This is a genomic window from Streptomyces sp. NPDC020958, assembly GCF_055562175.1.
In genome coordinates this window covers 227,093-282,555 of record NZ_JBVHFU010000007.1, presented here as the reverse complement: position 1 = coordinate 282,555, position 55,463 = coordinate 227,093, and the positions used below count along the sequence as shown (strand labels likewise).

General features: G+C 72.4%; 53 protein-coding genes and 1 pseudogene (2 of these 54 running past the window's edge). 24 read left to right on the top strand and 30 right to left on the bottom strand.

Annotation, left to right across the window (positions count from 1 at the left end; all coding sequences use genetic code 11):
* Positions 1-665 carry the 5' portion of an FAD-dependent oxidoreductase gene (locus tag ACZ3KP_RS22765; RefSeq protein ID WP_467501483.1) on the bottom strand. Its footprint begins 607 nt before the window's first position, so the window shows 665 of its 1,272 coding nt (coding positions 1-665); the start codon lies at positions 663-665; its stop codon lies beyond the left edge, outside the window.
* 749 nt (positions 666-1,414) lie between these two features.
* Between ACZ3KP_RS22765 and ACZ3KP_RS22760 the strand changes: the two genes are divergently transcribed.
* Entirely contained in the window at positions 1,415-2,272 is an 858-nt protein-coding gene (locus ACZ3KP_RS22760; RefSeq protein WP_467501482.1) for an AfsR/SARP family transcriptional regulator, read from the top strand.
* 77 nt (positions 2,273-2,349) lie between these two features.
* Here the strand turns inward: ACZ3KP_RS22760 and ACZ3KP_RS22755 are convergent, their stop codons facing one another.
* From ACZ3KP_RS22755 to ACZ3KP_RS22740, 4 genes are all read right to left on the bottom strand, one after another.
* On the bottom strand, positions 2,350-4,233 hold the full coding sequence (locus tag ACZ3KP_RS22755) for a glycoside hydrolase family 5 protein (RefSeq protein ID WP_467501540.1): 1,884 nt from the start codon (positions 4,231-4,233) through the stop codon (positions 2,350-2,352).
* 64 nt (positions 4,234-4,297) lie between these two features.
* Positions 4,298-5,047: a dienelactone hydrolase family protein gene (locus ACZ3KP_RS22750; protein WP_467501481.1), complete on the bottom strand. Its 750-nt coding sequence runs from the start codon at positions 5,045-5,047 to the stop codon at positions 4,298-4,300.
* A gap of 96 nt (positions 5,048-5,143) precedes the next feature.
* Positions 5,144-6,016, bottom strand: a complete 873-nt coding sequence (locus ACZ3KP_RS22745; RefSeq protein WP_467501480.1) for a PhzF family phenazine biosynthesis protein — start codon at positions 6,014-6,016, stop codon at positions 5,144-5,146.
* Between the two features lie 54 nt (positions 6,017-6,070).
* Positions 6,071-6,382 (bottom strand): EthD family reductase, encoded by a 312-nt coding sequence (locus ACZ3KP_RS22740; protein ID WP_467501479.1) that lies wholly within the window; start codon positions 6,380-6,382, stop codon positions 6,071-6,073.
* A gap of 157 nt (positions 6,383-6,539) precedes the next feature.
* On the opposite strand from ACZ3KP_RS22740, the gene ACZ3KP_RS22735 reads away from it, so the two are divergent.
* Both ACZ3KP_RS22735 and ACZ3KP_RS22730 read left to right on the top strand, forming a co-directional pair.
* Complete coding sequence (locus ACZ3KP_RS22735; RefSeq protein ID WP_467501539.1) at positions 6,540-6,830, top strand: winged helix-turn-helix transcriptional regulator; 291 nt, start codon at positions 6,540-6,542, stop codon at positions 6,828-6,830.
* 31 nt (positions 6,831-6,861) lie between these two features.
* Positions 6,862-7,551 (top strand): DUF6215 domain-containing protein, encoded by a 690-nt coding sequence (locus ACZ3KP_RS22730; protein WP_467501478.1) that lies wholly within the window; start codon positions 6,862-6,864, stop codon positions 7,549-7,551.
* Between the two features lie 79 nt (positions 7,552-7,630).
* Here the strand turns inward: ACZ3KP_RS22730 and ACZ3KP_RS22725 are convergent, their stop codons facing one another.
* The 5 genes from ACZ3KP_RS22725 to ACZ3KP_RS22705 all read right to left on the bottom strand — a co-directional run bounded on the left by ACZ3KP_RS22725 (position 7,631) and on the right by ACZ3KP_RS22705 (position 14,356).
* Positions 7,631-8,230: a hypothetical protein gene (locus ACZ3KP_RS22725; RefSeq protein WP_467501477.1), complete on the bottom strand. Its 600-nt coding sequence runs from the start codon at positions 8,228-8,230 to the stop codon at positions 7,631-7,633.
* 453 nt (positions 8,231-8,683) lie between these two features.
* On the bottom strand, positions 8,684-10,717 hold the full coding sequence (locus ACZ3KP_RS22720; RefSeq protein ID WP_467501476.1) for an NAD(+) synthase: 2,034 nt from the start codon (positions 10,715-10,717) through the stop codon (positions 8,684-8,686).
* Between the two features lie 115 nt (positions 10,718-10,832).
* Entirely contained in the window at positions 10,833-11,669 is an 837-nt protein-coding gene (locus ACZ3KP_RS22715; RefSeq protein ID WP_358981561.1) for a PaaX family transcriptional regulator, read from the bottom strand.
* 10 nt (positions 11,670-11,679) lie between these two features.
* Positions 11,680-13,119, bottom strand: a complete 1,440-nt coding sequence (locus ACZ3KP_RS22710) for an alpha/beta hydrolase family protein (protein WP_467501475.1) — start codon at positions 13,117-13,119, stop codon at positions 11,680-11,682.
* Between the two features lie 244 nt (positions 13,120-13,363).
* A complete protein-coding gene (locus ACZ3KP_RS22705) occupies positions 13,364-14,356 on the bottom strand; it encodes a phospholipase D-like domain-containing protein (protein WP_467501474.1) in 993 nt (330 codons plus the stop codon).
* A 525-nt stretch (positions 14,357-14,881) separates the two neighbouring features.
* Between ACZ3KP_RS22705 and ACZ3KP_RS22700 the strand changes: the two genes are divergently transcribed.
* Positions 14,882-17,284 (top strand): ATP-binding cassette domain-containing protein, encoded by a 2,403-nt coding sequence (locus tag ACZ3KP_RS22700; RefSeq protein WP_467501473.1) that lies wholly within the window; start codon positions 14,882-14,884, stop codon positions 17,282-17,284.
* 108 nt (positions 17,285-17,392) lie between these two features.
* Positions 17,393-17,899, top strand: a complete 507-nt coding sequence (locus tag ACZ3KP_RS22695; protein ID WP_467501472.1) for a MarR family winged helix-turn-helix transcriptional regulator — start codon at positions 17,393-17,395, stop codon at positions 17,897-17,899.
* Positions 17,900-17,961: 62 nt separating this feature from the next.
* On the opposite strand, the gene ACZ3KP_RS22690 is transcribed toward ACZ3KP_RS22695, so the two are convergent.
* The 5 genes from ACZ3KP_RS22690 to ACZ3KP_RS22670 form a co-directional block, all read right to left on the bottom strand.
* Positions 17,962-18,399: a universal stress protein gene (locus ACZ3KP_RS22690; RefSeq protein ID WP_467501471.1), complete on the bottom strand. Its 438-nt coding sequence runs from the start codon at positions 18,397-18,399 to the stop codon at positions 17,962-17,964.
* Positions 18,400-18,623: 224 nt separating this feature from the next.
* A complete protein-coding gene (locus ACZ3KP_RS22685) occupies positions 18,624-19,481 on the bottom strand; it encodes a DMT family transporter (protein WP_467501470.1) in 858 nt (285 codons plus the stop codon).
* Between the two features lie 151 nt (positions 19,482-19,632).
* Complete coding sequence (locus tag ACZ3KP_RS22680; protein WP_467501469.1) at positions 19,633-20,550, bottom strand: NADP-dependent oxidoreductase; 918 nt, start codon at positions 20,548-20,550, stop codon at positions 19,633-19,635.
* A gap of 68 nt (positions 20,551-20,618) precedes the next feature.
* Entirely contained in the window at positions 20,619-22,046 is a 1,428-nt protein-coding gene (locus tag ACZ3KP_RS22675) for an alkaline phosphatase family protein (RefSeq protein WP_467501468.1), read from the bottom strand.
* Positions 22,047-22,132: 86 nt separating this feature from the next.
* Positions 22,133-23,491, bottom strand: coding sequence for an RICIN domain-containing protein (locus ACZ3KP_RS22670; RefSeq protein WP_467501538.1), 1,359 nt, complete (start codon positions 23,489-23,491; stop codon positions 22,133-22,135).
* A 406-nt stretch (positions 23,492-23,897) separates the two neighbouring features.
* Between ACZ3KP_RS22670 and ACZ3KP_RS22665 the strand changes: the two genes are divergently transcribed.
* Positions 23,898-25,154: an MFS transporter gene (locus ACZ3KP_RS22665; protein ID WP_467501467.1), complete on the top strand. Its 1,257-nt coding sequence runs from the start codon at positions 23,898-23,900 to the stop codon at positions 25,152-25,154.
* A gap of 205 nt (positions 25,155-25,359) precedes the next feature.
* On the opposite strand, the gene ACZ3KP_RS22660 is transcribed toward ACZ3KP_RS22665, so the two are convergent.
* A complete protein-coding gene (locus tag ACZ3KP_RS22660) occupies positions 25,360-26,274 on the bottom strand; it encodes an SDR family oxidoreductase (RefSeq protein ID WP_467501466.1) in 915 nt (304 codons plus the stop codon).
* An 85-nt stretch (positions 26,275-26,359) separates the two neighbouring features.
* On the opposite strand from ACZ3KP_RS22660, the gene ACZ3KP_RS22655 reads away from it, so the two are divergent.
* From ACZ3KP_RS22655 to ACZ3KP_RS22640, 4 genes are all read left to right on the top strand, one after another.
* A complete protein-coding gene (locus tag ACZ3KP_RS22655; protein WP_467501465.1) occupies positions 26,360-26,923 on the top strand; it encodes a TetR/AcrR family transcriptional regulator in 564 nt (187 codons plus the stop codon).
* Between the two features lie 103 nt (positions 26,924-27,026).
* Positions 27,027-27,176 (top strand): hypothetical protein, encoded by a 150-nt coding sequence (locus tag ACZ3KP_RS22650; protein ID WP_467501464.1) that lies wholly within the window; start codon positions 27,027-27,029, stop codon positions 27,174-27,176.
* Between the two features lie 111 nt (positions 27,177-27,287).
* Complete coding sequence (locus ACZ3KP_RS22645) at positions 27,288-29,321, top strand: CASTOR/POLLUX-related putative ion channel (RefSeq protein ID WP_467501463.1); 2,034 nt, start codon at positions 27,288-27,290, stop codon at positions 29,319-29,321.
* A 269-nt stretch (positions 29,322-29,590) separates the two neighbouring features.
* Positions 29,591-30,532: an amidohydrolase family protein gene (locus ACZ3KP_RS22640; protein ID WP_467501462.1), complete on the top strand. Its 942-nt coding sequence runs from the start codon at positions 29,591-29,593 to the stop codon at positions 30,530-30,532.
* An 11-nt stretch (positions 30,533-30,543) separates the two neighbouring features.
* On the opposite strand, the pseudogene ACZ3KP_RS22635 reads toward ACZ3KP_RS22640, so the two are convergent.
* A pseudogene (locus ACZ3KP_RS22635) lies at positions 30,544-31,208 on the bottom strand (nitroreductase).
* 48 nt (positions 31,209-31,256) lie between these two features.
* Complete coding sequence (locus ACZ3KP_RS22630; RefSeq protein ID WP_467501461.1) at positions 31,257-31,886, bottom strand: TetR/AcrR family transcriptional regulator; 630 nt, start codon at positions 31,884-31,886, stop codon at positions 31,257-31,259.
* A gap of 82 nt (positions 31,887-31,968) precedes the next feature.
* Here ACZ3KP_RS22630 and ACZ3KP_RS22625 point away from each other — a divergent pair, with 82 nt between their 5' ends.
* From ACZ3KP_RS22625 to ACZ3KP_RS22610, 4 genes are read left to right on the top strand one after another with little or no spacing between them, the layout of a single operon-like run.
* On the top strand, positions 31,969-32,766 hold the full coding sequence (locus ACZ3KP_RS22625; RefSeq protein ID WP_467501460.1) for a sugar phosphate isomerase/epimerase family protein: 798 nt from the start codon (positions 31,969-31,971) through the stop codon (positions 32,764-32,766).
* Positions 32,766-33,884, top strand: a complete 1,119-nt coding sequence (locus ACZ3KP_RS22620) for a Gfo/Idh/MocA family protein (protein WP_467501459.1) — start codon at positions 32,766-32,768, stop codon at positions 33,882-33,884. Before ACZ3KP_RS22625 ends, ACZ3KP_RS22620 begins: the two co-directional genes overlap by 1 nt.
* On the top strand, positions 33,881-35,056 hold the full coding sequence (locus tag ACZ3KP_RS22615) for a Gfo/Idh/MocA family protein (protein ID WP_467501458.1): 1,176 nt from the start codon (positions 33,881-33,883) through the stop codon (positions 35,054-35,056). The genes ACZ3KP_RS22620 and ACZ3KP_RS22615 overlap by 4 nt, the downstream gene beginning before the upstream one ends.
* Entirely contained in the window at positions 35,053-36,066 is a 1,014-nt protein-coding gene (locus ACZ3KP_RS22610) for a sugar phosphate isomerase/epimerase family protein (RefSeq protein ID WP_467501457.1), read from the top strand. The genes ACZ3KP_RS22615 and ACZ3KP_RS22610 overlap by 4 nt, the downstream gene beginning before the upstream one ends.
* Before the next feature lie 61 nt (positions 36,067-36,127).
* Here the strand turns inward: ACZ3KP_RS22610 and ACZ3KP_RS22605 are convergent, their stop codons facing one another.
* On the bottom strand, positions 36,128-37,741 hold the full coding sequence (locus ACZ3KP_RS22605) for a sodium/solute symporter (RefSeq protein WP_467501456.1): 1,614 nt from the start codon (positions 37,739-37,741) through the stop codon (positions 36,128-36,130).
* Entirely contained in the window at positions 37,738-38,157 is a 420-nt protein-coding gene (locus tag ACZ3KP_RS22600; protein ID WP_467501455.1) for a DUF485 domain-containing protein, read from the bottom strand. The genes ACZ3KP_RS22605 and ACZ3KP_RS22600 overlap by 4 nt, the downstream gene beginning before the upstream one ends.
* 489 nt (positions 38,158-38,646) lie before the next feature.
* Here ACZ3KP_RS22600 and ACZ3KP_RS22595 point away from each other — a divergent pair, with 489 nt between their 5' ends.
* The gene (locus ACZ3KP_RS22595) at positions 38,647-39,585 is read left to right on the top strand and encodes a L,D-transpeptidase (RefSeq protein WP_467501537.1); all 939 of its coding nucleotides are present in this window, start codon (positions 38,647-38,649) and stop codon (positions 39,583-39,585) included.
* Between the two features lie 45 nt (positions 39,586-39,630).
* Here the strand turns inward: ACZ3KP_RS22595 and ACZ3KP_RS22590 are convergent, their stop codons facing one another.
* Positions 39,631-39,918: a hypothetical protein gene (locus ACZ3KP_RS22590; protein WP_467501454.1), complete on the bottom strand. Its 288-nt coding sequence runs from the start codon at positions 39,916-39,918 to the stop codon at positions 39,631-39,633.
* Positions 39,919-40,235: 317 nt separating this feature from the next.
* Between ACZ3KP_RS22590 and ACZ3KP_RS22585 the strand changes: the two genes are divergently transcribed.
* Positions 40,236-41,489: a glycoside hydrolase family 3 N-terminal domain-containing protein gene (locus ACZ3KP_RS22585; protein ID WP_467501453.1), complete on the top strand. Its 1,254-nt coding sequence runs from the start codon at positions 40,236-40,238 to the stop codon at positions 41,487-41,489.
* A 21-nt stretch (positions 41,490-41,510) separates the two neighbouring features.
* Here the strand turns inward: ACZ3KP_RS22585 and ACZ3KP_RS22580 are convergent, their stop codons facing one another.
* Complete coding sequence (locus ACZ3KP_RS22580; RefSeq protein WP_165939525.1) at positions 41,511-41,684, bottom strand: hypothetical protein; 174 nt, start codon at positions 41,682-41,684, stop codon at positions 41,511-41,513.
* A gap of 166 nt (positions 41,685-41,850) precedes the next feature.
* On the opposite strand from ACZ3KP_RS22580, the gene ACZ3KP_RS22575 reads away from it, so the two are divergent.
* The 3 genes from ACZ3KP_RS22575 to ACZ3KP_RS22565 all read left to right on the top strand — a co-directional run bounded on the left by ACZ3KP_RS22575 (position 41,851) and on the right by ACZ3KP_RS22565 (position 47,707).
* Positions 41,851-42,672: an oxygenase MpaB family protein gene (locus ACZ3KP_RS22575; RefSeq protein ID WP_467501536.1), complete on the top strand. Its 822-nt coding sequence runs from the start codon at positions 41,851-41,853 to the stop codon at positions 42,670-42,672.
* Positions 42,673-42,835: 163 nt separating this feature from the next.
* Complete coding sequence (locus ACZ3KP_RS22570; RefSeq protein ID WP_467501452.1) at positions 42,836-44,896, top strand: ATP-binding protein; 2,061 nt, start codon at positions 42,836-42,838, stop codon at positions 44,894-44,896.
* Positions 44,897-45,067: 171 nt separating this feature from the next.
* Entirely contained in the window at positions 45,068-47,707 is a 2,640-nt protein-coding gene (locus tag ACZ3KP_RS22565; protein ID WP_467501451.1) for a WD40/YVTN/BNR-like repeat-containing protein, read from the top strand.
* A gap of 45 nt (positions 47,708-47,752) precedes the next feature.
* On the opposite strand, the gene ACZ3KP_RS22560 is transcribed toward ACZ3KP_RS22565, so the two are convergent.
* Positions 47,753-48,073 (bottom strand): acetyl-CoA synthetase, encoded by a 321-nt coding sequence (locus ACZ3KP_RS22560; RefSeq protein ID WP_467501450.1) that lies wholly within the window; start codon positions 48,071-48,073, stop codon positions 47,753-47,755.
* 392 nt (positions 48,074-48,465) lie between these two features.
* Between ACZ3KP_RS22560 and ACZ3KP_RS22555 the strand changes: the two genes are divergently transcribed.
* On the top strand, positions 48,466-48,672 hold the full coding sequence (locus ACZ3KP_RS22555; RefSeq protein ID WP_467501449.1) for a hypothetical protein: 207 nt from the start codon (positions 48,466-48,468) through the stop codon (positions 48,670-48,672).
* A gap of 105 nt (positions 48,673-48,777) precedes the next feature.
* On the top strand, positions 48,778-48,993 hold the full coding sequence (locus tag ACZ3KP_RS22550) for a DUF4177 domain-containing protein (protein WP_467501448.1): 216 nt from the start codon (positions 48,778-48,780) through the stop codon (positions 48,991-48,993).
* A gap of 67 nt (positions 48,994-49,060) precedes the next feature.
* On the opposite strand, the gene ACZ3KP_RS22545 is transcribed toward ACZ3KP_RS22550, so the two are convergent.
* From ACZ3KP_RS22545 to ACZ3KP_RS22530, 4 genes are all read right to left on the bottom strand, one after another.
* Positions 49,061-49,327: a DUF4235 domain-containing protein gene (locus tag ACZ3KP_RS22545; protein WP_467501535.1), complete on the bottom strand. Its 267-nt coding sequence runs from the start codon at positions 49,325-49,327 to the stop codon at positions 49,061-49,063.
* A gap of 5 nt (positions 49,328-49,332) precedes the next feature.
* Complete coding sequence (locus ACZ3KP_RS22540; RefSeq protein WP_467501447.1) at positions 49,333-49,725, bottom strand: DUF3618 domain-containing protein; 393 nt, start codon at positions 49,723-49,725, stop codon at positions 49,333-49,335.
* On the bottom strand, positions 49,722-50,093 hold the full coding sequence (locus ACZ3KP_RS22535) for a phage holin family protein (RefSeq protein ID WP_467501534.1): 372 nt from the start codon (positions 50,091-50,093) through the stop codon (positions 49,722-49,724). Before ACZ3KP_RS22535 ends, ACZ3KP_RS22540 begins: the two co-directional genes overlap by 4 nt.
* Positions 50,094-50,261: 168 nt before the next feature.
* Entirely contained in the window at positions 50,262-51,326 is a 1,065-nt protein-coding gene (locus tag ACZ3KP_RS22530) for a YihY/virulence factor BrkB family protein (protein ID WP_467501446.1), read from the bottom strand.
* Positions 51,327-51,427: 101 nt separating this feature from the next.
* Between ACZ3KP_RS22530 and ACZ3KP_RS22525 the strand changes: the two genes are divergently transcribed.
* Positions 51,428-52,417: a magnesium and cobalt transport protein CorA gene (locus tag ACZ3KP_RS22525; RefSeq protein ID WP_467501445.1), complete on the top strand. Its 990-nt coding sequence runs from the start codon at positions 51,428-51,430 to the stop codon at positions 52,415-52,417.
* Positions 52,418-52,542: 125 nt separating this feature from the next.
* On the opposite strand, the gene ACZ3KP_RS22520 is transcribed toward ACZ3KP_RS22525, so the two are convergent.
* Complete coding sequence (locus tag ACZ3KP_RS22520) at positions 52,543-53,028, bottom strand: DUF5709 domain-containing protein (protein ID WP_467501444.1); 486 nt, start codon at positions 53,026-53,028, stop codon at positions 52,543-52,545.
* A gap of 183 nt (positions 53,029-53,211) precedes the next feature.
* Between ACZ3KP_RS22520 and ACZ3KP_RS22515 the strand changes: the two genes are divergently transcribed.
* Both ACZ3KP_RS22515 and ACZ3KP_RS22510 read left to right on the top strand, forming a co-directional pair.
* Positions 53,212-54,303 carry a carboxylate-amine ligase gene (locus ACZ3KP_RS22515; protein WP_467501443.1) on the top strand — a complete coding sequence of 364 codons (1,092 nt, stop codon included), beginning with the start codon at positions 53,212-53,214 and terminating at the stop codon, positions 54,301-54,303.
* 137 nt (positions 54,304-54,440) lie between these two features.
* On the top strand, positions 54,441-54,575 hold the full coding sequence (locus tag ACZ3KP_RS22510) for a hypothetical protein (protein WP_467501442.1): 135 nt from the start codon (positions 54,441-54,443) through the stop codon (positions 54,573-54,575).
* A 67-nt stretch (positions 54,576-54,642) separates the two neighbouring features.
* On the opposite strand, the gene ACZ3KP_RS22505 is transcribed toward ACZ3KP_RS22510, so the two are convergent.
* Both ACZ3KP_RS22505 and ACZ3KP_RS22500 read right to left on the bottom strand, forming a co-directional pair.
* Positions 54,643-54,948, bottom strand: coding sequence for a DUF5133 domain-containing protein (locus ACZ3KP_RS22505; RefSeq protein WP_467501441.1), 306 nt, complete (start codon positions 54,946-54,948; stop codon positions 54,643-54,645).
* Between the two features lie 62 nt (positions 54,949-55,010).
* A protein-coding gene (locus ACZ3KP_RS22500) for a SigB/SigF/SigG family RNA polymerase sigma factor (RefSeq protein ID WP_467501440.1) crosses the window boundary here: on the bottom strand, positions 55,011-55,463 show its 3' portion. The gene runs 372 nt beyond the window's last position; only the last 453 of its 825 coding nucleotides appear in the window; the start codon falls outside the window, past its right edge — the gene reads right to left on this strand; it ends in the stop codon at positions 55,011-55,013.

Sequence of the window (55,463 nt, the reverse complement as noted above, 5' to 3'; positions counted from 1 at the left end):
CCGGCCTCGTGCAGCAGCGCGGCACTCTCCAGCGCCGACTGCCCGCCGCCGACGACGGCCACCCGCCGCCCCGCGTACAACGACAGGTCGGTGTGGTGACTGGTGTGCGACACGGGCGCGTGCGGGCCGGGTCCCTCGGGTGCGAGCCGCCGCAACTCCAGCGGGACGTACGCGAGTCCGTTCAGCCCGGTCGCCACCACCACGGCCGAGGCCGCCAACTCCTGCCCGTCGTCCGCCCGCACCACGAAACCGGGTCCCGGCGCGGCCCGCTCGACCGACGTCACCCGGGCCGGCTCGACCTCACCGACGTACCGCTTCTGGAACCACTGCCCGTACCGTACGAAGACATCGCACGGGATCGGGGTCAGCTCGGTCAGCTCCGGCTCGCCGTGCTCGCGCCGGAAGTCCGCCAGCCTGCCCCCCGGCTCCGGCGCCGACAGGTCGGTGGCGTCCGGCGTCGATTTCAGGAACATCCCGGTGGCCATGGCATGCCGCCAACTGCCCATCACCTCACCGAAGACCCGGACCGGCGTTCCCGCCGCCCGCAGATGCGCGGCCACCGACAGTCCGTACGGCCCGGCGCCGACCACGACGACCGGTGGCCGCCCGCGCCCGGTGAACGCCTGCTCCTGGGCAGGGCGCTGCCCGGGAAGCGACTGCGTCATGCATTCCTCCGCTGGTCTGCGCGCCGCCTTCCCCAAGGCGGCGCGACACCGCGGGATGGCACGGCCGGCGTGAAACGGCCGTGCGCGTCCCCCCTCCGCGGGTGAGTCTCTCCCACCGGCATGCGGGTGGAAACGATAACGACGCACGTTGGCCAAAACTTGGTCGAACCATACGACAAGCGACGTCGGGCGTGTCATCGACGTGCGTAGGGCCGATCCAAGCGGTCACGGATCGGTCAGGACCGGTCGGGGACGACGACCGTGCGGAACCCCGTCGCATTCCGTGCCGAACACTCCTCCGATGGGCGCGCGCCACCACCTACCGCCGCCACCAGCTCATCGGACCCGGCGGTGCTCGGTGACGGCTGCCCGCCGTGGCCTGGTACGGACCGGAGGTGCCCGCGCTGCGGACTTCGTCCTCGTCGCCCCGTCGGGCGCCGTGGAAGCGGGTCAGTTGACCGTGTGCACGGTCGAGTAACCGACCAGATGGTGTCATTCAGTCGGTCTTCGAGCGGGTTCGTCCGGCCGCTCGACGGCCGGCCCGAGTGAGCCGACCGGTGGCGGCATGTGCGGTCGGCGGTCGAACCGGCCCTGCTGTACTGCGGGTTCGCCGTTCGGCGGGGCTGGTGTGCCGTTACGGTGGTTCCCTGGGGTGGAGGTGAAATCCGCTCGGCAGTCGGTCGGTTGACAGACCGGTTGTGCTGTTTTCTACTGGCGGAGTGCCGGTTGACAGGACCAGGGAGACGCAGGTGGACATCGGGCTGCTGGGTGCACTCGACGTGACGGAGAACGGGAACTCCATCGCCCCGACCGCACCGAAGCCACGTCAGGTGCTGGCCCTGCTCGCCCTGCGCGCCGACCAGGTGGTGCCCGTCGCGACCCTCATCGAGGAACTCTGGGCCGGTACCCCGCCGCGCAGCGCCCGCACCACGCTCCAGACCTATGTGCTCCAGCTGCGGGAACACATCGCGACGGCTCTGCGCCGGAACGCCGGAGCGGAGGGCGCCGACGCGCGCTCGGCGAAGGACGTCCTGGTGACCCTGCCGGGCGGCTACCTCCTCGCCACCGGCGGCGGCCGCAGCGACATCCGTGAGTTCGAGCGGCTGTGCGAACTCGGCTGCCGCGCCATGGACGACGAGGACTTCCCGGGCGCCTCCCGCGTTCTGCGCCAGGCGCTGGACCTGTGGAGCGGGCCGCCCTTCGCCGACGTGTCCACCGGGGCCCAGCTGGCCGTGGAGGCACGGCGGCTGGAGGAGAGCCGGCTCTGCGCGCTGGACCAGCGCATCGAGGCGGACCTGCGGCTCGGCCGGCATCGTGAGCTGCTCGCCGAACTCACCGTCCTGACCAGCCGCTACCGCACTCACGAGAACCTGCACGCCCAGTTCATGCTCGCCCTCTACCGCTCCGGCCGACGCGGCGAGGCGCTCGGCGTCTACCAGCAGTTGCGCACCCTGCTGGTCAGGGATCTCGGTTTGGAGCCGTCGGCCCGCCTGCGCCGCCTCCAGCAGTCCATCCTCGCGGCCGCCGCCGACCACCCCGGCGCAGCTCTGTCCCCCGACGACCTGTCCGCGCCGACGCCAGCCGAGCGACTGGCCCGCGCGACCTGACACCGCGAGCGCTCCCGGTGACAGAACACCGGGCGGGCCGACTTCCGTGCCCGCCCGGTGTTCGTGACCGGGCCTGCTCAGGACGGCAAGGGGGTGCACAGGACGGCGGCGGGGCCCTGTGCGCTGCCGACTCGGGTGGTGAACGCGACGCCCGCGACGTACTCGCCGGCCTCGCACTGGCCCTTGTAGGCGCCGTAGGCGAAGTCGTCGCCCGCGCCATCGGCGGGCCGGTTGTCGGACCGGTCGAACCACAGCGTCCGGCCGCTCGCGCTCGACGCCGCGCGGGCCGACACGCACAGCACCGCCGACACCCGCTCGCCCCGACGGCTGTAGCCGATCACGAACTGGCCCGCCGGGCACTGGAACTTGGTGTAACCGGACGCCCAGTCGCCGCCCGCCGGCACGTACCGCTCGTCCGTGACCACCGTCCGGGCGCTGCCCGCCGCCCGCTGGTCACCCGCGCCCACGTCGGTGCACAGACCGCGCCCGCCGGAGTGCGCGAGCCCGACCAGCCGCAGACCGTCCGGGCAGGCCGCCTTGTAGGCCCCCGGGTCCCAGTCGCCGTCGGCCCGCACCAGCAGGGACTCCACCTGGTCGCCGTGGTCCGTGGACAGCATGCGCCAGGTCGCCCCCGGTGCGATGTACCCGGTGCGGCCGGCGGAGTTCATCAGGTGGGCCCAGGCCGTGGCTCGCCAGTCCCCGCCGTCCAGGATGCCGGAACGGTGCCCGGCGGTGTCGTAACGCAGCAGCGCCCAGTCGTCGTGGCCCTCCCAGCCGACCAGGGGCCAGTAGGCGAAGTCGGTGTCGTGGTCGGCGAAGTAGTCGGTGATGGCGCCGAACCAGGTACGGGCCGCCGTACCGGTCTCGTTCGCCCCGATGCCGAACTCGCTGACCCACACGGGCGCGGTGTAGTGCCTGCCCTCGGCGGTGACGAAGAACGCCTCGTCGGCGAGCGCCTGGTACAGCTCGTCGCGGGTCAGGTCCTGGTAACGGGGGTCACTGGTCTCGCCGATGCCGGTGGCGCCGCTGTGCCGGGGACCGGTGTAGCCGTAGAAGTGGGCCGAGTAGACGAGCTTGTGGGCGTTCACGAGGGTGTGGGAGAGGGTCCGGACGGGAGTGAGCACGGGGCGGCCGTGCGGGAGCCCGTCGACCGGAAGGCCGGTCCAGTTGATGCCTTCGACGACGATGAGGAGGTTCGGATCGCCCTCGGTGAGGATGCGGTCGGCGGCGAGCTGGGCCGCCGCGTACCAGTCGTGGTCGTCGCCCAGACCCCAGTTGGGGTCGTCCAGCACGTCCCGGCGCACCTCGTTGTAGAGATCGGCGCCCACGACACGGGAGTTGGCGGCGTACCGCCGGGCCATGAAGACCCAGTCGTCGGCCCACTGCCGTGTGGACTGGCTGCTGTTCCAGCGCTCGTTGCCGTCGACGCCGCAGCACCAACGGGAGGTGTTGGTGTGGTTGTTGAGGATGACGGCGAATCCGGCGCCGGTGAGGGCGGTGACGACCGCGTCGTAGATCTCCAGCGGGGTCTTCCCGCGCAGCTGCGGATTGGCGGTGACGGCGGCGTCCGGCACCGGGGCGGTCGTGCGGATCATCTCGTTCGAGAACGGCAGCCGGACGCTGTTGATGCCGAGCGCCGTGAAGTCCGACAGGAGCTGCGGGAGGGGCGCGCGGTCCAGGCCGAGGGGGATGCCGTACGAGTCCTGGCCGGCGTGGTGGTTCGCGGGGTCGGTGACGCTGCCGCTGCCGGTCCAGGAGCCCTGGGCGCCGTCCCAGTTGGCGGCCTTGAGGCGGAAGCGGTTCCCGTCGGCGTCGACGATGTAGCGGCCGCGCGTGGACAGCGGTCCCCGCCAGGCGTCGGCGGCCGAGGCCTGGCGGGCCAGGGCGGTCGGAAGAAGGGCGATGACGAGGAACGCTACTGTCAGGTACGTGACAAACTTGGGGGAGTGCCTGAGCGGCATCATCAGTCCTCTGAGCGGAGCCGGTGGGGTGTCGCGCGGGTGCGGCACCCTACCAGGGCCGGTCTCAACGCAGAAGCGGTCCGTCCGCCGTGCAGGCCTCCGCCGCCCAGCCGTCGAGGTCACGTTCGGGGCGCAGCAACTTCCTGATGGCCGCCGCCGAGGCACGGTGCCAGTCGCGGCCGCGGCGCAGCATCGCGTGATCGCAGCCCCGCAGCAGCACCATCCCGGCCTCGGCGCCGGCCTCGCGGGCGTGCCGTACGTACGCCGCCGACTCGCCGGGCTCGGTGGTGTGGTCGCGGTCCCCGTGCAGGACGAGGATCCGGGTGCCGTCGAGACCGTCCACCGGGTCGTTGGGCGGGCACCAGGGCGCCAGTGCCAGCACCCCGCGCACCGCGGGATCGGCCGCGGCCCGCAGCGCCGCCCGGCCGCCCATGGAGTGCCCGACCAGCACCACGGGCACGTCGCCGGCCAGGCCGCGCAGTTCGTCGAGGGCGCGCAGGGTGTCGTGCAGCGGGTCGGCGGCGTCGTTCCAGCCCCGGTAGCGGTAGCGCACCTGTCCGACCAGCACGTCACGCGGTGAGGAGACGGAGGCGGCGACCCCGGAGAAGGGGCGCATGCGCAGGGCCGCGGGATGCCAGGGGCGCGCCGGACGCCGCCCGTTCTCCTGCCCGCAGTGCAGGACGAGTACCGCCGCGCGAGCCCGCTCCCGTGGCGCGCGGCGCACCACCAGGGCACTCCCGCCCACCTCGACGACCCGTCCGTCGGTCACCGCGTCCCCCTCTGCTTCCTCCGGGATGAAGCCTGCTGCCGCCATCAAACACTCCCGGGGGAAGCCCTGGCCACCGCGATTCCTCAGCGGCACGCGCCCACCACGCGGACATCGGCGGCGAGGAGGTGCGGCGAGAACTGCTCACGTGTGAGAGCCGCGGACCACCGCCAACCCGCCGACCCGGGTCGTGATGCCCGCCGGCCCGCGTCGGGCCGAAGCGAGCACGCCGGCCGGTCGGCCGAGTGTGTCGCCCTGCTCCACCTCGATCGCGACCGTCCGTGCCCCTGTCGTGTCGAGCAGGTGGGCGGCCAGGCAGCCGGTGCTGTTGGCGTTGGCGACGTCCTCGTCGACACCGATCGCCGGCGCGAACATCCGCGCCGCACCCGGCCGGTCGCCCACCGGCGGTACGTGCACGAAACAGCCGAGGAGCCCGTACCGTCGGCACGCCTCTGCCAGCCTGCCGAAGTGTGGGCGGACTCGGAGCAGCGCCGACCGGTCGTGGACCGGTACCAGCATGCGTGGTGCGCCGGGCGCGGCGATCCGTGGCCCGTCCGTCGGATGCAGGTCGTCCGCGGTGAGCCCGAGCGCGGCGACGATCGCGGCACGCTCGTCCGGTGCCGGGTGGCGCAGCGCGACGAGGCCCTGGTCGAACCACACCTCGATGCCGACGGGGCGGCGGATCGCGACGGTGTCGAACGTGCGCCCGCCGGTGTGCTGGCGGTCGTTGAGCTCGCCCAGCGCGGTGCGGGTCAACCGGACGGCCTGTGCGGCAACGGTGCCGTGGCCGCAGCCGGACAGTTCGGCGGTGGCGGTGAAGAACCGGACCGGCCGGCCACCGTCCGGCGTCCGCCCCGGCCCGAGGAACGCCGTGTGCGAGGTGCCGGCCGCGGCAGCGACCGCACGCCGGTCCGCGTCCGTCGCCGCAGGGTCGTCGTCGGTGACCGCCGTGGGGCTGCCGCCCCGGCCGTCGCGCCGCACGCACGCGTCAACCACCGTGACCGCCGGCCAGGACATCGGCTGCCTCCGACGCTCAACCACCGAACGCGTCCCGGAGCGTACCGTCCTGCCTCAACCGGTGCCGTCCCGCACCGGATAGTGGATGACGACCGCACCGCCGGTGGCGTAGTTGGGGACGTCGGAGGCCACCCGCCGGCCGTGCGCCGACGCCCGCGCCGCGGCCATGGCCGCGGCGTCGGCGAAGTCGGCTTCGAAGACCGCGAAATACGGCGCTTCTCCCTGGGCCGCCGCCACGTCGAAGCTGTAGCGCCACGCAAGCGGGCCGGGCCAATTCATGACCAGCGGGAGGTGGTTGGTCACGTAGTAGTCGCGGAAGTGGTCAGGGTCGGCGGGCTTGGAATACAGGACGAGCAACCTATGCATGACGACCTCTCGTGCCTCGGCCCGGTTTCGAAATCAGAAACGCCGAACGCCGAGTGGATGCTAGTTTTTCGAATAACGAAACGCAAGGACCAGGAGTGGTATGCCGACACCGCGCCCAGGAACACCGGTTCGTGGATCGACGACCGGCCGCCCCCTCATGGCCGCGATGGACCTGTTCGGCCGTCGCTGGGCGCTGCGCATCATCTGGGAACTGCGTGCGGGTCCGCTCGGCGCCCGCGCACTGCTGGCACGGTGCGAAGGGCTGTCGTCCAGCGTCCTCTACCAACGGCTCCGCGAACTCACATCGAGCGGCATCATCTCCCCCTCGGCCGACGGCTACGAGCTCACTCGGCTGGGGACAGCACTCAGGCACGCCCTCCGTCCGCTCGACGAATGGGCGATCACCTGGGCGCAGGAGCAAGAACACAACCACGACCGGCGACACTGAGCCGGAACGGAGCACAGCGGGGGTGGGGGACATGAGCGAGGGTTTCGGCGAGCCCGAAAAGGCCGGCAGACCGGTGGTCCAAGTGGTGGCCGCGGTGGCCTTGTTCGCCGTCGTGATCGGCGCGCTGTGGGTCCAGAAGCGGTTCGTCCACCAGACGGAGACCAGCAGCGCACCGGCCACCTGCACGACCTCGCACGACCGGCTCCCGGCCCGGTACGTCTCCGGTGCCCGCCTGTGCGCGCTGCTGAACCGCCCGGACCTCCCGGCGCTGCTGGGCACGCCCCGGGAGCGGATCGAGATCGCCGACGGCAGCGGGGACTGGATCACGCTCGCCGGCGGCACCAGGATCCCCGCGCCCGAGGCGACGGTGACCCTGAAGACGTACTACGTGAAACTGTCGGCGGCCTACGACGACCTGCCCGTCTCCGAGACGGGCGACGTGCTCGGCGGCACCAGGAGGACCAGCGTGCTGGGGCACCCCGCCGTCCTCTACTCCAGCCCTACCTTCTCCATCGGCTTCGACCTCGCCGGCGGCAGGGCGCGCTCGGGCCCCGGTGGGACGGCGCGATGCGTCCTGGTCTCGAAGCACGGGAAGGACGACGGGAAGGGTTCGTTCGAGGTCGCGATCTGGCGGCAGGACGACGTGCCGCCGGACGACGCGGCGCTCCTGCGGGTCGCCGAGAGGGTCCTGAGGACAGCCCCGGGCTGGAACGAGCCCTGACGACCGCCGCGGACGGGTGCACGACACCGGCCCCGGCCGGGAGTCGAGTCCCTTCCGGGGCCGGGCCCGGGTCATGAGCTCATGGGGCGACGGTCGTCGCCGTGGAGGTGACCGTGTCCGCTGCGGGGAGTGCGGGCAGTGCGGGTACGACGCTGCCGAGGAGCCCGGTGACCGCGTCGAGGACGGGGGCGAGCAGTCCGGTGACGGCGCTGATCACTCCGCCCAGGTCGAGCGAGGTCAGCGAGGTGAGCAGTTTGCCGACGGCGGCCTGGATCGCGTTCACCAGGTCCGTCACGGGGTCGGCGGCGCGCGTCTGGTTCCGGTGCCCGGCGGCCCGGCCGGCGGCGGCCTTGATGCTCTCCTGGACCGTGTCGCTCCACTTCCGTACCGCCTGCGCGTAGGCGGTGGCCGTCGCCGGGTCGAGCCGGCCCCCCTGTGCCTCGGCGAGGCCGGGCACCGTGGCGAGGAACGGGGAGACGAGACGGGAGCCGTGCGTCGCGTCGAGCCGGTCCAGGAGCGTGGCGAGGTCGGTGCCGGCCGGCGGGACCTGCTGGGCGACGCCCGGCCCCGACGCTGCTCGGCCGGTGTCGGCGGCGGCGTCGGCGGCGGCCGGGCCGCATACCAGGGCGGCGCAGACCAGAGGGGAGACGAGAAGGCCGCGGGAGACTAGGGCGCGCATGGGGTTCCTTTCGAGACTGCTGTCCTTGTGCCCACGGTGGGAAGCGGGGCAGGCCACCGCAACCGCTTCGGCCCGTGGCGCGCGGTCCCCGTCGCACACGGGAAAGGCCTTGACCAGCCGGTTTGTTCGGCTGGACGACTCCAGCCGGACGTTCACCCGTCGGAGTGCGTCCCGCAGCCACTGAAACACAGCCACGTCAAGCACAGCCACGTCAAGCACAGCAGAAGAGCCCCGCCCCTGACGGATCAGGGGCGGGGCTCTTCGGTCGGAGCGCCGGGCAGGCCTTGCACCTGCATTTCCCCGCAGGAAGCGGGGCGTCTTTCCTTGGACCACCAACGCATAGCGCTTCACTCGGACTTGAGTGCCTCGCTCAAGATCGAGCCTACCCCGGTCCGGGGACGCACGCCAAATCGCGCGCGTTCCCCCTTCGGGCTCCGGGCCTCGGGCTCCGGGTCACCGTTCCGGAACGCGGTCCAGGTCGTGCAGCCAGGCCCGCGCCGAACTGTCGGAAGGGGCGCGCCAGTCGCCGCGCGGCGACAGCGAGCCGCCCGCCGACACCTTCGGGCCGTTGGGCATCGCCGAGCGTTTGAACTGGGCGAAGGCGAAGAAGCGACGGCAGAAGTAGTCGAGCCAGTGCCGGATCTCCGCCAGGTCGTACGCCTTGCGCTCGGACTCTCGGAAGCCGGGCGGCCAGGCACCGGACTCCCGGTCGTGCCAGGCGTGCCAGGCCAGGAACGCGATCTTCGACGGCCGGAAACCGTGCCGCAGCACCTGGTACAGGGTGAAGTCGTGCAGCGCGTACGGGCCGATCTTCGACTCGGTGGACTGCAGTTCCTCACCCGGCACCAGCTCCGGGCTGATCTCCGTGTCGAGGATCGCGGCCAGCGTCCGGCCGGTCTCCGGGTCGAACTGCTCGCTGCTGATGACCCACCGGATCAGATGCTGGATCAGCGTCTTCGGCACACCGGAGTTGACGTTGTAGTGGCTCATCTGGTCGCCGACGCCGTACGTCGACCAGCCGAGCGCCAGCTCCGAGAGGTCGCCGGTGCCGAGGACGATGCCGCCGCGCTGGTTGGCCAGCCGGAACAGGTAGTCGGTACGCAGCCCGGCCTGCACGTTCTCGAAGGTGACGTCGTACACCGGCTCACCGGCCGCGAACGGGTGGCCCATCTCCTGGAGCATCAGCCGCGCGGTCGGCGTGATGTCCAGCTCGGCCGCGGTCACGCCGAGCGACTCCATCAGCCGGTGCGCGTTGCCCTTGGTGTGCTCGCCGGTGGCGAAGCCGGGCAGGGTGAAGGCCAGGATGTCGCTGCGCGGGCGGCCGGCGCGGTCCATGGCCCGGGCGGCCACGATCAGCGCGTGCGTGGAGTCGAGACCGCCGGAGACACCGATGACGATCTTCGGGCCGCCGATCGCCGCAAGCCGCTGCTGGAGCGCCGCGACCTGGATGTTGTACGCCTCGTAGCAGTCCAGGGCGAGCCGTTCGGGATCGGCAGGCACGAACGGGAAGCGTTCCACCCGGCGGCGCAGGCCCAGATCGGCCGTCGGCGGGTCGAGCCGGAAGGAGACGGTCCGGAAGTCGCCGGTGCGGGCCGCGTGGGTGCGCCGGTTGTCGTCGAAGGAGCCCATCCGGGCCCGCTCCTGGCGCAGCAGGTCCAGGTCGACGTCGGCCACCGCGTACTGGTCGTCGCGGGGGAACCGGTCCGTCTCCGCCAGCAGCTGACCGTTCTCGTAGATCATGGTCTGGCCGTCCCAGGACAGGTCCGTGGACGACTCGCCGAGACCGGCCGCCGCGTAGACGTACGCGGCGAGGCAGCGCTGCGACGCCGAGCGGCACAGCAGCTTCCGGTCCTCCGCCCGGCCGACGGTGATCGGGCTGCCAGACAGGTTGACCAGGACGTTCGCGCCGGCCAGCGCCGCCTCCGCGCTCGGCGGCACCGGCACCCACATGTCCTCGCAGACCTCGGCGTGCACCACGAGACCGGGTACGTCGGACGCCTCGAAGAGCAGGTCCACCCCGAACGGCACGCTCTCGCCGCCGATCCGGATCGTGCCGCCCCGCTCGTCGTCACCCGCCGCGATCTGCCGCCGCTCGTAGAACTCCCGGTAGTTCGGCGGGTACGACTTGGGCGCGACCCCGAGGATCCGGCCGCGGTGCATCACCACCGCGCAGTTGTAGATCCGGTTGCGGTGGCGCAGCGGGGCGCCGACGACGAGGACCGGCAGCAGTTCGGCGCAGCCGGCGGCCACCGTCGCGAGTGCCTCCTCGGCCTGGTCGAGTACCGCGTCCTGGAGCAGCAGGTCCTCGATCGAGTAACCGGTCAGGCCGAGCTCCGGGAAGACCGCCACCGCGACCCCGTCCTCGGCGCAGCGCCGAGCCTGACGCAGGACCGCCTCGGCGTTGGCGCGCGGGTCGGCGATGACGGTGTGGCCCGTGCACGCTGCCACGCGCGCGAAACCGTGCTCATAGATCGACCAGAAGTTCAACGGGCTTCCTCGGGAGAGACGGACGGGGAACGATGCCGGACACGGGTACCCGCTCCGGCGGCTTTCCCGCTCCCAGCAGCATAGATCGCTCCATGATCCGTGCTGGTCCGGAGGGTCACAGGGGCGTGGTGTCCAGCAGGTCGGCGGCCATCCGGCGGGCCGGGGCCTCGGTGTCGGCCGCCACCCGGTGGAACGTCGCCTCCGCCGCGTGCGCCGGCCAGTCGGCGGGCAGGTGCCGGGCGGGCAGCCGCGGATCGGTGCGGATGACGTCCAGCCACTCGCTGACCAGCCGCAGCCGGGTGACGACCGCGTCGTCGTCGGGGCCGGGCCGCCAGGCCTCCCAGCGGGCGCGGAAGTCCTCGTAGCGGGCCGCGATCGACTCCAGGTCCCAGGTGTCGCGGATCATCACGTCGATGTCCGTCGCCTCGTCGGCCAGCGCGTGGAAGATCTTCACGTGCGCGGAGAGCCCGAGTTCCGCGACCACGGCGGAGACGTCGACCCGGCCCGGCGCGATCCACAGCCCGCTGTAGAGCGGTCCGAAGCCGGACCAGCCGAGTTGTGAGCGCAGGTCGTGGCGCTGGCGCTGCCAGGACTCGGGCAGCGAGAAGCCGAGCAGGGTCCAGGAGCCGTCCCAGTCGTCGTTGACGGCTCCCGTCTCCCAGATGCGCCGTCGGCCGTCGTGCAGGATCTGCGCGGCGAGAGGCGTCAGGCCGAAGTACATTTTGCGGCCCTGTCGTTGCCGTCGCAGCAGGTCGCGGTTGACCATGCGGGTGAGCGTGGAGCGTACGGCCTGCTCGCCGACGCCCGCCCGGCCGAGGACCGTGATGATGCTGCCCGAGTAGACGCCCAGCGGACCCTGCTCCAGTACGTGGTTGCCGAAGAAGGCGAGCAGGAGCGACTGCGGGCGGGGCTGCGGTGAGTCCAGGGGTTCTGGCGCGGTCTCGGCGTTCACGTGCGCAAGATTACGGCCATCGGCCGGACGTACGACGGGCCGTACGGCCTTGCTTCCGGTACGGGGCGCGGGGGCCGGCCAGGTCGTAGGGACGGGGGAAGGCGCTCGGCTCGTACGCTGTGTAGCGTGCCGCCGAGGAGGGGTCGGCGGCACGGGTGCGGGCGTTGAGCGACGCGGGCTCGCTGCCCTTCCAGTGGCCGGAGGTGATGCGGTCCTCCAGGGCGTGCAGCGCGGCCACCTGTTCGCCGGGGCTGAACGTGCAGTGCCCGGCGTTGTCCACGTAGCGCTGCCTGAGCAGGGCGGTCCGGCCCGCGACCGCGACGGCACGCCGGTAGGCGCTCTCCGCCTGGACCGGGATCAGCGGGTCGCCGGTGGTGTGGACGTTCAGCTGCGGCCTGCTGAGCCGGCCGGTGAACACGCTGGTGCCGCTCATCCAGTGGACGGCCTTGGGATCGGCGGAGATGCGCGGCGCTGCGGCCAGGGCGGCGAGGTCGGACCGCAGGGACCGGCCGGCCGCGCGGTAGAGCGCCGAAACCTCCTTCTCGTAGGGCGAGTTGTGCAGCAGGGCCGCGTAGTCGACGCCGGTGTTCCAGGACATGTTGCCGCCCGCCCGGCTCTCCGCCTCCTGGCGCCAGCGGAAGGCCGGGAGTTCGACAAGACCGAGAGCGGCCCAGTACTGGCCTGCCTGCTGGGCGCCCCAGTCGTCCGGCGCCGGCCGGGGCGTCTCGGGGTCGTTCCAGCCGGGGACGTCGTACAGGGCCGCGGCCAGCGCGATCCGGGCCCGGCCGGTCGCGGTGCCCTGTGCCTGTGCGACCAGCGCGGTCATGTCCCCGGCCTGGGCGGCCGCCTCGCCGGCGTCCCGCAGCCCGGTCAGCCGGATGCCCGAGCCGGTGGTGCCGCCGAGCAGGGTGCGCAGGGCGAAGACGGCGTCCAGCATGCTGTTCCAGGTGGCGATCCCGCCCTGCACCAGACCGCACATCGACAGCGAGCCGGCGATGCGTTTCGGGTGCCGCTCGGCGATGGTGGTGGTGACGAGGCCGCCGTACGACGTGCCCCAGGCGATGGTGCGCCGCGCCGTGCCGAAGCGGCCGGTGAAGACGTCGAGCGTGGCGAGCTGGTCGGGCACCGCGTCCGTGACCGCCCAGCCGGTGCTGGCGTACGACGAGCCGACGAGCGCGTACCCCTCCTTCAACAGCAGCGACCGGGTCGCGTCGTCCGGTGCGTCGCGCGCCGGGTTGGCCTCCCCGGCCGGGGTGTAGCCGTGGCTGTACAGCAGCACGGTGCCGTTCCAACGGCCCGGCACGTCGAGGACGTAGAGTGCGCCGGACGGCAACGCGCCTTCGACGTGGGCCGCTTCGGCGGCCCGGGCGGCCGGTGCCGGTGCCGGTGCGGCGGCGAGCAGCAGGGCCGCGAGGGCGAGGAGCGGACGACTGCGGAAGCGGTACGGCACGGGGCTCGGGCTCCTTGCGCCAGGGTGGAGGGCCGACACCGCGAAGTTAGGTTTGCATGTGACCGTCGTCAAGAATGTGCACAACGTCGGGCGTGTCGGGTGGGCGGCCGTTGCCGGACACCTGCGCGGCGGGTCATGCGGCGTCCACTAGTCCGTTCACGTCACCGGGCCGACCGGTGACGCGCGGGAGCCCCGCTCCGGTGGCGCCTCGGCGCGCACCGGGGCGGGGAGGTGAACCGCTCCGCTATGCGGCGGTGCCGCCCGCGTAGTCGCCGTTGAACGCGGTCTCGATGGTCGAGGCCACCGACTGCGCCACCCCCGTGCCCGTGAGAATGATGCCCAACTCACGGTTGCTGGAGAGGGAGTTGCTGCTGACGTTCATGGAACCGGCCTCCACCTCCTGGGTGGACAGGCCGTAGTCGGCGACCATGGCCTTCGCGTGGATGTAGAACCCGTTCGGGTCGGAGTAGCCGACGACGGTGCCCCCGGCCGCCTTGATTTCGGAGACCTCGCCGGCGTAGTCGGACGGGGTCTCCAGGACCACCCGCACCTTCACCCCCGCCTGCGCCCTGGCGACGATGGCGTTGACCACCGTGCTGTCGCTGAACTCCAGCTCCTCGACGTCGAGCGTCTTGGTGGCGGCGTTGATCACGGTCAGCAGGCGGCTGCGCGAGTCGGTGGGGGACCAGAGCAGGTGGTCGCCGTCGGTGGGGGTGATCGAGGTGCCGGCGTAGTCGGCGTTGAAGACCTTCTCGATCGCGGCGACGTCCCGGGTGTCGTCGGTGAAGACACCGTAGTCGCGGCCGGTCGAGTAGTACTGCGAGGTCAGGTTGCCGGTGAGGACCAGCGACTTGGTGCCGTCCACGGTGATGGTCTTCTGGTGCGTGTAGACGAAGGCGGACGGCGACCACGCCACACCCACGCCCGCGTTGGTGAGGGCGGTGTAGGCGGAACCGTTGGCGCTGCGGTGGGCGTTGTCGAGGATCACCCGCACGGTGACGCCCTTCTTCTTCAGGGCGATGAGATCGTTGACGGCCGTGGTGTCCTCCAGCTCGTACATGGTCATGTCGAGGGAGGTGGTGGCCGAGGTGATGAAGTCGTAGATCGTGGGCTCGCTGGTGCCGAGCGAGAAGGCGAAGGCGGTGTAGCTCGCGGCGTCGGCGGGGACCGCGGTGGCGACCACGGCGGCGCCGGTCGCCAGGGCGACCCCGGCGCGACCGAGAAGCTTCGACAGCATGCGTGACTCCTAGTCGAGTTGACGCTCACGTGGGGGGTGGGCGAGCGTGGGCATGACACCACGCGCGTAGACCGCCGAGGAAGAGGAGCCGGGTGAACTCACCGTTACCGACGGGCGAGACGAGCCGACAAAGCGGACTTCGAGTAGGTGGCGGCTGGTTCATGGGCGCCCCGCGAGAACGCAAAGTCTTCGTAGCCGGGTGCCGCGGGGGCCTTGCCGGGCGGGGGTCGGGCGAGGGGCGCGGCCGGTCGCACACGCCCGGCGGTGACGGAAAGATCGGGAAGCGGGCGGCGCCGCCCGCGCGGCCCGTCAGCCGGTGGCACCGTCTCGCCGGCCCCGCCCGGCGGCCGGGGCGACCGGGCGGGTGCGCCGGGCGTCCGGCCCGGACGCGCCGAGGGGACCAGGCAGGCGCGGCGCGACCGCGCCCGGGATCCGGTCAGGAATGGAGAAGCACCACGGTTCCACCCCGGCTAGCGTGGCCGCATCGACGGAGGCACCGCGCAGTGGATGGAGACGGGTTTGAGCATGGCCAGAACGACCGGGACGCAGACGTCCACGCCGCACGTGGCCGACACGCACGGCCTGATCCGGGTGCACGGTGCCCGTGAGAACAACCTCAAGGACGTCAGCATCGAGATCCCGAAGCGCCGGCTGACGGTCTTCACCGGCGTCTCCGGCTCGGGCAAGAGCTCGCTGGTCTTCGACACCATCGCCGCCGAGTCCCAGCGGCTGATCAACGAGACCTATCCGGCCTTCGTCCAGGGCTTCATGCCGAACCTGGCCCGCCCCGAGGTCGACGTCCTCGACGGTCTGACCACCGCGATCATCGTCGACCAGCAGCGGATGGGCGGCGACCCGCGCTCCACCGTCGGCACCGCCACCGACGCCAACGCGTTGCTGCGCATCCTCTTCAGCAGGCTCGGCACACCGCACATCGGCTCGCCCAAGGCATTCTCCTTCAACATCGCCTCGATCAGCGGCGCGGGCGCCGTCACTGTCGAACGCGGCGGGCAGAAGGTGAAGGAGCGCCGCAGCTTCAGCATCACCGGCGGCATGTGCCCGCGCTGCGAGGGCCGCGGCGCCGTCACCGACCTCGACCTCACCGAGCTCTTCGACGAGACCCTGTCTCTCAACGAGGGCGCGATCACCGTCCCCGGCTACAAGGGCGGGGGCTGGAACTCCCGCCTCTACATCGAGTCCGGCTTCTTCGACCCGGACAAGCCGATCAGCAAGTTCACCAAGAAGGAACTCCAGGACTTCCTGCACCGCGAGCCGACCCGCATGAAGATCGCGGGCATCAACATGACCTACGAGGGGCTGATCCCGCGCATCCAGAAGTCGATGCTCTCCAAGGACAAGGAGTCGATGCAGCCGCACATCCGCGAGTTCGTGGAACGTGCGGTCACCTTCGCCACCTGTCCCGAGTGCGACGGCACCCGGCTGAGCGAGGGCGCCCGCTCCTCGAAGATCGCCGGGATCAGCATCGCCGACGCCTGCGCGATGCAGATCAGCGACCTGGCCGCCTGGGTCAGGGGCCTCGACGAGCCGTCGGTGGCCCCCCTCCTGGAGACGCTCGGGCACACCCTGGACTCGTTCGTGGAGATCGGGCTCGGCTACCTCTCCCTGGACCGGCCGGCCGGCACCCTGTCGGGCGGTGAGGCCCAGCGCACCAGGATGATCCGCCACCTCGGCTCCTCGCTCACCGACGTCACCTACGTCTTCGACGAGCCCACCACCGGCCTGCACCCGCACGACATCCAGCGCATGAACGGCCTGCTGCTGCGGCTGCGCGACAAGGGCAACACCGTGCTCGTCGTGGAGCACAAGCCGGAGGTCATCGCGATCGCCGACCACGTCGTCGACCTCGGCCCCGGCGCCGGAGCGGGCGGCGGTACCGTCTGTTTCGAGGGCACCGTCGAGGGCCTGCGCAAGGGCGGCACCCTCACCGGCCGCCACTTCGGCGACCGCGCCTCGCTGAAGGAGACGGTCCGCAAACCCACCGGTGCCCTGGAGATCCGCGGCGCCGCCACCCACAACCTCCAGGGCGTCGACGTCGACATCCCGCTCGGGGTGCTGGCCGTCGTCACCGGTGTGGCGGGCTCGGGCAAGAGCTCTCTGGTGCACGGGTCGATCCCGGCCGGCGCCGGTGTCATCTCGGTCGACCAGGGTGCCATCCGCGGCTCCCGGCGCAGCAACCCGGCGACGTACACCGGACTGCTCGAACCGATCCGCAAGGCCTTCGCCAAGGAGAACGGCGTCAAGCCCGCCTTGTTCAGCTCCAACTCCGAGGGTGCCTGTCCCACCTGCAACGGCGCCGGCGTCGTCTACACCGACCTGGCGATGATGGCCGGTGTCGCCACCACCTGCGAGGAGTGCGACGGAAAGCGGTTCGAGGCGTCCGTCCTCGAGTACCGGCTCGGCGGGCGCGACATCAGCGAGGTGCTGGCGATGCCGGTGACCGAGGCCGAGGAGTTCTTCGGCGCGGGCGAGGCACACCTCCCGGCCGCCCACCGCATCCTCCAGCGGCTGCGCGACGTCGGCCTCGGCTACCTCACCATCGGCCAGCCCCTGACCACCCTCTCCGGCGGTGAACGCCAGCGCCTCAAGCTGGCCACGCACATGGCCGACAAGGGCGGCGTCTACGTCCTCGACGAGCCCACCGCGGGCCTGCACCTCGCCGACGTCGAGCAACTCCTGGGCCTGCTCGACAGGTTGGTCGACTCCGGCAAGTCGGTCATCGTGGTCGAGCACCACCAGGCGGTCATGGCGCACGCCGACTGGATCATCGACCTCGGCCCCGGAGCCGGCCACGACGGCGGCCGCATCGTCTTCGAGGGCACTCCCGCCGACCTCGTCTCCGCCCGCGCCACCCTCACCGGCCGGCACCTCGCCGAGTACGTGGGCGCCCGGGGCTCGGCAGCGGACTGACGGGTGCCGGAGCGGGCGGTGTCCCTCGCCGCCCGCTGTGCGGTGCGCCGGGCACGGCGGCACGGGGCGAGGTGTGAACGTTCAAACGCCCCTCGTTAGGGTACGTCCATGAATGCGACGCCCCGCTGGCTGAACCCCGAGGAACGACGGGCGTGGCTGGCCTACGTCCAGTTCTCCACGCACCTGTCCGACCACCTGAACCGCCAGCTGCGGCGCGACGCGGGGATGACCCACGCCGACTACTCCCTGCTGGTCCACCTGTCCTCGGTCGAGGAGCACAGCCTGACCATGTCCGAGCTGGCCGAGCGGCTGAAGATCACCCGAAGCCGCCTCACCCACGCCGTGACCCGCCTCCAGGAGGCCGGCTATGTCGACCGCCGCGAGGACCCGGCCAGCCGCCGCAACCAGCTGGCCGTCCTGACTCCGGCCGGGCTGGCCCTCCTGGAGCGTGCGGCTCCCGGTCATGTCGAGGCGGTCCGCCGCGTCGTCTTCGACGCCCTCACTCCCGAGCAGGTGAGCCAGTTCGCCGTGATCGGCGAGGCGATCAGCGCCGCCCTCCGGCGGATGGACGCGGACAGCGGCGAGCAGGAGGCGCTGCCCTGGCGGCGGCGGTAGCCGCCGACGGGCCTGCCGCGGACGCGGTGTCCACGGCAGGCCCGGGGGTGCGGTCGTGCCGGTCAGGCCTTGGCGTCGCCCGACGGGGCGAGCAGGACCGCCGTCGCGGTGCGGTGCGCGACGGCGTCGCTCACCCGCGGGTCGAACAGCGCCTCGACGGCGTTGCGGTGGTGCGGGCTCAGCACGATGAGATCGGCACCGAACTCCTCGGCCGTCTCCGAGATGACCTCCGCGACCTGCGTGGTCAGCCCCCGCAGGAGGGTTCCCTCGGCCTTGATCCCCCGCTCGCGCAGATCCGCCAGCGCCTCCTCCAGCACGGCCTTCGCCTCGGTGTCGTCCTCCAGGGCGACGACCGCGGACACGGAGACGGCGGAGGTGATGACGTGCACGACGCGGACCTCGGCGTTGGTCAGCAGCGCCAGCTCACCGGCCAGTCGCACGGCGGAGCCGCGGGCGGGGCTGGGATCGACGGCGACCAGGATGCGCTGAAACACGGACACTTCTGTTCCCCTTCCGGGAGGGTGGAAAGGCAACTCGGTGATCAGGGACGCCGGATCACGGCGTGTCGGGTCGGCGCGTCCGGCGCCGAACGAGTTCCTCCACCTCACCCGGTGATCATGCCACCGCCCCCGGGACCGGCACACGGCGGGTGTGTGTAACAGCCACTGAACGGCCGGGGACCGGACGGTTCCCCCGTCGCGGCGTCACGGTCGCGGCGCCGGCCTCACCGGATGACGCCCTTGAGGTGCGGTACGACCCGGGTGAGCCGGACGACGCCCCACAGGATCAGGCCGGCCCCGATCGCCTCGGGCAGCAGCCACCAGCCGGTACGGACCGACTCGCCGAACAGGATGACCCCCAGCGTCAGGCTCACCGCCGCGTCGCCGATGGTCAGCGCCGGCTGGGAGGCGACCAGCGGACCGGCCTGCAGCGCGTTCTCCAGGAACATCAGCGCCGCGATCCCGGTGAGCGCGCAGGCGTACGTCTGCCAGGTGGTGAGGAAGGCCGGCAGACCCGCGTCGGCAAGGCGGGCGGTGGCCGACTTCATGAACGCGGCGGCCAGCGCGTTGCCGACCGCGGCGCCCGTGGCCAGGGCCGCCGCGCGGAACAGCGGTGACGAGGACGACCTCACGAGCAGCACGGTGACGGCGATGGCGCCCAGGGTGAGGACCAGCACCGGGATCCAACGGGTCATCGGGGCCTGCTGCCGCCCCCCGTGCGGTGCGGCCGAGGCCAGCAGCAGGGCCAGTCCGGCCACCACGCCCGCAATCGCCCACCAGCCCGCCGGATTCGGCCGGCGGTGCAGCAGCGGCACGGCGATCAGCAGGGCGAACGGCAGCTCCAGCATGAACAGCGGCTGCACCAGCGCCATCGGGCCGTTGACCAGGGCGAGTGCCTGGAAGACGGCGGCTCCCGTGACCCCGGCGATCCCGACGGCCCAGGCGGGCCGCCGGGCCAGCGCGAGCAGCAGGCGCAGTCCGGTGCGGCCCGGCAGGGTGGAGGCGGCCTTGCGCTGGAAGGCGGTGCCCGTCGCGTTGCTGACGGCACCCAGGACGGCGAAGAGCACGGCGAGCACCATCATGGTTCCAGGATGGCCCGAGCACCCGGCACGCCGGGGTCCGACGCCCGCCGCCACCGGGTGAACGCGCACGTCACCGTTCAGGCGGCGCCCGGGGAATGCGGCGCGGGCGGCCCGCCCGCGGGCGCCGACCCGCGCCGCCTCCGGCCGCCCGCTACGGCCGCAGCACGATCTTGCCCTGGGCGTGCCGCCCTTCCAGTTCACGGAACGCGTCCCGCACGCGCTCCAGCGGGTAGGTGCCGGCGATCGGCACGTCCAGTTCCCCGCGTGCGGCGAGCCGGGCGAGTTCGCCGAGGACGACCGCGCACGCCGCCGAGCCTTCCCCGTAGGTCCGCGCGCCCACCTCGCCCGCGGCGGACCAGTCGCGGATCGTGTTGATCCGGTCCGGCCGCACCCCGAGTTCCACGGCCATGCGCACATAGCCGTCGCCGTAGGTGTCGATGAACGCGTCGACGCGCCCGTCGGCGGCCCGCCGGACCCGCTCCGCCGCGCCCGCCCCGTAGGCGACCGGGACGATGCCGTGATCCGTCAGCCAGGCGTGGTCGCGTTCGCTCGCCAGCCCGATGACGGTGGCACCACGCCGCCGCGCGAGCTGCACGGCGAGCGACCCCACCCCGCCCGCCGCACCGGACACCACGACGGTGTCGCCCGGCTGGGGGTCCACCGCGAACACGGTGGCGTAGGCGGTGGTGCCGGCCACGTACAGCGAGCCGGCCACGTCCCAGTCGAGTCCCTTCGGCCGGGACACCAGGTTCACGTCGTCGACCACGACGTATTCCGCATGGCTCGCCCGCCGGTGGGTGAAGCCGAGGACCTCGTCCCCCACCGCGAAACCGCGCACCTCGGGGCCGGTCTCGGCCACGACACCGGCGAGGTCGCTGCCCTGTCCGGAGGGGAACGTCGCGGGCCAGCGTCCGTGCCGGGCCCCCTCGCGGATCATCACCTCGCCGGGCTGGATCCCGGCGGCCCGGACCTCGACCAGTACCTGCCCGGGGCCCGGCGCGGGCCGCGCCACCTCCTCGACCCGCAGCACCTCGATTCCGCCGTAGCCGTGGAAACGGACCGCTCTCATCGCGTGCTCACCGTCCCGGGGACGGGAGTTCCGTGCGGTGTTGACGTCATGCTGCACATGCTGGCAGGTCAGAGGTGCGGGCGGTGGCCCTTTTCCTGGCGGGGGTAGATCTGGTCGGCCCCCGGGAGGGCGGGTCTGGGGAGGGTGGCGACCTCCTCCTTCGCCCTCGCCAGCTGTTCGGCGGTGTCGTGCGGCAGCCGCGGCGGCCGCGGGCGGGCGTCGCGGAAGCGGAAGGCGGACAGGAGGTCGCCGAACGTGCGCCGGCGCCACTGGCTGACGTTGGGTTCCTCGACGCCGGTGAGGCGTTCGAGGAACCGCAGGGCGGAGGTGTGGTCGAAGGCTTCGGAGGCGACCCAGCCGCCGACGGTCCAGGGGGAGACGATGACGGCGGGGACCCGGAAGCCGCCGCCGATCGGCAGGCCCTGGATGAACTCGTCCGGGGTGCCGGCCGGTGGGGTGGGCGGTGCCACGTGGTCGAACAGGCCGTCGTTCTCGTCGTAGGTGAGGATGAAGACGGTCTTGCGCCACACCTCGGGGTTGGCGGCGATGGCCTCGATCTTCGCGGCGACGAAGTCCGCGCCGGCGGCGGGCAGGTAGTCGGGGTGCTCCGACTGGTGGCTGGTGGGCATGATCCAACTGACGTCCGGCAGGCGGTCGTTGCGGGCGTCGTCCTCGAAGGTCCCCTCGGGCTGCGGGCGCACCCCGCGCTCGTACAGGTCGCTGCCCGGCCGCGCCTGCCGGAACGCGGCGAACTGCTCCAGCACGTTGCAGCTGTAGTCGTCCTCCTGCTGGTAGACCTTCCAGGTGACCCCCGCGGCCTGCAGCCGCTCGGCGTAGGTGGTCCACCGGTACGGCGTCGGGGCGACGTTGCCGATGACCGGACCGCCGTGGGTGCCGGCCGGATCGATGCTCCCGGTCATCCACATCAGCCGGTTGGGCCAGGTGGGTCCCAGGACGGAGCAGAAGTAGTGGTCGCAGACGGTGAAGGTCTCCGCGAGGGCGAACTGGAAGGGGATGTCCTCGCGGGTGTAGTAGCCCATGACATAGGGGGCGGCGGCACCGTCGGCCGCACGGTGGGCGGGCAGCCAGCGATCCATCCTGCCGTTGTTCCAGGCCTGGTGCTGCACGGACCAGGCGTGACTGGTGGAGGGGATGGCCTGGGCACTGGACCTGCGCGTGTCGAGGTGGAACGGCAGCAGGTAGCCCCTGGGGTTGGCGGCGTCGGGCTGGTAGAAGACGGGCCGCCCGTCGGCCAGCTTCAGCGCGTGCAGGTCGGCGAAGCCGCGGACGCCGGGGAGTGTGCCGAAGTAGTGGTCGAAGGACCGGTTCTCCTGCATCAGCATGACGACGTGTTCGATGTCGTACGGAGAGCCGCCGCGCGGGGGCCCGGCGGCGACGGCCCTCTGGACGCTGGGCGGCAGCAGCGTGAGGGCCGCGGCGCCACCGAGCGCGCCCGCGGCGGAACCCAGGAGTCTGCGACGGGTCAACTCAGCCATGGACGACCCTTTCTGGGGCTCGCCGGGGGTGGGGACGGGTACGGGACGACGGCCGGGCCGCCCGCGAGGGCGGACCGGCCGTTCACTCACTGGCCCGGCGTGAGTATGTAGGTGTTGAGGGTGCCCACGGCGGAGAGCGGGGTGGGGGAGCCGGTGTCGTAGCGGTCCACGGCAAGGTAGTTGGGCTTCTTGCGGGCGGCGGGCGTGCAGAAGTTCTGGGCGCGGTTGAGGAGTTTGCCGTTGTCCGTGGCGGCGGTGGAGGCGATGGGGTAGTCCCGGAAGTGGTTCATGACGAACAGCGGGTGGAAGGCGGAGGAGTCGGTGGTGAGCGGTCTGCCGGTGCCCCAGCGGCTGTAGCAGGACCAGTCGGAGTCCCCGAGTCCGCCGCCCATGGACCAGTAGTTCTCCACGGTCCATTCGCGCTGGTACATGACGCCGAAGGTGTCGCGGGTGGTCCAGCCGTTCGCGGTGTCGCTCGCGCGGGTGCGGTCGCTGAAGATCAGGAGCTGCTTGCCGCGGGCGGCGAGATCGGCCATCGTGGGCCAGCCCTTGGTGGCCGCGCCCTCCTGGTCCGGCCGGTACAGCAGGTCGTAGAGGCCGCTGACGGACGCCAGGGACGACTTCAGTACGTCGGAGGAGGCGTAGTCCTCCAGGAAGACCGTGGCGAACTGACCGGGGTGGGCCTTGAGGAAGTCGACGATGCGCTGGAGGTCCGTGGCGAGCGGCACGGGGCTGCTGACGCCGTCGCAGCTGTTGTGGCAGAGGACGGCCTGGCCGGAGACGGTGTAGTCGTCGAGCATGAAGCCGCGCACGCCGTCGCTCAGCTGGCGGCTGATGCCGTAGTTCTGGTTGGGGAACAGGTTGACGGGGAACGAGGCGAAGTTCCCGTCGGCGCCGTTGGCGAAGGCGTTGTGCGCGGTGAGGAAGGTGACCTGGTCGAGGGTGCGGGTGTCGGCGGAGGGCATCGCCGAGGTGGCGTAGGAGACCGGGGTCAGGTACCAGCGCGCGAGGTCGCCCGCGGTGCCGAGCTGTACGGCGGCGCCGGTGTCCGACGACGAACCGGTGAGGTACTGCGCGGTGCCCGGGACCGTGACGGTGTAGGTGCCGTCGGTGGCGGCGGCGACGCTCCAGGTGGTGCCGTCGGCGCCGCAGGCGGCGGTCACCGCGGCGGTGCCGCTGCGGCCGAGGCAGGTGCCGGACTCGTCGGCGTTCCGCAGTTGGTAGCCGCCGCCGACCGCGACCGGTGTCCACTGCTGGTGGTCCTCGTTGCCCTTGGGGTTGTGGGCCACGACGGTGCCGCCACTGTCGGCCGCGTCGAGGCCGGTGGCGTAGTTCTGGAGGTAGACCGAGGACGTGGGCACCGCCGCCGACGCGGTGCCCGGGAGCAGGACGGGAGCCGACAGGGCGAGGACGACGGAACAGCACAGGACGCGCAGGGGGCGCAGACGCACGGGGAGTCCCTTCACTCTGGCAGGGCACGAAGTGCCCACGCTGTCAGAGGCATGAGATACCCGGTGACACGTGTGGTGCGCCAGTCATGCAGGCTGAATTCCCTTTCCCGAAGCATGATGTGACGAACTGTCACCCATCTGGGCGGCGTGGCGGATGCCTGCCGCCCGAGCGATGTGCCGTCGTCCTGGGACTCCAGTGACCGGACCCGGGTGACGCAGGTCACCGCGTTGTGAGCGGCAATCCAGGAATGTGCGCGCGCGTCATCCCGCTGCAACGTTCTTGGGGTCTGCTGGGCAAGGGCGCTCGGCACGGTCGGCCCCGGAGGCGGAAGCGCCTGCGGAGCCCCGTCCCCGCTGCCCGTCCCCGGACCACCGTCTTCGAAAGGTCTTCCCGCTCACCATGCCTTTGGCTCTGCTGGCCCTCGCCGTCGTCACGTTCGGCATCGGCACCACCGAGTTCGCCACCATGGGACTGTTGCCCCAGATAGCGGACGGCGTCGGAGTGTCCGTGCCGCACGCCGGCAACCTCGTGTCGGCCTACGCTCTCGGCGTCGTCGTCGGCGCCCCCGTACTGACCGGCATCGGCGCGCGCGTGCCCCACAAGCGGCTGCTGCTCCTGCTGACCGGGCTGTTCGTGGTCGGCAACACGGCGTCCGCGCTCGCCCCGAACTTCGGCCTGCTCTTCGCCGCCCGTTTCCTGGCCGGCCTGCCGCACGGCGCACTCTTCGGCGTGGGCGCGGTCGTCGCCTCCAGGCTGGTCGCCCCCGACCGCGCCGCACGCGCCGTCTCCCGGGTCTTCCTGGGCCTCACCATCGCGAACATCGTAGGTGTCCCCGCCGGCACGGCTCTCGGCCAGCACCTGGGCTGGCGCTACGCCTACTGCGCCGTCGCCGTCATCGGCCTGGTGGCGCTGGCTGCGCTCGCCCTCCTCGTGCCGCACCAGCCGCGCGGACCGCAGGCGGGCATCCGCCAGGAACTGCGGGCGATGGGCAACCGGCAGGTCTTCATCGGACTGGCGACCGCCGTCGTGGGGTTCGGCGGCTTCTTCGCCGTCTACAGCTACCTCGTCCCCATGCTGACCCATCTGACCGGCATCTCCGACTCCTCCACCACCCTGGTCCTCGCCCTCTACGGCGTCGGCATGACCGTCGGCACCCTGGTGGCCGGTCCCCTCACCGACCGCGCCCTGCGCCCGACCCTCTACGCCGGGATCGTGCTGCTGGCGGCCGCGCTCGTGACCTTCTACTTCACCGTCCACAGCACGGTCCCCGCCCTGGTGACGGTCACCCTCATCGGCGCGATGGGCGCGCTCATCACCACGCCCGTCCAGATGCTGCTGATGATCAACGCGAAGGACGCCCCGACGATGGCGGCGGCCTCCAACCACTCCGCGTTCAACATGGCCAACGCGGCCGGCGCCTGGCTGGGCGGCCTGGTCATCTCGGCGGGCTGGGGCTGGGCCGCGCCCAACCTGGTCGGCGCCGCGCTCGCCCTGGCCGGCCTCGCCCTGGCCGTCACCGGCGGCATCCTGGACCGGGGCGGCCGCCCCTCGAAGGTGGTCACCTCCCAGGGCGCCCCGGACACCGGCACCGCGACCGCTAAGGCTCCCGTGGCTCCCGCGGCTTCCGCGGAGGCGACCGACCGGAACCGCGGCTGACCCCGGCCCGGGACGACCGCGCCGCCTCCGGCGCCCCGCCCACCCCGCCGGGCACGGGCGCCCCGAGTCGCCCCCGGGGCGCGGGCGGCCTGCGGGCCTCGGACGCGCGGGCGGCCTACCGGCCCCAGGTGCGTGGGCGGCCTTCGGGCCTCAGCAGACCGCGCGACGGCCGCCGCGCGGTCTGCTGAGGGCCCCGCGCCTCGGATCAGGCGGCCGGGGCGAAGTAGTGGCCCTTGTCCAGGTCCTCCAGCAGCCCCGGGTGCGACGGACGCCAGTCCAGCAGTGCCTGAGTGGCCGCGCTGGAGGCCGGGCTGTCCAGGCCGATGAAGCCGCCGAGCCAGGTGAAGTGGTCGGCCGCGTCGGCGGGCGCCACGGAGGTGACCGGTACACCGAGATGGCGGCCGATCACCTCGGCGACGTCACGGATCGCGACGCCCTCCTCGCCCGTTCCGTGCAGCACCGAACCCGCCGGCGCCTTCTCCACGGCCAGCCGGAACAACCGCCCGATGTCGAGCCGGTGCGCGGCGGGCCACCGGTTGGCGCCGTCGCCGACGTATCCGGAGACACCGCGCTGCCGGGCGATGCCGATCAGCGACGCCATGAACCCCTGGTCGCCCTCGCCGTGGCAGGTGGGGGCGAGCCGCACCACCGAGGAACGCACGCCGTGCGAGGCCAGTTCCAGGGTCGCCAGGGCGGTGGCGTGCCGCACCGAGAACGCCGAGTCGTCGACCGCGGGCATGTCCTGTTCGGTGACCGTCCGGCCGGGAGCGATGCCGAGCAGGCCGGCGGCGAGCACGAAGGGCCGGTCGGAGCCGGCCAGTACCTCGCCGAACGCGTCCACGGCCCGGCGGTCCGCGTCCGCGGCCCCGCGGAAGTCACCGCTGAAAGCGATGTCGTGCTTGAAGGCGAGGTGGATCACACCGTCCGACGTAGCGGCGGCCTCGCGCAGCACCTCCAGGTCGTCGACGGTGCCGCGGACGACGTCGGCCCCCGCCGCGGTGAGCGCGGCGGCGGAGGCGTCCGAGCGGGCCAGTCCGGCGACCTGGTGGCCCGCGTCGAGCAGTTCGGGCACGACGGCCGAGCCGAGCCAGCCGGACGCGCCGGTCACGAAAACACGCATGGGAGAACCCCTGACTTTCGATGACAGTGACTGACATCGACAGTAGCACTCGATGTCAGTCACTGTCATCGCGTAGGATTCGGCCATGGGAAGATGGGAGCCGAACGCGCGCGAGCGCCTGGCGGCAGCGGCGTTGCAGCTCTACAGCGAGCAGGGGTACGAGCAGACGACCGTGGCGCAGATCGCCCGGCAGGCGGGTCTGACCGAACGCACCTTCTTCCGGCACTACGCCGACAAGCGCGAGGTGCTCTTCGCCGGCTCCCCGCTCCAGGAGCTGTTCGTGGCCGCCGTCGCACAGGCCCCGGCGTCCGCGCCGCTGCTCGACGTGCTCGGCGCCGGGCTCGACGCGGCCTCGGACATGTTCAGGGGGCGCCATCAGTTGGCGCTGCGCCGGCAGGCCGTGGTCGCCGCCCACCCGGAGCTCCGGGAGCGCGAGCTGATCAAGCTCGCCTCGCTGGCGGCCGCTCTCGCCGACGCCCTGAGGGACCGGGGCGTGCCGGAGCCGACCGCGGCCCTGGCCGCGGAGACCTGCGTCGCCGTCTTCAAGGTCGGCTTCGAGCAATGGATCACGGCCGCCGAGGAGACCGACATGGCCTCACTGATGCACGACCTGCTGGACGAGCTCGGCAGGGTGACCGCACAGGGCTGACGGCCACCGGCCCGCTGACGCCGAAGCGCGCGGAGGTGGTCTCGGCACCGGCGCACCCCGGGCTCCCAGCCGGGACAGCCTCGCCCTGCACTTCACGCCCGGGGTGTCCCGCGCCCTCGACGTACTCATCGAGGGCTGGCCGATGCACCGCGCCTTCTCGGACGAACCGCTGGACCGCCGACTGGTCACCGAGACCGTCCACGCGATCGTCGCCGCCGGACCACGCCTGTCCACCGACACCGCCGGGCCATGACCGCCACACGCTGCCCGAAAGGATGAACGTCCCGGTCGGACGGCGTGTCGCACCCCGGGCACCCGGCACCCTTCAAGTCGCCGAGGCATACGCGCGAACCAGGGGGCGGACGTGGCACGAAGGCAGGAGCGGACTCCGTTACGGCACCGGGCGCGGTACCTGTTCGACAGGACGCTCGCCCGCAGCACGGGAACACTGCTCGGCTGGCTCGCCCTGTGCTGTCTGGCGGTCGTCCTGCCCGTCAGCACCCTCCTGGTGTGGACGGACCCCGCCGCGCCGCGCTCCGTCACCGGCCGTCTCACCCAGGTGTGGCGCACCAGCGCGGAGACGCTCCGGCTCGGAGCGGTGGCGGGCACCCCGGCGCGGATGCTGCTGTCCGTCCTGCTCGGTCTCATCGCCCTGCTGTGCGTGTCGACGGTCGTCGGAGTGGTCACCACCGGACTCGGCGACCGGCTCACCGAGCTCCGGCACGGCCGCTCGCGCGTACTGGAGCGCGACCACGACGTGGTGCTCGGCTGGACCGACCAGATCTTCACGGTGGTATCCGAACTGATCGCCGGCCGGGCCGGAGCCGACCGGTCCCGGCGTGGGCGCTCGGCCCGCGCACGGCATGTCGTCACCGTGCTGGCCGACCGGGACCCCGCCCACATGCACGCCGCGCTCACGGCCGCCCTCGAGGTCACCGACCGCGTCCGGCTCATCTGCCGCACCGGCGTGCCCACCGACCCCGACGCTCTGACCCTGGTGACCCCGGACGCGGCCCGAGCGGTGGTGGTGCTGCCCGCCGACGACTCCGACGGCGATCTCACGGTCGTCCGCACCTTGCTGGCGCTGCGTACCCTGCTCGGCACCGACGACGGACGGAGCGCTCCGCGGGTCGTCGCCGCCGTGCACGACGGGCGCTACGTGCCCGCCGCACGGCTCGCCGCCGGACCGCGCGGAACCGTCCTGGAGACGGACCTCGCCGCGGCACGGCTCCTCGTCCAGGCGGCGCGGTGCCCGGGGATGCCCACGGCACTGCGCGATCTGCTCGACTTCTCCGGAGCCGAGTTCCATGTGACCGACGTCCCGGAAGCGGTGGGACTCTCCTTCGAGGAGGTGGCACTGCGCCTGGCGGGGTCCTGTGCCGTCGGGCTGCTGCGCCCGGACGGCCGCCCGCTGCTCACACCCGCGCCGCACACCGTCCTGGCACCGGGGGACCGCCTGGTCACCGTCGCCCACGACGACCGGACCGCCCCGCTCACGGACCGCTGGGCACGGGTCGACACCACGGCGCTCGCACCGTCCGCACCCGTCCCGGAGCCCCCCGCACGGCTGTTGCTGCTCGGATGGAACCGCCGTGCCCCGATGGTCGTGGACGCCCTGCGCGGGACCGCACGGCCGGGCTCGGTCCTCGACGTGGTCACCGACGCGGCGTCCGATGCCGCCGGACCCGGATCCCCCTGGTCACGGAACCGTCCCGGGGACGCGCCGCTCACCGTCACGCACCACACCCGCGACCTGGCCGCCCCCGACGCCCTGGACGGCTTCGACCTGTCCGCCTACGACAGCGTCATGGCGCTGGGCTCGGACGCGGAGAAGGGGACCGAACGACCCGACGAGCGCACCTTGTTGGCGCTGCTGACCCTGCGCTCCTGGGAGGAGCGGACGGGCCGGGTGCTGCCCGTGGTGGCCGAGCTGCGCGACCACCGCAGCCGGACCGTCGCTCCGCTCGGCCCCGCCTCGCACGCCCTCGTCCACGGTGAACTCACCGCCCTGCTCATGGCGCAGATCGTGCACAACCCCGAACTGGCCGCCGTCTTCGAGGAGATCTTCGCCAGGCGGGGTGGAGCACTCGCCCTGCGTCCCGCCGCCCACTACGTACTGCCCGGTCACGAGGCGGCGTTCGCCACGGTGGTCGCGGCCGCGCTGGACCGCGGCGAGAGCGCGATCGGCTACCACGCGCACGACCCGCACCGGGCCCGTCCGCACGACGGCGTCCTGCTCTGCCCCGGCACGTCGGAACGCCGCGTGTGGCATGCCGGGGACCAGGTCCTGGTGCTGACGGCGGGACCGGGCCGCCACGGCGGCGCGGACACCGGCACCGACGCCCCGCCCCCCGCCCTGCCCGCCCAGAGACCGGAACGGGTCGAGGAGTCGGACTGAGGGCTCGGACCGTTGGACTCGGGGCGGAACGGAGGGCCCGGCGGATGCGGTAGTATTGATCACGAGCTGGTCGCCGTGAAATCCCGGCGTCCGGTGTCGCGTTGGTGGTCCAAGGAAAGACGCCCCGCTTCCTGCGGGGAAATGCAGGTGCAAGGCCTGCCCGGCGCTCGGTGGAAGGGCCCGTCCGCAAGTGGACGGGCCCTTCGCGTTGCTGTGGGGACGGCCGGAAGGGCTGGACTCGTGGCGTTCCGGCACCGATCGTGGGCGGTATGAACGATCACCGCACGGCCTCGGCCGACACTGCCCGGCAGACTCCCGTGGGCGACGGGGCCTCGGCGGCGGAGGCCGCAGAGATCCGCCGCTTCCGGGAGCGGCTCGGCCTACCGGCACTGATCGACGTCCACACGCACTTCATGCCCGAGCGCGTCCTGCACAAGGTCTGGAACTACTTCGACACCAACGGCCCCCTGGTCGGCGGACTTCAGTGGCCGATCACCTACCGCAAGGCGGAGGAGGAACGGGCCGCGCTGCTCGGGGAGTTCGGCGTCCGTGCCTTCACCTCGATGCTCTACCCGCACAAGCCCGGCATGGCGACCTGGCTGAACGCCTGGGCCGCCGACTTCGCCGGCCGTACCCCGGACTGCCTGCACACGGCGACGCTCTTCCCCGAGCCCGGTGTGGACGCCTACGTGCGCGCGGCCGTCGAAGCGGGCGCCCGGGTGTTCAAGGCGCACGTCCAGGTGGGCGCGTACGATCCGGCCGACGAACTCCTCGACGCGGCCTGGGCGGTGCTGGCCGACGCCGGGATCCCCGTGGTGATCCACTGCGGCTCGGGCCCCGCACCCGGCAAGCACACCGGCCCCGCGCCGATCGCACGGATACTGGCGAGGCATCCGCGGCTGCGGCTGATCGTCGCGCATCTGGGGATGCCCGAGTACGAGGAGTTCCTCGGCCTCGCCGAAAGGTACGAGGAGGTGCGCCTGGACACCACGATGGCGTTCACCGACTTCACCGAGCGGTTCATGCCCTTCCCGCGCCGCGCCCTGCCCAGGATCGCCGCCCTGGGCGACCGCGTCCTGCTCGGCTCCGACTTCCCCAACATCCCCTATCCGTACGTGCACCAGCTGCACGCGCTGGAGCGCCTGGACCTGGGGCCGCAGTGGCTGCGCGCGGTGTGCCACGACAACGCGGCACGCCTGTTCGGAGTGTGAGCGGGACGCCGTCACGACCCGACGAAGGTCACCGTCTCCGTCATGTCCGCCCGGTCCGTGCGCACCTGAGGCGCGCCTGCCTGCTCGAAGCCCACCGCGACCCCGCAGAGCAGCACGAGTCCGTCCGCGGCGCCGGCCAGTCGGCCGACCGTCCTGTGATACATGGTCCACATCACCTGCGGGCAGCTGTGCAGCCCCTCCGCCCTCAACAGGAGCATGACCGTCTGCAGGTACATCCCGGCGTCCGCCCACTGCCCCGGGCCCATCGCCCGGTCGAGGTGGCAGAACAGCACCACCGGCGCCCCGAACGCCCCCGAGTTCAGCGCGGCGATCCTCACCGGCCGGTCGGGGTCGTGGCGTTCGATGCCGAGCGCCGCGTACCGCTGCGCGGCCGCGGCGGCGAAGCGGTCCCGGTACGGCGCGGCCAGGTCTGCGGGGTACATCGGGTACTCCCGCTCGTCACCCGGGTCACCGGCCGGCGCCCTGGCCGTGGCCCGCCGCTTCAGCTCGGCAAGCGGCTCGCCGGACACCACGTACACCCGCCAGGGCTGGAGGTTCCCGCTCGACGGTGCCCGCGCCGCCCCGCCGGCATCCGTTCGAGCACCTCGCGGGGCACCGGCCGGTCACTGAACGCCCGTACCGCCCGGCGGCTGCCCACCGCCTCGTACACATCCATGCCGATCAGACCTTCCGGAGAGGAGACGTTGCGGGCACCAGCGGGAAGCTAGGGGAGTTCCACGTCGATGAAGCTGCGCAGTACCGCGCGCAGGTGCTCCGGCATGTCGATCAGGTCCGGGCTGAGCAGCCACTGGACCTGCAGGCCGTCGATGAACGCGACCAGATCCGCCGCCAGCCGCGACGCGTCCACGTGCGGGCGCAGCAGCCCGCGCCGTGCCAGGTCGTCGACGGCCGACTGCATCTCGGCGCGGGTCCGTGCGTAGCGTTCGACGAAGTACGGACGTGCCGGGTGGTCCGTCGCGGTGGCCTCGGCGGACAGCACCGCGAACAGGCTCACGAGGAGGGGGTTGGCCTGGTTGTGCGCGACGAGCCTGAGCATGCCGGCGAAGTACGCCAGGCCGTCCTGGCTGAGCGCTCCCGAATCCAGGAAGTGCTCCCCGTCCTGACGGTCGCGTTCCTCCAGGACCGCCGCCAGGAGCGACTCCTTGGTCGGGAAGTGGTGCAGCAGCCCCGCACGTGAGACACCGCAGGCGGCGGCGAGCTGGACCATGCTCGCGTTGCGGTAGCCCACCTGCCCGAAGGCGGCGAACGCGGCCTCGATGATCTGGGCGCGCCGGCGCTCCCCCTTGGGGTAGTTCCGTGGGGCCGCCCCCGGCCGCGCCGTCTCCCTTGCCATGGACGAGATGCTAACGACCCCTAGAAACCATCAGCCCTGTCGGTATTCTGTTCCCGGCGGTCCGCCACGAGAGGAGTTCCCCTTGTCGACACCACAGTTGTCGGTTCAGCTCTACTCCGTACGCCAGGCCCTGGAAGCCGACGAAGACGCCACCCTCGGCCGTCTGGCCGCTCTGGGACTGACCAACGTCGAGGCCTTCGGCTTCGTGCATCGCGCCGGCGAACTCGCCGACGCACTCGCCCGGCACGGCCTGACCGCGCGGACCGGACACGCCGGTTTCCTGTCGCCCGACGGCGCCTCCGCGCCCGACCTCGACGACACGTTCCGGGCCGCCCGGCGCCTGGGCGTGGAGATCCTCTTCGACCCGTTCGTGCCGGCCTCCCGGTGGGCCGACGAGGAGGAGATCGCCCGCACCGCCGCCCTGCTGAACGAGGCCGCGGAACGCGCCGCCGAGCACGGGCTGCGGGTCGGCTACCACAACCACTCCCAGGAGTTCGTGCACACCGTGGGCGGCGTCAACGCCTTCGACCGCTTCGCGGACCTCCTGAACCCCGAAGTCGCCCTGGAAGTAGACCTGTTCTGGGCCGCGGCCGGCGGCTACGACGTCGTCGCCCTGCTCGGCCGACTGGGCCCCCGGGTGCGGGCCCTGCACATCAAGGACGGCCCCGTGATCGACGACCCGTTCACCTCAGGCGCACCCTTCGACCCCGCGGACACCCGCCAGGTCGCGGCGGGCCGGGGGCAGATCCCGCTGGCCGCCGCGCTGGAAGCGGCTCCCCACGCCGAGTACGCCGTCATCGAGTTCGACCACTACGACGGCGACATCTTCGAGGGCATCGCGACGGGTGTCTCCTACCTGAACGGGAAGGGCATCGCCTGATGACCGCACACCGTCCGGTCGGCGTCGGGGTCATCGGCGCCGGCAACATCAGCGACCAGTACCTGACCAGCCTCACCCGCTTCCCCGACCTGCACGTGGCGGTCGTCGGCGACCTCGACACCGCCCGCGCAGAGAGCCAGGCCCGCAAGTACGGCGTCGCCGAGTGGGGAACGGCGGCGGACGTCCTCGCCCACCCGGACACGGAGATCATCGTCAACCTGACCGTGCCCGCGGCGCACGCCCAGGTCAGTTCGGCGATCCTCGCCGCCGGCCGGCACGTCTGGTCCGAGAAACCGATCGCGGTGGACCGGGCCGACGCCCGCGCCCTGCTCGACCAGGCGGCCGCGGCCGGCCTGCGGGTCGGAGTCGCCCCCGACACGATCCTCGGGCCCGGCCTCCAGACCGCCCTGCGGGCCGTCGCCCGCGGCGACATCGGCACCCCGCTGTCCGCGCAGACCGTCATGCAGTACGCGGGCCCCGACCACTGGCACCCGAACCCCGAGTTCCTGTTCGCCAAGGGCGCCGGCCCCCTCTTCGACATGGGGCCCTACTACCTCACCGCCCTCGTCTGCCTGTTCGGCTCGGTCTCCCGGGTCGCCGCGCTCGGCTCGACCGCGCGCCCGGTCCGTACGGTGCGCAGCGGGGAGCGCGCGGGCACCGAGTTCACCGTCGACGTACCCACCCATGTCGCCGCGCTCACCCAGTTCCAGGGCGGCGGCGTCGGCCAGAGCGTGTTCAGCTTCGACTCCCCGCTCACCCGCACCGGGTTCGTCGAGATCACCGGCTCCGAGGGCACACTGGTGCTGCCCGACCCCAACACCTTCGGCGGCGAGGTCAGGATCACGCGGGTGCCGCAGGGAGGCCGGGACCCGGAGTGGTCGACCGTCCCGCTCGTCGGCGTCGAGGGCGGCCGTGGCCTCGGTGTCCTGGACATGGCGCGGGCGATCCGTGGAGGACAGCCGCACATCGCCAGCGGGGGCCTCGGGTACCACGTCCTCGACACCATGATGGCCATCGACGACGCGGTCATGTCCGGCGAGACGGTCCACCTCGACAGCGCGGCCCCCGAGATACCGCTCGTCCCCGAGGACCGCGACCCCTACGGAGCCACCCTGTGACCGACCCCAGGCCCGCCGGCTCCCCGGACTGCGCGGCCCACTCCGATGCGGTCCGGCCGCGTCCGCTCCCCACCGCCCCCCTGCGCGCCGGATTCATCGGTGGTGGCTTCATGGCGGCCGTGCACACCCGGGCGAGCCGGGCCGCCGGCGCGCAGTTGGCCGCCCTCGCGAGTTCCACGCCCGAACGTGGCGAGCGGGCCGCACGGGACCTCGGTGTGGAGCGCCCCGAGACCGACGCCCGTAGCCTCACCGCGGCCGGCGACCTCGACATCGTGCACGTGTGCAGCCCCAACACCCTGCACACCGAGCACACCCTGGCGGCGCTGGCCGCGGGCGCCCACGTCATCTGTGAGAAACCCCTGGCGACCACGGTGGCGGACGCCGAAGCACTGGTCCGCGCCGCCCATGAGGCCGGCCGGGTCGCCGCGGTCCCCTTCGTGTACCGCTATCACCCGATGGCACGCCAGGCCCGCGCCCTCGTGGCGGACGGACAGCTCGGCACCGTCCTCACCCTGGACGCCGCCTACCTCCAGGACTGGCTCCTGGACCCCGGCGACACCAACTGGCGCGCCGACCCGCAGGCCGGCGGCGCCTCCCGGGCGTTCGCCGACATCGGCTCCCACCTGTGCGACCTGGTGGAGTTCGTCTCCGGACAACGCATCCACCGCCTCGCCGCCCGCACCCGCACCGTCTTCGGCCGGCGCGGCGCCACCGAGGTCACCAACGAGGACACCGCCGCGCTCCTCGTCGAACTGGCCGACGGAGCGCTCGGCACCCTGCTCGTCAGCCAACTCGCCCCCGGCCGCAAGAACAGCCTCACCCTCGAACTCCACGGCACCCGCCGCAGCGTGCGCTTCGAACAGGAACGCCCCGAGGAACTGTGGATCGGCAGCCGCGAAGGAGCACAGCTCCTCCTGCGCGACCCCGCCACCGCGGCCCCCGACTCCGCCCGCCTGTCGGTGCTGCCGCCCGGACACGCCCTGGGCTACCAGGACGCCTTCACGGCGTTCGTCACCGACGTGTACAGCGCCGTACGGGGCGAACACCCCGAAGGGCTGCCGACGTTCGCCGACGGACTGCGTGCCGCCCGCCTCACCGAGGCCGTCCTGGCCTCCGCCGCCCGGCGCGGCGCCTGGATCGAGACCGCCCCCGAGACGGAGGACCCCGCATGACCGCAGCCACCCACCCCGTCACCCTGTTCACCGGGCAGTGGGCCGACCTCCCCTTCGAGGAGGTCGCCCGGCTCGCCGCCCAGTGGGGCTACGACGGACTGGAGATCGCCGCCTCGGGAGACCACCTGGACCTCCGGCGCGCCGACGAGGACGACGCCTACGCGGCCTCCCGCCTGGAGATCCTCGACCGGCACGGCCTCACGGTCCACGCCATCTCCAACCACCTCGCGGGCCAGGCGGTCTGCGACGCCCCCATCGACTTCCGGCACCAGGCCATCCTGCGCCCCTACGTATGGGGCGACGGCGACGCGGAAGGGGTCAGGCAGCGCGCCGCCGAGGACATGAAGCGGGCGGCGCGGGTGGCCCGCAAACTCGGCGTCGACACCGTCGTCGGCTTCACCGGCTCCGCCATCTGGCCCTACGTCGCCATGTTCCCGCCGGTCCCCGCCGCCGTCATCGACGCGGGCTACGAGGACTTCGCCACCCGCTGGAACCCGATCCTCGACGTGTTCGACGCGGAGGGAGTGCGCTTCGCCCACGAGGTCCACCCCGGCGAGATCGCCTACGACTACTGGACCAGCGTTCGTGCCCTGGAGGCGATCGGCCACCGGGAGGCCTTCGGCTTCAACTGGGACCCCAGCCACATGATGTGGCAGAACATCGACCCGGTCGGGTTCATCACCGACTTCAAGGACCGCATCTACCACGTCGACTGCAAGGACACCCGGCTGCGCCCGCGCAACGGGCGCGCCGGGGTCCTCGGCTCGCACCAGCCCTGGGGTGATCCGCGCAGGGGCTGGGACTTCGTCTCCACCGGCCACGGGGACGTCCCCTGGGAGGACGCCTTCCGCGCCCTGGAGTCCATCGGATACACCGGCCCCGTCTCGATCGAGTGGGAGGACGCCGGCATGGACCGCCTGCACGGCGCCGCCGAGGCGGTGACCTTCGTACGGTCACTGCTGTGGCCCAAGCCGAAGGCGTCCTTCGACGCGGCCTTCAGCAACCAGTGACGGTCACGCCGGGCCCCCGGCCCCACGTCCGGCCGGTCGGCGGTGCGGCGGCCCGGCGGACCTAGGACGACGGGCCCGGGGGAGCGCCGGTGAGCAGGTGGTGTTCGTGGGCTTCGTAGCGGCTGCGTTCGCGGTCGGTGGCCCGCCGGCCGGACAGCACGGTGGTGAGCCAGCCGGCGAGGAAGCCCGCGGGTACGGACACGAGGGCCGGCGTGTTGTACGGGAACCAGGCGAAGTCCGCTTCGGGGAAGGCGGACAGCGGTGTCCCGGAGACCAGGGTGGTGCCCGGGGTCAGGGCGAGGACGCTCACGGAACCCACCACGAGGGTGGCGAGCAGCGCCCTGCGGGTGTAGCGGCGCCAGAAGAGGCTGTAGAGGAGCGCCGGGGCGATCGCTGACGCCCCGAGGGTGAAGGAGACCGTCGCCAGCGGCTGGAGGCTGCGGTGCTGGGCGAGGACGGCCAGTACGACGGTGGGGACCCCCACGAGCAGGGCGCTGCCCCGGGCGATGGCGAGTTCCCTGGGCGGTGCCGGGGGAGTGGCCCGGGACGCGGTCAGGTCGTGGGCGAGGGTGTTGGCGCAGGCGAGGGTCATGCTCGCGACCGAGGCGAGCAGGGTGAGGAAGACGGCGGTGGTGACGGTGGCGAACAGCAGGCTCTCCGGCCGCGACAGCGTCGTCCCGAACGCGGCGCGGGCACCCAGGAGGTAGGCGGTCGTGCCGTGCGCGTCGGCGGCGGCGATGCGGTCGTGACCGACGAGTGCGGTCGCGCCGGTGCAGATCAGCGTGAGCATCAGGATGAACAGGGTCACCGAGGAGACCGCCCAGGACATCGCCCGGCGGACCTGGCGCGGGGTGCCCGCGGTGTACATCCGCATGGTGACGTGGGGCAGGCAGGCACCGCCCAGCACCACGGCGCACTGGGTGCTGGCCATGTCGAGCGCGGGGTGCGGACTGCTGGAGTACTGCAGGCCCCAGGTCAGATAGGCGGGGCCGGCACCGCTGTTCCGAGCCGCCGCGTGGAACAGGGCCTGCGGCTGCCAGTGGAACATCCGCAGCAGCAGGAAGCTCACGACCAGCCCGGAGCCGAGCAGGGCCACGGTCTTGAAGATCTGGACCAGCGCGGTGCCGGGCATCCCGCCCAGCGCCGCGTAACTGATCATGAGGACGCCGGCCCCGGCCACGCACGCCTCCTTCATGGCCGGGTCGCCGAACCCGAGCACGTACGCCAGGAGTTCACCGACCCCGGCGAGCTGGACGACCATCATCGGCACGAGCGCGGCGAGCGTGACCAGACAGGCCGTCACGCGTACCGAGCGCGCCGGATGGCGATGTGCCAGTGCGTCCCCCATGGTGTAACGGCCGGTGTTGTGCAGGGGTTCAGCCAGCAGGAACATCAGCAACAGCAGGGACAGCAGGGCGCTGAGGGCCAGGACGATCCCGTCGTAGCCGCACAGGGCGATGATCCCTCCGATGGTGAGGACGGTGGCGGCGGAGATGTAGTCACCGGCGACGGCCAGTCCGTTGCGCAGCGGCGACAGGGACCGGTAACCGGTGTAGAACTCGGCGAGGTCGTCCGCCTCCGGACCGGTGAGCACGCACAGCAGCAGGGTGAGCGCGACGACCGAGCAGAACGCGACGAGGGACCAGGACTGGGCGGCACCACTGAACTCCGTCACGACGCCTGCTCCTGGTCCGGTGCGGGCACCCGCGCCTGGCGGCGGGCCCGGCGCGCGAGGGGATCGACGAACCTGCGGGCCGCGGCTTCGTAGAGGAGGACGGCCAGCCAGGTGACGGGGATCTGGGCCAGGGCCAGGACCAGCCCGGTCGGCAGGTCGCCGGGGCCGGGACGGGCCATCAGGGACGGGGCCTTGACGGTCAGGGTGAGGAAGACGACGAAGTATCCCAGTGCGGTGAAGGTCGCCACCCGCCGGTGCCACCGGTACGCACGCCGCAGCAGGCGCAGGGTGCGGTGGGCACCGGAGCGCGGACTGCGCGCGAGGACGCCGACCGTATCCCGGCCGGCCGACCAACTGGGGAGCGGGCGGTCGTACGAGGACTGGGCCGCGGGTAACTCGGGGACGTCGTGAGACATTTCGGCACCTCCTGCTGGGGGCCCGGGTCCGGTGCGCAACGGACCGCGTGCGGGGGACAGGGTGGCGCCGGTCGTCCGGGACGCGGCATCGCGCGCGTCGACGTGGGGTGAGCAGGGCGCCATGGTCCCCGGCGCGGGCGCGGTCCGCCAGAGGTACGACCCGGCTCGCGGCGGGCGATCCACAGCACGCGGACCTGACCGTGGGATCTTCGGCACGGAGTGATGAAGCATTACGGGAGCGCGGGGTGGCGCGAATCGTTCGGAATGTGCGCCGTCGCACACCTGGGGCACCCGGGTATCGGCCGGTCCGCGTCCGCAGGACGATTCTTGATCCATGCTTTACGCGCCACGCGGAACCCGGACCGGGGCTGACGGAGTCCCACAGACAGTGGGGGCCTTCGGGACCGTAGAGCGAAAAAAGCGAGAAGAGTGAGGCAGGGCGTGGGACGGCGCACGGGCGGCATAGGAATCGCACTCGGCACAGTCGCGATGCTGGTGGGCGTGAGCGCCTGCGGCGGGGGCAGCAGCGACAAGGCGGGCGGGCAGGACGCGAAGGCGTCGCAGAAGCCGAGCGTAAGCGCGTCGCCTTCACCCACGAAGCCGGCGGGACCGCCGATGCTGCTGGAGACGATCACTCCGCAGACCGGCACCACGGTCGGCGTGGCCATGCCGATCTCGGTGATCTTCACGAACCCGGTGGCGGAGAAGGCGCGGGCGACCGTCGAGAAGCACATGAAGGTGAGCGCCTCGCAGGCGGTGCAGGGCGCCTGGCACTGGATGGGCGACCGGCGTGCCGACTGGCGGCCGAAGACCTACTGGCCGTCCGGCACGAAGGTGCGCATCGACGCCGACATGACGGGCGTCGGCAACGGCAACGGGCGCTACGGCGTGCACAATTACACGCACTCCTTCACGATCGGCGACGACGTCCGTGCCGACGTCTCGGTGACCGGCCACACCATGAAGGTGACCCGCAACGGCCGGACGCTGCGCACTCTGTCGATCAACGCGGGCAGCGCCCAGTACCCGACGTGGGACGGCACGATGGCCGTCATCGACAAGCAGGAGAAGGTCCACATGACCTCCTGCAGCGTCGGCATCAGCTGTGACAAGGGCAGCCCCAACTACTACGACCTGACGCTGCCCTGGGACGTCCACCTGACCCAGTCCGGCACCTACGTGCACTACTCGACCGGCGACCCCTACCCGGGCAGCGGCAGCGCACGCGGCTCGCACGGCTGCGTCCACCTGTCCATGTCGGACGCCAAGTGGTTCTACGGCCAGGTCAAGCAGGGCGACCCCGTCACCATCACCGGCTCCCCCCGCGGCAAGGCCCCCGCCGACAACGGCTACGCCGACTTCAACGTGGACTGGTCCCAGTGGCTCGCGGGCAGCGCCTCCGGCGCGGGAACCACCGCGACCCTGTGACCCATCGGTAAGGGACCGGCACCGACCGGCTGCCTGCGCCGTCCTTCAGACGCCTGAGGGATCGGTGTGATCCCGGCTCGGGCGGAGCGGCAGGAGCTGGCTGAGGGCAATCAGGAGCAGCCCGGCAAGCAGGAGGGCGTTCCCGCCGAAGAAGCGAGCCTCCCAGGAAACGCCCGGCAGGACTCGAAAGTGGAGGAGGCCCTGCAAAGCGACGGAGATGCCCATGAGCAGGGCACCAAGACCGTGGAGGTGAGGCCTGGTGACGTGGCGGCGCGCCGTGGGCAGGATCCACCCCGTCCGGAGCGTGACGATTCCCGATACGATCGCCAGCATCCCCAAGACCGCGCCCGTTCCTACTACCCATGCCATGGTGTCGCTCCGCTCCGATCGCAAGAGTCCGGAACGCGAGTGACGCCCGGTCCGAAGACGGTCACATTGTCGCCGTCCACGCGCAGGGTGCTCAAGGTCCGCCGGACAGCGCTCTGTGGGGCCGCGTTGTGCCTGTTCGGTGCCGTCGGTCGGGGTGCGGGGCGTGGTGCACAGCGCGCACCCGGCACTCGTTCGGCGTAGCGTGTGGGAGCGTGGCGGTTCGCCGGGCGCGTGCCGGGCCGCCGGCCCGTGTCCTGCACCCGAGGAGTCAGGAGCGCACCATGGCTACACCTGTCCGTCGGCGCGCGGGCGGCCGCTCCGCCGCCCGGCTGCGGCGTACCGCCGTCGGTCTCGCCACCACCCTGCTCGCCACCGGCGCGTGCACCCTGCCGGCCGCGGGTGAGTCCGCGCACCGCGTGCCCGACGCGGGTCACGGGGCCACGGCGGGGGCCGTCGCGTCGCAGGCGTCCGCCACGGCGGCCACCAGTTGCGTCGACAAGGTCTACGGGGGCATGACCGACGCGCAGCGGGTCGGCCAGCTCTTCATGGGCGGCGTCGCCGCCAACGCCCCGAGCGCCACGGACCTGCGCACCCTGCGCACCTACCACGTGGGCTCGGTCATGCTGACGGGCCGCAGCTCCGCCGGCACCGCGGCCACGAAGAGGATCGTCGACGGCATCCGCAAGCAGGCGGACACGGTCGGCGGCCGCCAGGTCGGGATGATCGTGTCGACCGATCAGGAGGGCGGCCAGGTCCAGGTGCTCAACGGCCCCGGCTTCTCCGTCATCCCCAGCGCCCTGACCCAGGGCACGTGGAGCACGACGACACTGCGCGGCCGCGCCGCCACCTGGGCCAGGCAGCTCAAGGCGGCGGGGCTCGATCTGGACCTCGCGCCGGTCGCCGACGTGGTGCCGGCCTCCCTCGGGACGCGCAACGCCCCCATCGGCCGCTACCACCGCGAATTCGGTCACACCCCCGGCGTCGTCACCTCGCACAGCGGCGCCTTCGCCACGGGCTTCCGGGACGCCGGAGTCATGACCACCTTCAAGCACTTCCCCGGGCTGGGCCAGGTCATCGGCAACACCGACACCACGGCGAACGTCGTCGACTCGGTCACCACGACCTCCAGCGCGAGCCTCGCGCCGTTCCGCAGCGGGATCGCGGCCGGTGCGCCGTTCGTGATGATCTCCTCGGCGAAGTACACCAAGATCGATCCGGCGCACCTGGCCGTGTTCTCCCCGACCGTCATCAACAAGCTCCTGCGCACCCAGTTCGGCTTCAAGGGCGTCGTCATCTCCGACGACATCGGTCAGGCCGTCGCGGTACGCGCGTACCCCGCGGGTCAGCGCGCGGTGGACTTCGTCTCCGCGGGCGGCGACATGGTCCTCACCGTGAAGCCGTCGACCGTCCCGGCGATGGCGCAGGCGGTGCAGTCCCGGATGGCGACGGACGCCGCCTTCCGCGCCAAGGTCGCCGCCTCGGTGCACCGCATCCTGACGGCCAAGGCGAACGCGGGACGGCTCAGCTGCGGCTGAGCACCGGGTACACGCCCCGGGTCAGCGCCGGCCGCCGTACCTCCAGCCCGTGCCGATGCCCGCGACGTGCAGAGCCAGGGCCGTCAGACCCAGCAGCATCACGTTCGTGGACGTGAACACGTCGTTGGTGCCGATGTTCGCCGCGTTGATCAGGAAGGCGATGAAGAACAGGGCCGCCCCCACCAGACCGAGCATGATCAGTCTCCTCTCAGTAGCCTGCATCCCGTCTGCCCGCACATCACCTTCACAAGCCAGGCACCGCCGGACGGGGGTGACAGGCCCGGGGGGCCGGTGAAACCATGCAGGAGCCGAGGAAGGGTGGCGAGCCGTGGTGCCGGATGTCCGCGCGTCCCTGGGCGCGATGCTCTTCCGCCGGGTGGCGGGCCCCGACGGACCCGCGGTCCGCGCCCGCATCCACGAGACCCCGGGCCCGCGCTGGTTCACTCCCGGCCGTCCGATCCGCGTCGTGCACGGCGACGCGGCGATGTTCGTCGGCGGCCTCGGCGCCCTCCTCCTGCAGTCCCTGCACCCCCTCGCGATGGCCGCCGTCGCCGCGCACTCGGGTTACCGCGGGGACCCCTGGGGCCGGCTGCAACGCACCAGCGCGTTCCTCGCGGTGACCACCTACGGCGTGGCCGACGACGCCCAGGCCGCGGTCGACCAGGTGCGGGCCATCCACGAGAAGGTCCGCGGGAGCACGCCGCAGGGGGAGCCGTACCACGCGGCCGACCCCCGGCTGCTCGGCTGGGTGCACGCGGCCGAGACGGAGTGCTTCCTGCGCGCGCACGAGCGCTACGGCTCAAGCCCGCTGGACCCGGCCGGGTACGACGCCTACGTCGCCGACACCGCGCGGGTGGCGGAGGCACTCGGTGTGAACGATCCGCCGCGCGACCGCCAAGCCCTGTCCGTCCGGCTGGCCGCCTACCGGCCCGAGCTCAGGGCCACCCCGCAGGCCCGTGCCGCGGCACGCTTCCTGCTCCTGGAACCGCCGCTGCCGCTGCCGGTCCGTCCGCTGTACGGCGTCCTGGCCGCCAACGCCGTGACCCTGCTGCCCTCCTGGGCCCGGACGCTGCTGCGGCTGCCGCGTCTCGCGCTCGTGGAGGACATCACGGTCCGCCCGGCCGGCCACCTGCTCACCCGCACCATCCGCTGGGCCATGAAACCGCCACCGGGCGCCGCCTGACGGAGGGCCACGGGTGGAATCCGGCCGCGCACCGGTTCACTCACGTGAGTGAACCCCGGCGGCCCGCCAGGGCGGCTTTCCCAGAGTAGGCGCCGGGAACCCCGGCCACCGGGCAATGCCGCATCTGCGCGCCGCACGCCGGCTCGCCCACCAGGATGTGGGCATGGCGTGGATGGCGTGGGACGAGGAAACCTCCTTCATCGGCCGGGTGGCGGAACTCGGCGTGATCGGTGCGGCGATGCGGGAGAACCGGCTGGTCACCCTCAGCGGTGCGGGAGGCGTGGGCAAGACCCGGCTCGCCCGGCGGATCGTGACCTCGCGGGGAGCGGCCGAGGACGGAGTCGGCTGGGCGGACCTGTCGCCACTGCGCAACGCGGAGCTCCTCGCGGCGACCGTCGCGCACGCGCTCGGGCTGTCCGACCACACCGCGCGGCTCCCGGCGGAAGCGATCTGCGCGTGGGTCGGCGACCGCGCCACGCTGTTGGTCCTCGACTCGTGCGAACACCTGCCCGCCGAGTGCCGGGACCTGGTGGGCGACCTGCTGACGGTCTGTCCGAACCTGAGAGTCCTCGCCACCAGCAGAGAGCCGCTGCGGGTCCGCGCCGAGAGGGTGGTCGAGATCGAGCCGCTCACCTCGGTGCGGGAGGCGGTGGCCCTGTTCGCGGACCGCGCCGCGGCGGCGGGCAGCCCGCTCAAGAACGACGCCGACCACCGCACGGCCGCGCGCCTGTGCGACCAACTCGACCGGCTGCCACTGGCGTTGGAACTCGCGGCCGCACAGTTACGCAGCGTGTCGCTGCCGCGGCTGTGTGCGGGCCCGTACGCGGCGGTCGACCTGCCCGCGGCACCGGCGCGGGCCAGGCCACCCCGGCACGCGGCCCTGCGCACCACGATCGGCTGGAGCCACGAGCTGTGCGCCCCGCTGGAACGGCTGCTGTGGGCACGGCTGTCGTTCCTGCCCGGCTCCTTCGACGCCGAGACGGCGAGGCAGCTGGCCGGCGGCGGCCCGCTGCCGCCGGACCGGGTCGCACCGACGCTCGCCGCGCTGTGCGACAAGTCCGTGGTCGTCCGCAAGGACGGCAGGTACCGGATGCTGGACGCCGTCCGAGAGTACGGGCGGATGTGGCTGGCCGAACTGGGCGCTGAGCGGGAGACGGCACGGCGTCATGCCGAGTACGTCCTGGCCCGCACGCGGCAGGCCCACCGGGAGTGGTTCGGCCCGGCCCAGCGCGGCTGGTACCGGCAGATCTGGCTCCTGCACGCGGACATCCGGCTGGCGGCCGACCATCTCCTGGCGACCGACCGGGCCGCCGCACTGGAGCTGATCGGCAATGTCACCTTCTTCTGGGTCTGCTCCGGCTACCTGTACGAGGCCCGCCAGTACCTGGAGAAGGCCATCGCGCCGTCCACCGCACCGTCGACCGCGCCGCCCTCCGAGACGCCGGACGGGACATGGGTGCGGGGCCTGTGGAGCCTGGGCCTGACCCTCACGCTGCAGGGCGAGCACCGGGCGGCGCACGCGACGGCCGCCGCGTGCCGACGCGCCGCCACGGCCGCCCGCGACGCCGAGGGGCTGGGCCGGGTCGCCTACCTGGAGGGCCTGCTGCACCTGCTGGAAGGGCGTCCCCTCGCCGCGGCGAGCGGTGTCGAGACGCTGAAGCACGGCTCCGGAGCGCCCCTGCCGCGGCGGCCGACCGCCGCGGCCGCGCTGGGCCGGCTGGTCCACGTCTTCGGCCTCACCGGCTCCGGTCGGCTGGACCGCGCCCGGCACGAGGCGCTCGAACTGCGCGACGTCTGCGCGGCCCTGGACGAACACTGGACCCGCTCCTACGCGGAACACCAACTGGCCCTCATCGCCCACCTCGAAGGGCGCGCGGACCACGCCGTGGGCCACGCGCGGGCCGCCCTCGACGCCAAGCGGCACATCGGGGACGCCTTCGGGATCGCCATGGTCATGGACCTCCTCGCCATCGCCCTGGCCGACACCGGGGACGAACCCGCGGCCGCCTACGCCTTCGGCGCGGCGGCCCGCTTCTGGGACACGGTCGGTCACCCGCAACGCGGCACGCCGGAGATCGCGGCGCTGCGCGGCGCGTGCGAGAACAGGCTCGTACGCAACCTGGGCAGGAGCCGGTACGACCGGACCTTCGACCGGGCGACCGCCGGCGACGCACGCGCGCTGGTCGCCTGGGGGGCGGACGGCGGACCCGTCCCGGACGAGTGAGGCCCGGGGCGAGCCGACCCTGGGGCTGTGCCGGTCCCGGGCGGGCCGTGGGGCCGTATCGATGGTGGTGTCAGGTTCCGTTCAAAGAGTTGTCCAAATGACGTACGGTGTTGGCCGGTTGTGATCAGGTCTCCCACGAAGGCTGAATCAAGGCCCTTTCGGGAGGTTCCGGTGCCAGCACCAACCCGCAAGAGACGATGGCTCACGATCTGTGCCATCACCGCTTCCGCCGCACTCGTCACGACACCCGCGGGTGCCGCGTCCGGCGGCGGCAAGGCTCCTTTCGGAGCACGCACCCTCGCTCGACTCGCCGCCGAGCGCGCGCAGTCGGTCGGTACCGTCAGCCCCAAGGTGAAGGCCGAGGACGACGACGGCGGCAACGAAGCGGACGAGATCGCCGAGGGCGCGGACCAGTACGCCGAGGCCCGCACCTCACCCGGCATCGTCGCACCCGGCGCCTACGGCGCCGCGTGGAATGCCCTGACCGACCTGCCGAGCACCGGCGGAAGTTGGCGCAACATCACCGACCTGCCGTACAACTCCGACGACTCCCGCTACCGGGACATCGACTCCAACTCCAGCGGCGGCTCCGGCAACGTCACCGGCCGCATGGCCGCGATGGCCGCGGACGACGACGGTTACGTCTACGCGGGCAGCGCGGGCGGCGGCGTATGGCGGTCCGGGCGGGGCGGCGGCCACTGGAAGCCCATCAGCGACAACCTCCCGTCGCAGTCCACCGGCGCGCTCGCGCTCGACGGCGCGGGGCGGCTGTGGCTGGGCACCGGCGAGGCGACCACCAACGCGGACGCCTACCTCGGCAGCGGCGTCTACGTCCTGTCCGACCCGCACCACGGCACCTTCTCCACCCGCGGCCGGGTCGGCGGCGACGAACTGGAGTCCACCACCATCCACGAACTCCGCTTCGGCGGCGGCAAGGTGTGGGCGGCCACCAGCGAGGGCGTGTGGAGTCACTCCACGAAGACCCTCAAGGGTGCGTGGAAACTCGAGTTCGCCCCCAACCCGGACTACCTCCCGGGCGGTTCGCTGGCGAGCGACCCCTCGGCCGCGTACAAGAACATCGCCAACGACATCGCGATCGACCCCAAGGACCCCGCGAAGGTGATACTCGCGGTCGGCTGGCGCAGCGGCGACGACTACAACGGCTTCTACACCAAAGGCGCCGACGGCACCTGGACCCGCATCAGCAGCGGCTTCGGTGATCTGCCGACCGACGCGGACAACGTCGGCAACGTCACCTTCGCCCGGTCCGCCGACGGCTCCCGCTACTACGCCATCGACGAGTCGCCGGAGCAGCTGAACACCAACCCGGACAGTGGTCTGGAGGGCATCTACAGCGCCGCCTCGCCGTTCGGTCCCTGGACGAGGATCGCCGACTACAAGGGCCTGGCCGCCGACGGCTCCGCGCTCACCTCCAGCGGCTACATGCCGGGCGTGCAGGCCTGGTACAACCAGTTCCTGACCGTCGACCCGAGCGACCCGAAGCACGTGTACGCGGGGCTCGAGGAGGTCTACGAGACCAAGGACGGCGGCGCCACCTGGTCGACCGTCGGCCCCTACTGGAACTTCGGCTTCTCCTGCTGGTCCATCGACCCGTCCAAACAGACCGGCGACTGCAACCAGACCACCCACTCCGACCAGCACGGCGTCGCCATCGGCCGCTACCACGGCAAGAGCTTCGTCTACGTCGGCAACGACGGCGGCGCCTACAGGCGCCCCGTCGACGGCACCCAGGACGCCTCCGGCCACGCCACCGACTGGACCTCCCTCAACGACGGCACCATCGACACCCTCCAGTACTACTCGGTCGGCATCGGCAAGGACCTGACCTACGGCGGCGTCTCCGTCACCGGCGGCCTGCAGGACAACGGCCAGTCCGTCCTGCGCAGCAACGACACGGTGATGGGCTCCGACTTCGGCGGCGACGGCGGCGACACCCTCACCGACCCGGCCAACGGCTGCAACCTGGCGGAGGAATACGTCTACCTCGCCATCCAGATCACCCAGAACTGCGCCGTGAACGACGGCAGCTGGAGCACCGACGCCACCAAGGCCACGTCGTACAACGTCGCCCCGGCCGACAACGCCACCAGCGAGGCCCGCTTCATCGCCCCGCTCGCCGCGGACCTGAAGAACGCGTCGACGTGGATCGCCGGCGGTCGGCACATCTGGGTGCAGACCCACGGCTACGCCATCCGCAGCGGATCCGAGTGGAAGAGCGTGTACGACCTCGGCGCCGGGCGCACCGCGACCGCCGTGGCCGCCTCGGGCGGCAAGGTCTACGCGGCCTGGTGCGGCCCCTGCAACAACCAGGGCTTCGCCCGCGGCATCTCCGTCGGCAACGCGGACGGCACCGGCTGGCACGACATCACCCTGCCGGTGGACGGCACCGTACCGAACCGCTACCTCAGCGGCTTCGCCGTCGACCCGAAGGACGCCGACCACGTCTTCCTCGCCGTCAACGGCTTCTCCCGGCACTGGACGGAGGGCCCCGGCGCGGGCGTCGGCCACGTCTTCGAGTCCACCGACGGCGGCACCACCTGGAAGGACGTCTCCGCGAACCTCCCCGACGTGCCGACGAACTCGGCGATCGTCCTGCCGAACGGCGGCCTGGCCGTCGCCACCGATCTCGGCGTCGTCTACCGCGCCCCGGGGCGCACCAGGTGGCAGCGCGTCGGCAGCCTTCCGGCCGTCGCCGTGCTCCAGCTCAAGCTGGGCCCCGACGGCGGCACGCTGTACGCGGCCACGCACGGCCGCGGCATCTACACCGTCAAGGTGCGCGACTGCCGCTGACACCGGCCGTGCGGTGGAACGAGGGGTGGCCCCGGTCTTGCGGGGTCACCCCTCCCGCGCGTACGGGACGACGGTCACGTCGAGCGTGAACGCGACCCGTGCCGCACCCGCCACATCCGGTGCCTTCGCCGACGCGGTGACGGCGGCGCCGCCGCCCCGGGTGCCGGCGGACCGCAGCGAGGCACGGGCGGTGCCGTCCGCGTCCAACCGCCATCCCGACACCACGACGAGGGCCGGCGCGGAACTGTGCACGCCCGTCCAGCGCCGGTCGTCCGTCCGGGGCCGCAGGACCAGGGAGACGACGGTCCCCGGCCGGACGCACAGCTGCCGCCGGACCGGCCCGCCCGCGGCGACCGAGACCTCCACCCGCCCCGCGACACACCCGGTGGCCGAAGGGCTCGCCGAACCGTGGGGAGCCGCCCGGGTGGCACCGGCGGACGGGACCGCGGACGAAGACCTCGCCGAGGGACCCCCCGACGGCCTCACCGAAGGGCTCCCGGACGGCCCCGCGGCGGGAGTTCCGGACGGACCGCTCCCCGTGCTCCCGCCACCGCCCGACGTGCCGCACGCGGCCAGGACGAACACCGCGACCACCGCACCCCCGCCGGCCCACCACCGCATCCCGCACCTCCCTGTCGCCGCCCGTGTGCCCACGAGCATGCTCCGCGCCACGCCCCGCCCCGGGCAAGCCTCACGGGGCGCCGGAGTCCGTGGTCCGCCGGTCGTGTCCCGAGCCGGGGACGGTCGTTCCTCAGAGCATGAAGAGGATCATCACTGCTGCCGCGCTCGCCCTGACCGGCGTGGCTCTCGCCGCCCCCGCCCACGCGGACGGTACCGCTCCCGGCCCGTCCCGCGACCTGGCCACCAAGGTCGCGGACGCGTTGCCCAGGGCCGCGGTGGCCGGTCTCGACGCGGCCGCCACGTCCATGGCCGGCGGCCTGCGGGACACGCCCCGTACCAAATGAGCCCGAAAACCGGGGCCGTCGGTACGCGGCGGCACCCGGGATGATTGTCTTGCCCTGGCCACTTCCACCCCGACCCGGCTCGGCCGCCAGGAGGACCCCGTCGTCATGAGCAGCGCCCACACCTACGAATACAAGGTCGTCACCTTCCGGGAGTCGCTGATCGGCGACGCGCTGGACAGCGACAAGCTGGAGAAGGTCCTCAACAAGCACGCCGAGGACGGCTGGGCGCTCAAGGCCATCACGTCCGCCGACGTGAAGGGCCGGATCGGCCCCGGCGCCGTGGAGGGCCTGCTGCTGACCTTCGAGCGTCCGCGCGTCTGACCGCAGTGGAGGTGCCGACCCGGACCGGGCCGGCACCTCCGCGCCCGCGGTGCTCCGGGACTGCACGTCAGCCGGGCCAGCTCCCGGTCAGGCTGCGTACGCCGGTGGCTCCCGCGCGGTCCACGGCCGCCTTCACCACCGAGAAGATCGCGCCCTGGAGCGCCGCCGCGAGCAGGACCTCGCGCCACGACCGGTCCTCGTCCGTGGCGTCCGGAGCGTCCTCGTCGTGACCGAGCACCTTCCACGTCTGCTTGAACAGCGCGCCGGCGGCCAGACCGCCGAGGAGGCCGAGAGCCAGCCCCACCGGCTTGTAGGCGACCTTCGACACCTTCACCCCGCTCACCCCTTCTTCCGGCGGCAGGCCATCCAGACCACCACGGCGGCACCCGCCACCGTCAGCAGCACCTTGCGGTTGTCCTGGGCCAGCCGTGCCCCCTGTACGGCCCTGTCCCGGACGGGGTCGGGCAGCCGCTCCTGGGTCTGGTGGGCCACGTCGACGGCCTTCGCCCTCAGTTCCCCGGCCTTCACGGCAGCCTGCTCCTTCAGCTGCCCGCCCTTCACGGCAGCCTGCTCCCTGACCTCGGCGCCCTTCTGCCGCGCCCGGGCCCTGACATCGGTCTTCGCCGCCAGGGCCTGGACCGTCTCCCCGAGTTCGGCGCGGGTCTGCTCGACCTGCTCCCGCAGTTCCTGGGGGTCGGCGGCGGTGGGTTCGTCGTGCGGAGGCTGGGTCATCGGTGCGCACTCTCCTTGATCACGGCCACGTCGGCCTTCACGTTCTCGACGGTCTGCTCGGGCTTGACCGGTGCGGCCCGCCCGACCTGCTTCCTTCCGCTTCTGGCCAGCACCGCGGCGATCACACCGAGGACCGCCGTGACGATCAGCCCCGCCTCCCACACCGGCAGCGCCACCGACAGCGCGGCGATCACACTGGCCACCAGTGCCTGGAGCGTCAGGAAGCCCACGACACCGGCGCCGCCGAACAGGCCGCCCCCCTTGCCGTAGCGCTTGCCCTTCTCCTTCATCTCGGCCTGCGCCAGCCTCAGTTCACCGCGCACCAGCTCCGTCAGCTGCTGCGAGGCCCGCTGTACCAGTTCGCTCACCGGCTCCTGGTCGAAGCGGTCCGTGCTCCGGCCCGTTGCCGCATGGTGCGGCTGCGTGCCCGACACACCGCTCACCTCCCGTCCCTGTCCGTTGCTGCCCGCCCGGCACGCACGCCCGGCGGTCCGACGAACGCGCGAGTACCCCGAACGACCGGGTTCAGGACAGGATCAGGCCTCGTCCAGCCTGCGGACGTCCTCCTCGTCCCACGTCCGGGTCGAGCGGGGCTCGGTGTACGGCTCCGCCTCCGGCGGCAGGCCGCCCGCGACGGCCCGCTGGCGCGCGGTCTCGGCATCGAACTCCAGCCCCAGCAGCACGGCCAGGTTGGTGAGCCACAGCCACACGAGAAACACGACGACGCCCGCCATTGTGCCGTAGGTCTTGTTGTAGGAGGCGAAACCGGCGACGTAGAACGCGAAACCCCCGGAGGCGACCAGCCAGAGCAGCAGAGCGACGAAACTGCCCGGCGTGATCCACCGGAAGCCCTTCACCTTCGCGTTGGGGCTGGCCCAGTACAGCACCGCGATCATCACGGTCACCAGGAGGACGAGGACCGGCCACTTGGCGATCGACCACACCGCCAGCGCGCCGTCCCCGATGCCGAGGGCGGTGCCGGCCTGACGGGCGATCCCGCCGGTGAAGACCACGATCAGACCGCTGGCCACCGCCATCACCATGAGGACGAAGGTGAGCAGCACGCGCAGGGGGAGGATCTTCCACAGCGGACGGCCCTCCGGCATGTCGTAGACCGTGTTCGCGGCGCGGATGAACGCCGCGACGTAGCCGGAGGCCGACCAGAGCGCCAGGACCAGGCCGACGACCGCGATGACCGACCCTGCACCGGCCTTGCCCTGCAACTGCTCCACGGCACGGGTGAGGATGTCCCGGGCCGGGCCCGGCGCCAGCTGCCGCACGTTGTCGAGCACCGCGGTGGTGGTCGACCGGCCGGCGATGCCCAACAAGGAGACCAGCACCAGCAGGGCGGGGAACAGCGACAGCACCCCGTAGTACGTCAGGGCAGCCGCGCGATCGGTCAGCTCGTCGTCCTTGAACTCGCGCAGGGCCCCTTTGAGGACGGCGCCCCAGGCCCGCTTCGGGAGTTTCGCCGGCGTCTCCGGCGCGCGCCGTTCGACGTCGGGTCCGGGCCCCGCCTCCTCGGGCGTCGGTATCCCGCGTCCCGGGTCCTCGCCGCCGTCCGGGTGTGCCTTGCGCCATGGAACACGAAGCCTCTGCATACGCACCGGGTAACCCCTCCGCGCCCCGGCTACGCGGCCGAGCGGTGCCGGAATCGGTGCGGGGAGGCATGGAACGCGCTCGCGGAAGCACTCAGGAAGGCATGGAGTGTGAGATCCACCAGAAACGGACGGGCGCCTGCGAGCGGATCGACTGCGACCAGGCGGACGCGGGATGCGCGGCGGCGACGGACCGCCTGGCCGCACTGGCGCCGGACGAGTTCGCCTGGATCCGGGTGACCGACCCCTCCCAGGAGGAACTCGAACGGCTCGGCAAGCATCTGAACCTGCATCCGCTCGCCGTCGAGGACGCGATCCAGGCCCACCAACGCCCGAAGCAGGAGCGCTACGGCGAGGTGCTCGCGGTCGCCGTGAAGACGCTGTGGTTCGTCGAGCGGACCGCCGACGTGGAGACCGGCGAAGTGATGATCTTCCTCGGGCCGTCCTTCGCGCTGACCGTCCGCCACGGTGCGAGCGACCCCGCCGCAGACGCGGCCCGCCGGCTCGCGGAGCAGCCGGACATGGCCGGGCTCGGGCCGGCCGGCGTCCTGCACGCGGTGGTGGACGTCGTCGTCGACGCCTACGCCGAGGCGGCCGCCCAGGTGCGGTCGGATCTGACCGAGCTGGAACGGTGCGTGTTCTCACCGGTCCGCCAGGATCTCACCGAGCGGATCTACTCGCTGAAACGCGAGGTCGTGGAGTTCCGTGACGCGGTCCAGCCCCTGCTCCCCGTCGTGCAGTCGCTGACCGTGGCCGGGGAGGAACGGCCGCGGGAGCTCGTGCCGTACTTCCGCGACGTCGCCGACCATCTCACCCGCACCGGCACCGAAGTGAACGCGCTCGACGACCTGCTGACGTCGGTCCTCGACGCGCACCTCGCGACGGTGGGCACCTGGCAGAACGACGACATGCGGCGGATCAGCGCCTGGGCGGCCATCTTCGCCGTACCCACCCTGATCGCCGGGATCTACGGCATGAACTTCGCCCACATGCCCGAGCTGGACTGGCGCTACGGCTACCCGTGCGCGCTGGCGGTGATGGCCCTCGGCGCGGGCTGGCTGTACCGGGCCTTCCGCCGCAACGGCTGGCTGTGAGGCCGGGGGCCGCCCGCCCGGACGGCCGAACCCGGAACCCCGACCGCTCCGGTCCGGGACGGCGTCGGACGGATACCCGACCGCTCCGGGTGCGGCGCGGAGCGGTCGGAGAGGGGCCGCTGCTGTCAGCCCTCGGAGACGGTGGGCGGCAAGGGCTCCTCCGGGACGACATGGACCGCGGCCTCCTCGGCGCCCGCCGCGCCGCCGTCCACTCCCTTGTCCTCGGCGACCGCCTCCGCGGTCCTGTCCGGGTGTGCGCCCTCGTCCGGCGCCACCAGCCGCCCGGCGCGGCGGTCGCCCACCTCGGGGTCGCGGGGCTCGCCGTCACCCTCGGGCAGGTCCCCGACACCGTCGCTCTCGGATGCCGTCACGTCCGGGACCTCCTGGCGCAGCCGCTCGTCGAGCGACTCGCCCTCGTGCTGCTCGGCCGCCGTCGTCCCCTTCCGGGTCACGCCCAGGGGCTTCTCGGGCGGCGAGTACCCCTCGTCGAGGACATCGTCGTAGGTACGTTCGTCGATCGCGTCCTGGAGGTCCAGCGGGGCCGCGTCCTCCTGCTCCTCGTTGCCGCCGACGGGCTGGTAGACGTCGTCCGCCATGTTCTCGTCGCTCATTTCCGAGCCTCCTTCGCTCGCCGGTGATTCCTGCCTCCGATGTACCGAGGAGGGACCGCTCCATGCCTCGCTCCGACCACGTTTGTGCCGCGGCGCTTACGGTCACTTGGTCCCCGCAAGCCGCTCCGGTCCTGGCGGTCGGCAGGCACGGCCGAGAGGCCGAGAGACGGAAGGCGCACCGACGTGATCACCCTGGGTGTCGAAGAGGAATACCTGCTGATCGACGCGGTCACCGGCCGGCCCGCGCCGCAGGGGGACAAGGTGCGCTCGGCGGCGGGGCTGAAGCCCTTCGTGACCGCTCAGGAACTCCATCCGGAGCTGTCGCAGGCCCAGGTGGAAGCGGTCACCCCCGTCTGCGGCACGCTCGACGAGGTCGGCGGCCACCTGCTGCGGCTGCGGCACGCCGTCACCGCGGCGGCGGAGGCACTCGGCTGCCGCGTGCTGGCCAGCGGCACACCCCCGTCGCACACCCGGTCCGTCCCGGTCACCGACTCCCCCCGCTACCGGGCCATGCAGCGGCAGGCTCCGCAGCTGGTCGCCGAACAACTCGTCAACGGCATGCACATCCACGCCGCCGTGCCGGACCGGCTCACCGGCGTGCAGGTCCTCGACCGGATCCGGCCCTGGCTGCCGGTACTGACCGCGATGTCGGCCAACTCCCCGCTGTGGGAGGGCGAGGACACCGGCTTCGCCACCTGGCGCACCCTGATCTACGACCGGTGGCCGGTCAGCGGCGTCCCCCCGTACTTCGCCGACGACACCGACTACGACCGGCGGGTGCAACGCCTGCTGGACGCCGGTGTCATCGCCGACACCGGCCAGCTCTACTGGCAGGCGAGACTGTCCGAGCACTATCCCACCCTCGAGATCCGCTGCTTCGACGTCCAGCTGGGCACCGACGAGGCCGTGCTGTTCGCCGGGACGGTACGCGCCCTCGTACAGCGCGCGATCTGGGACGGCGCCGAGGACCTGCCCCGACCGCAGCCGGACCCGGAACTGCTGGAGGGGGCGATGTGGCAGGCCGCCCGGCACGGGCTCTCCGGGGACCTGATCGACCCGGAGGGGGTACGGCGCCGCGCCGGGGACGTGGTCTGCCGTCTGATGCGCCACGTCGGTCCGGCCCTGGAGGACGCGGGAGACGCGCGGGAGGTCAGGGCCCTGGTGCACCGGCTGCTTCAGCTGGGCACCGGCGCGGACCGGCAACGGCAGGCTCTGGCCCACGGCGGCATCGCCGAGGTCACCGACATGATCACCGGGATGAGCAGCTCGTCCTGAGACTGCGGGCCGGACCCCGCAGCGTGGGCCCGGGAATCCACTGGGCCCGCGCCGCACCCATGAGCCGCGTCCTCAGCCTCTCCTCCAGCCGAGGGGCCGACAGGCGGTCCGCGCCGAATCCGGGCCGGGGAGCGAGGGTGACCCGCAGCCGGGCCTCACCCTTCTCCACCCGCACCGGCAGCGGCACCAGACGGTCGGCGGACGCCGGCACCGCCAGAGCGTCCCGGCACCCGCGCGAGGTCGTGCGGACCCTCACCGGCGCCGGCGCCTGAGCGCGGCCGGTCCCGGCCCGTCGTGTCGGGCCGGGACCAGGTCCAGGATGTCGCCGGGCGTTGTCCGTCAGCCCTGGGACAGCACACTGGGGGCCGGTGCCCGGGACACCTGGCGGCTGAGGATGGTCCGCGCCGGGCCCGCGGCGGGCGCGGCGCCCGCCGTGTCGGCACTGTCCATGGTGCGGTCGAGGTAGTCGTGCGCCACGCGCAGGGCGTCCGTGACCTCCCGGGTCCCGGTGGACACGCAGAGGGTGTAGGCCAGGTCCTGCAGGCGGGTGCCCACCGAGGCGTCGTCGACGAGTGTCTCGGTCACGAGGAGCGCTTCGTACTCCTTGACGAGTCTGCGCAGGGTCGCGGGGTGGGGCATCAGCATGGGACGGTCTCCTCGGGTCGGGACGGGTACGGCGGTACGACTTGCGGACTGCGGTGGACGGGTCACCCGCGCATCGCTTCGGCGCGGACGCGGGCGCAGCTGCGGCTGATGAGGCGGGAGACGTGCATCTGGGAGATGCCGAGCTGGTCGGCGATGCGGCTTTGGGTCATGTCCTCGAAGAAGCGCATGTAGAGGATGGCGCGTTCGCGTTCGGGCAGGCGGCGCAGGCCTTCCTTGGCGGCTTCGCGGTCGATGACGGTGTCGTAGGAGCCGTCGGTGTCGCCGAGGGTGTCGGCGAGGCTGTAGCCGTCCTCGGTGCTGGACAGTTCGGCGTCCAGGGACAGGGTGCTGAAGCTTTCGAGGGCTTCCAGGCCTGCGGTGACCTCGTCCTCGGTGAGCCCGGTGTGGGCGGCGAGGTCGGCGATGCCGGGTTCGGGGGAGCCGGGGTTCTCGGTCAGGGCGCGGCGGGCGACGCGGACGCGGTTGCGCAGTTCCTGGACGCGGCGGGGCACGCG

Coding starts and splice junctions, on each gene's coding strand:
- ACZ3KP_RS22755 (WP_467501540.1), bottom strand. CDS start 4,233: ATGCCGCTCAGGCACTCCCCCAAGTTTGTCACGTACCTGACAGTAGCG.
- ACZ3KP_RS22750 (WP_467501481.1), bottom strand. CDS start 5,047: ATGGCGGCAGCAGGCTTCATCCCGGAGGAAGCAGAGGGGGACGCGGTG.
- ACZ3KP_RS22745 (WP_467501480.1), bottom strand. CDS start 6,016: ATGTCCTGGCCGGCGGTCACGGTGGTTGACGCGTGCGTGCGGCGCGAC.
- ACZ3KP_RS22740 (WP_467501479.1), bottom strand. CDS start 6,382: ATGCATAGGTTGCTCGTCCTGTATTCCAAGCCCGCCGACCCTGACCAC.
- ACZ3KP_RS22735 (WP_467501539.1), top strand. CDS start 6,540: ATGGCCGCGATGGACCTGTTCGGCCGTCGCTGGGCGCTGCGCATCATC.
- ACZ3KP_RS22730 (WP_467501478.1), top strand. CDS start 6,862: ATGAGCGAGGGTTTCGGCGAGCCCGAAAAGGCCGGCAGACCGGTGGTC.
- ACZ3KP_RS22725 (WP_467501477.1), bottom strand. CDS start 8,230: ATGCGCGCCCTAGTCTCCCGCGGCCTTCTCGTCTCCCCTCTGGTCTGC.
- ACZ3KP_RS22705 (WP_467501474.1), bottom strand. CDS start 14,356: ATGCTGTCGAAGCTTCTCGGTCGCGCCGGGGTCGCCCTGGCGACCGGC.
- ACZ3KP_RS22700 (WP_467501473.1), top strand. CDS start 14,882: ATGGCCAGAACGACCGGGACGCAGACGTCCACGCCGCACGTGGCCGAC.
- ACZ3KP_RS22695 (WP_467501472.1), top strand. CDS start 17,393: ATGAATGCGACGCCCCGCTGGCTGAACCCCGAGGAACGACGGGCGTGG.
- ACZ3KP_RS22685 (WP_467501470.1), bottom strand. CDS start 19,481: ATGATGGTGCTCGCCGTGCTCTTCGCCGTCCTGGGTGCCGTCAGCAAC.
- ACZ3KP_RS22680 (WP_467501469.1), bottom strand. CDS start 20,550: ATGAGAGCGGTCCGTTTCCACGGCTACGGCGGAATCGAGGTGCTGCGG.
- ACZ3KP_RS22675 (WP_467501468.1), bottom strand. CDS start 22,046: ATGGCTGAGTTGACCCGTCGCAGACTCCTGGGTTCCGCCGCGGGCGCG.
- ACZ3KP_RS22665 (WP_467501467.1), top strand. CDS start 23,898: ATGCCTTTGGCTCTGCTGGCCCTCGCCGTCGTCACGTTCGGCATCGGC.
- ACZ3KP_RS22660 (WP_467501466.1), bottom strand. CDS start 26,274: ATGCGTGTTTTCGTGACCGGCGCGTCCGGCTGGCTCGGCTCGGCCGTC.
- ACZ3KP_RS22655 (WP_467501465.1), top strand. CDS start 26,360: ATGGGAAGATGGGAGCCGAACGCGCGCGAGCGCCTGGCGGCAGCGGCG.
- ACZ3KP_RS22640 (WP_467501462.1), top strand. CDS start 29,591: ATGAACGATCACCGCACGGCCTCGGCCGACACTGCCCGGCAGACTCCC.
- ACZ3KP_RS22630 (WP_467501461.1), bottom strand. CDS start 31,886: ATGGCAAGGGAGACGGCGCGGCCGGGGGCGGCCCCACGGAACTACCCC.
- ACZ3KP_RS22620 (WP_467501459.1), top strand. CDS start 32,766: ATGACCGCACACCGTCCGGTCGGCGTCGGGGTCATCGGCGCCGGCAAC.
- ACZ3KP_RS22610 (WP_467501457.1), top strand. CDS start 35,053: ATGACCGCAGCCACCCACCCCGTCACCCTGTTCACCGGGCAGTGGGCC.
- ACZ3KP_RS22600 (WP_467501455.1), bottom strand. CDS start 38,157: ATGTCTCACGACGTCCCCGAGTTACCCGCGGCCCAGTCCTCGTACGAC.
- ACZ3KP_RS22595 (WP_467501537.1), top strand. CDS start 38,647: ATGCTGGTGGGCGTGAGCGCCTGCGGCGGGGGCAGCAGCGACAAGGCG.
- ACZ3KP_RS22590 (WP_467501454.1), bottom strand. CDS start 39,918: ATGCTGGCGATCGTATCGGGAATCGTCACGCTCCGGACGGGGTGGATC.
- ACZ3KP_RS22585 (WP_467501453.1), top strand. CDS start 40,236: ATGGCTACACCTGTCCGTCGGCGCGCGGGCGGCCGCTCCGCCGCCCGG.
- ACZ3KP_RS22580 (WP_165939525.1), bottom strand. CDS start 41,684: ATGCTCGGTCTGGTGGGGGCGGCCCTGTTCTTCATCGCCTTCCTGATC.
- ACZ3KP_RS22575 (WP_467501536.1), top strand. CDS start 41,851: ATGCTCTTCCGCCGGGTGGCGGGCCCCGACGGACCCGCGGTCCGCGCC.
- ACZ3KP_RS22570 (WP_467501452.1), top strand. CDS start 42,836: ATGGCGTGGATGGCGTGGGACGAGGAAACCTCCTTCATCGGCCGGGTG.
- ACZ3KP_RS22555 (WP_467501449.1), top strand. CDS start 48,466: ATGAAGAGGATCATCACTGCTGCCGCGCTCGCCCTGACCGGCGTGGCT.
- ACZ3KP_RS22550 (WP_467501448.1), top strand. CDS start 48,778: ATGAGCAGCGCCCACACCTACGAATACAAGGTCGTCACCTTCCGGGAG.
- ACZ3KP_RS22540 (WP_467501447.1), bottom strand. CDS start 49,725: ATGACCCAGCCTCCGCACGACGAACCCACCGCCGCCGACCCCCAGGAA.
- ACZ3KP_RS22530 (WP_467501446.1), bottom strand. CDS start 51,326: ATGCAGAGGCTTCGTGTTCCATGGCGCAAGGCACACCCGGACGGCGGC.
- ACZ3KP_RS22525 (WP_467501445.1), top strand. CDS start 51,428: ATGGAGTGTGAGATCCACCAGAAACGGACGGGCGCCTGCGAGCGGATC.
- ACZ3KP_RS22520 (WP_467501444.1), bottom strand. CDS start 53,028: ATGAGCGACGAGAACATGGCGGACGACGTCTACCAGCCCGTCGGCGGC.
- ACZ3KP_RS22505 (WP_467501441.1), bottom strand. CDS start 54,948: ATGCTGATGCCCCACCCCGCGACCCTGCGCAGACTCGTCAAGGAGTAC.